This window comes from Streptomyces sp. NPDC006872, assembly GCF_040635845.1.
Classification (GTDB): Bacteria; Actinomycetota; Actinomycetes; order Streptomycetales; family Streptomycetaceae; genus Streptomyces.
This window is the reverse complement of sequence record NZ_JBEYIL010000003.1, coordinates 196,766-253,445: the sequence shown is the minus strand read 5'-3', so window position 1 is coordinate 253,445 and position 56,680 is coordinate 196,766. Positions and strand designations below refer to the sequence as shown.

At 68.8% G+C, this 56,680-nt stretch carries 50 protein-coding genes and 1 riboswitch (2 of these 51 cut by a window edge); of the genes, 23 read left to right on the top strand and 27 right to left on the bottom strand.

What is annotated here, in order from left to right; genetic code table 11:
- The 4 genes from rsmG to ABZ725_RS10100 all read left to right on the top strand — a co-directional run.
- A protein-coding gene (gene rsmG, locus ABZ725_RS10115) for a 16S rRNA (guanine(527)-N(7))-methyltransferase RsmG (RefSeq protein WP_358802252.1) crosses the window boundary here: on the top strand, positions 1-396 show its 3' portion. 321 nt of this gene lie to the left of the window's left edge; the window shows 396 of its 717 coding nt (coding positions 322-717); its start codon lies off the left edge, out of view; the stop codon is at positions 394-396.
- 249 nt (positions 397-645) lie between these two features.
- Entirely contained in the window at positions 646-1,719 is a 1,074-nt protein-coding gene (locus ABZ725_RS10110; protein WP_351907870.1) for an AAA family ATPase, read from the top strand.
- Entirely contained in the window at positions 1,716-2,828 is a 1,113-nt protein-coding gene (locus ABZ725_RS10105) for a ParB/RepB/Spo0J family partition protein (protein ID WP_358802251.1), read from the top strand. The genes ABZ725_RS10110 and ABZ725_RS10105 overlap by 4 nt, the downstream gene beginning before the upstream one ends.
- A gap of 329 nt (positions 2,829-3,157) precedes the next feature.
- Positions 3,158-3,775: a GNAT family N-acetyltransferase gene (locus ABZ725_RS10100; protein ID WP_351907587.1), complete on the top strand. Its 618-nt coding sequence runs from the start codon at positions 3,158-3,160 to the stop codon at positions 3,773-3,775.
- 156 nt (positions 3,776-3,931) lie between these two features.
- Here the strand turns inward: ABZ725_RS10100 and trxA are convergent, their stop codons facing one another.
- The 7 genes from trxA to ABZ725_RS10065 form a co-directional block, all read right to left on the bottom strand.
- Positions 3,932-4,264 carry a thioredoxin gene (gene trxA, locus ABZ725_RS10095; RefSeq protein ID WP_057576621.1) on the bottom strand — a complete coding sequence of 111 codons (333 nt, stop codon included), beginning with the start codon at positions 4,262-4,264 and terminating at the stop codon, positions 3,932-3,934.
- 42 nt (positions 4,265-4,306) lie between these two features.
- Complete coding sequence (trxB, locus tag ABZ725_RS10090; protein ID WP_358802250.1) at positions 4,307-5,275, bottom strand: thioredoxin-disulfide reductase; 969 nt, start codon at positions 5,273-5,275, stop codon at positions 4,307-4,309.
- A gap of 212 nt (positions 5,276-5,487) precedes the next feature.
- Complete coding sequence (locus ABZ725_RS10085; RefSeq protein WP_358802249.1) at positions 5,488-6,402, bottom strand: hypothetical protein; 915 nt, start codon at positions 6,400-6,402, stop codon at positions 5,488-5,490.
- Positions 6,399-7,124: an RNA polymerase sigma factor SigM gene (gene sigM, locus ABZ725_RS10080; protein WP_358802248.1), complete on the bottom strand. Its 726-nt coding sequence runs from the start codon at positions 7,122-7,124 to the stop codon at positions 6,399-6,401. Before sigM ends, ABZ725_RS10085 begins: the two co-directional genes overlap by 4 nt.
- A 27-nt stretch (positions 7,125-7,151) precedes the next feature.
- Complete coding sequence (locus tag ABZ725_RS10075) at positions 7,152-8,870, bottom strand: protein kinase family protein (RefSeq protein ID WP_358802247.1); 1,719 nt, start codon at positions 8,868-8,870, stop codon at positions 7,152-7,154.
- A 274-nt stretch (positions 8,871-9,144) separates the two neighbouring features.
- Positions 9,145-11,460, bottom strand: a complete 2,316-nt coding sequence (murJ, locus tag ABZ725_RS10070) for a murein biosynthesis integral membrane protein MurJ (RefSeq protein ID WP_358802246.1) — start codon at positions 11,458-11,460, stop codon at positions 9,145-9,147.
- A gap of 44 nt (positions 11,461-11,504) precedes the next feature.
- Positions 11,505-13,904 carry a DUF6049 family protein gene (locus ABZ725_RS10065; RefSeq protein WP_358802245.1) on the bottom strand — a complete coding sequence of 800 codons (2,400 nt, stop codon included), beginning with the start codon at positions 13,902-13,904 and terminating at the stop codon, positions 11,505-11,507.
- A gap of 185 nt (positions 13,905-14,089) precedes the next feature.
- On the opposite strand from ABZ725_RS10065, the gene ABZ725_RS10060 reads away from it, so the two are divergent.
- Positions 14,090-15,532, top strand: coding sequence for a CCA tRNA nucleotidyltransferase (locus ABZ725_RS10060; RefSeq protein ID WP_358802244.1), 1,443 nt, complete (start codon positions 14,090-14,092; stop codon positions 15,530-15,532).
- Between the two features lie 111 nt (positions 15,533-15,643).
- Here the strand turns inward: ABZ725_RS10060 and ABZ725_RS10055 are convergent, their stop codons facing one another.
- The 4 genes from ABZ725_RS10055 to ABZ725_RS10040 form a co-directional block, all read right to left on the bottom strand.
- On the bottom strand, positions 15,644-16,141 hold the full coding sequence (locus ABZ725_RS10055; RefSeq protein ID WP_351907603.1) for a hypothetical protein: 498 nt from the start codon (positions 16,139-16,141) through the stop codon (positions 15,644-15,646).
- A 110-nt stretch (positions 16,142-16,251) separates the two neighbouring features.
- Complete coding sequence (locus tag ABZ725_RS10050) at positions 16,252-17,526, bottom strand: MFS transporter (RefSeq protein ID WP_358802243.1); 1,275 nt, start codon at positions 17,524-17,526, stop codon at positions 16,252-16,254.
- A 127-nt stretch (positions 17,527-17,653) separates the two neighbouring features.
- Positions 17,654-18,736 carry an inositol-3-phosphate synthase gene (locus ABZ725_RS10045; protein WP_358802242.1) on the bottom strand — a complete coding sequence of 361 codons (1,083 nt, stop codon included), beginning with the start codon at positions 18,734-18,736 and terminating at the stop codon, positions 17,654-17,656.
- 44 nt (positions 18,737-18,780) lie between these two features.
- Complete coding sequence (locus tag ABZ725_RS10040) at positions 18,781-19,464, bottom strand: helix-turn-helix transcriptional regulator (RefSeq protein ID WP_358802241.1); 684 nt, start codon at positions 19,462-19,464, stop codon at positions 18,781-18,783.
- A gap of 352 nt (positions 19,465-19,816) precedes the next feature.
- On the opposite strand from ABZ725_RS10040, the gene ABZ725_RS10035 reads away from it, so the two are divergent.
- A complete protein-coding gene (locus ABZ725_RS10035) occupies positions 19,817-22,468 on the top strand; it encodes a transglycosylase domain-containing protein (protein ID WP_358802240.1) in 2,652 nt (883 codons plus the stop codon).
- Positions 22,469-22,599: 131 nt separating this feature from the next.
- A complete protein-coding gene (locus ABZ725_RS10030; RefSeq protein WP_358802239.1) occupies positions 22,600-24,099 on the top strand; it encodes a glycosyltransferase 87 family protein in 1,500 nt (499 codons plus the stop codon).
- Positions 24,100-24,204: 105 nt separating this feature from the next.
- On the opposite strand, the gene ABZ725_RS10025 is transcribed toward ABZ725_RS10030, so the two are convergent.
- The 3 genes from ABZ725_RS10025 to ABZ725_RS10015 form a co-directional block, all read right to left on the bottom strand.
- Positions 24,205-25,236, bottom strand: a complete 1,032-nt coding sequence (locus ABZ725_RS10025) for an alanine racemase (RefSeq protein ID WP_358802238.1) — start codon at positions 25,234-25,236, stop codon at positions 24,205-24,207.
- A 93-nt stretch (positions 25,237-25,329) separates the two neighbouring features.
- Positions 25,330-26,451, bottom strand: coding sequence for a peptidoglycan bridge formation glycyltransferase FemX (gene femX, locus ABZ725_RS10020; protein WP_351907617.1), 1,122 nt, complete (start codon positions 26,449-26,451; stop codon positions 25,330-25,332).
- A 213-nt stretch (positions 26,452-26,664) separates the two neighbouring features.
- Positions 26,665-26,976, bottom strand: a complete 312-nt coding sequence (locus ABZ725_RS10015; RefSeq protein WP_358802237.1) for a hypothetical protein — start codon at positions 26,974-26,976, stop codon at positions 26,665-26,667.
- 287 nt (positions 26,977-27,263) lie between these two features.
- Between ABZ725_RS10015 and rpsF the strand changes: the two genes are divergently transcribed.
- From rpsF to rplI, 4 genes are all read left to right on the top strand, one after another.
- Positions 27,264-27,554, top strand: coding sequence for a 30S ribosomal protein S6 (gene rpsF / locus ABZ725_RS10010; RefSeq protein ID WP_006604399.1), 291 nt, complete (start codon positions 27,264-27,266; stop codon positions 27,552-27,554).
- A gap of 76 nt (positions 27,555-27,630) precedes the next feature.
- On the top strand, positions 27,631-28,242 hold the full coding sequence (locus tag ABZ725_RS10005; protein ID WP_358802236.1) for a single-stranded DNA-binding protein: 612 nt from the start codon (positions 27,631-27,633) through the stop codon (positions 28,240-28,242).
- A gap of 81 nt (positions 28,243-28,323) precedes the next feature.
- Positions 28,324-28,560 carry a 30S ribosomal protein S18 gene (rpsR, locus tag ABZ725_RS10000; RefSeq protein ID WP_020130672.1) on the top strand — a complete coding sequence of 79 codons (237 nt, stop codon included), beginning with the start codon at positions 28,324-28,326 and terminating at the stop codon, positions 28,558-28,560.
- 18 nt (positions 28,561-28,578) lie between these two features.
- Complete coding sequence (gene rplI / locus ABZ725_RS09995; protein WP_351907623.1) at positions 28,579-29,025, top strand: 50S ribosomal protein L9; 447 nt, start codon at positions 28,579-28,581, stop codon at positions 29,023-29,025.
- A 161-nt stretch (positions 29,026-29,186) separates the two neighbouring features.
- Here the strand turns inward: rplI and ABZ725_RS09990 are convergent, their stop codons facing one another.
- Positions 29,187-30,524: an MATE family efflux transporter gene (locus ABZ725_RS09990; RefSeq protein WP_358802235.1), complete on the bottom strand. Its 1,338-nt coding sequence runs from the start codon at positions 30,522-30,524 to the stop codon at positions 29,187-29,189.
- A gap of 459 nt (positions 30,525-30,983) precedes the next feature.
- On the opposite strand from ABZ725_RS09990, the gene dnaB reads away from it, so the two are divergent.
- Both dnaB and ABZ725_RS09980 read left to right on the top strand, forming a co-directional pair.
- Positions 30,984-32,462: a replicative DNA helicase gene (gene dnaB, locus ABZ725_RS09985; RefSeq protein ID WP_358802234.1), complete on the top strand. Its 1,479-nt coding sequence runs from the start codon at positions 30,984-30,986 to the stop codon at positions 32,460-32,462.
- Positions 32,463-32,536: 74 nt separating this feature from the next.
- The gene (locus ABZ725_RS09980; protein ID WP_358802233.1) at positions 32,537-33,925 is read left to right on the top strand and encodes a serine hydrolase domain-containing protein; all 1,389 of its coding nucleotides are present in this window, start codon (positions 32,537-32,539) and stop codon (positions 33,923-33,925) included.
- A 95-nt stretch (positions 33,926-34,020) separates the two neighbouring features.
- On the opposite strand, the gene ABZ725_RS09975 is transcribed toward ABZ725_RS09980, so the two are convergent.
- Positions 34,021-34,473: a GNAT family N-acetyltransferase gene (locus ABZ725_RS09975; RefSeq protein ID WP_351907631.1), complete on the bottom strand. Its 453-nt coding sequence runs from the start codon at positions 34,471-34,473 to the stop codon at positions 34,021-34,023.
- 10 nt (positions 34,474-34,483) lie between these two features.
- Positions 34,484-34,957, bottom strand: a complete 474-nt coding sequence (locus tag ABZ725_RS09970; protein WP_351907633.1) for a MarR family transcriptional regulator — start codon at positions 34,955-34,957, stop codon at positions 34,484-34,486.
- Between the two features lie 144 nt (positions 34,958-35,101).
- Between ABZ725_RS09970 and ABZ725_RS09965 the strand changes: the two genes are divergently transcribed.
- Entirely contained in the window at positions 35,102-36,340 is a 1,239-nt protein-coding gene (locus ABZ725_RS09965) for an MFS transporter (RefSeq protein ID WP_358802232.1), read from the top strand.
- Positions 36,341-36,411: 71 nt separating this feature from the next.
- The gene (locus ABZ725_RS09960; protein WP_351907636.1) at positions 36,412-36,831 is read left to right on the top strand and encodes a heme-binding protein; all 420 of its coding nucleotides are present in this window, start codon (positions 36,412-36,414) and stop codon (positions 36,829-36,831) included.
- Positions 36,832-36,904: 73 nt separating this feature from the next.
- Here the strand turns inward: ABZ725_RS09960 and ABZ725_RS09955 are convergent, their stop codons facing one another.
- On the bottom strand, positions 36,905-37,771 hold the full coding sequence (locus ABZ725_RS09955) for a GNAT family N-acetyltransferase (protein ID WP_358802231.1): 867 nt from the start codon (positions 37,769-37,771) through the stop codon (positions 36,905-36,907).
- 704 nt (positions 37,772-38,475) lie between these two features.
- Between ABZ725_RS09955 and ABZ725_RS09950 the strand changes: the two genes are divergently transcribed.
- Positions 38,476-40,134, top strand: a complete 1,659-nt coding sequence (locus ABZ725_RS09950; RefSeq protein WP_358802230.1) for a globin domain-containing protein — start codon at positions 38,476-38,478, stop codon at positions 40,132-40,134.
- Between the two features lie 62 nt (positions 40,135-40,196).
- Here ABZ725_RS09950 and ABZ725_RS09945 read toward each other — a convergent pair whose 3' ends face one another.
- The 5 genes from ABZ725_RS09945 to ABZ725_RS09925 form a co-directional block, all read right to left on the bottom strand.
- On the bottom strand, positions 40,197-40,679 hold the full coding sequence (locus ABZ725_RS09945) for an NUDIX hydrolase (protein ID WP_351907642.1): 483 nt from the start codon (positions 40,677-40,679) through the stop codon (positions 40,197-40,199).
- An 88-nt stretch (positions 40,680-40,767) separates the two neighbouring features.
- Positions 40,768-41,673 carry a LysR family transcriptional regulator gene (locus ABZ725_RS09940; protein ID WP_358802229.1) on the bottom strand — a complete coding sequence of 302 codons (906 nt, stop codon included), beginning with the start codon at positions 41,671-41,673 and terminating at the stop codon, positions 40,768-40,770.
- Between the two features lie 229 nt (positions 41,674-41,902).
- Complete coding sequence (locus ABZ725_RS09935) at positions 41,903-43,060, bottom strand: cystathionine gamma-lyase (protein ID WP_358802228.1); 1,158 nt, start codon at positions 43,058-43,060, stop codon at positions 41,903-41,905.
- The gene (locus tag ABZ725_RS09930) at positions 43,057-43,548 is read right to left on the bottom strand and encodes a low molecular weight protein-tyrosine-phosphatase (RefSeq protein WP_358802227.1); all 492 of its coding nucleotides are present in this window, start codon (positions 43,546-43,548) and stop codon (positions 43,057-43,059) included. The genes ABZ725_RS09935 and ABZ725_RS09930 overlap by 4 nt, the downstream gene beginning before the upstream one ends.
- Before the next feature lie 7 nt (positions 43,549-43,555).
- Positions 43,556-43,933 carry a phage holin family protein gene (locus tag ABZ725_RS09925; RefSeq protein ID WP_358802226.1) on the bottom strand — a complete coding sequence of 126 codons (378 nt, stop codon included), beginning with the start codon at positions 43,931-43,933 and terminating at the stop codon, positions 43,556-43,558.
- A 58-nt stretch (positions 43,934-43,991) separates the two neighbouring features.
- Here ABZ725_RS09925 and ABZ725_RS09920 point away from each other — a divergent pair, with 58 nt between their 5' ends.
- The 4 genes from ABZ725_RS09920 (at position 43,992) to ABZ725_RS09905 (ending at position 46,316) form a co-directional block, all read left to right on the top strand.
- Positions 43,992-44,309: a cupin domain-containing protein gene (locus ABZ725_RS09920; protein WP_358802225.1), complete on the top strand. Its 318-nt coding sequence runs from the start codon at positions 43,992-43,994 to the stop codon at positions 44,307-44,309.
- A 184-nt stretch (positions 44,310-44,493) separates the two neighbouring features.
- Positions 44,494-44,706 (top strand): DUF5326 family protein, encoded by a 213-nt coding sequence (locus tag ABZ725_RS09915; RefSeq protein WP_351907652.1) that lies wholly within the window; start codon positions 44,494-44,496, stop codon positions 44,704-44,706.
- 325 nt (positions 44,707-45,031) lie between these two features.
- Positions 45,032-45,769 carry an IclR family transcriptional regulator C-terminal domain-containing protein gene (locus tag ABZ725_RS09910; RefSeq protein ID WP_358802744.1) on the top strand — a complete coding sequence of 246 codons (738 nt, stop codon included), beginning with the start codon at positions 45,032-45,034 and terminating at the stop codon, positions 45,767-45,769.
- A 100-nt stretch (positions 45,770-45,869) separates the two neighbouring features.
- Positions 45,870-46,316, top strand: a complete 447-nt coding sequence (locus ABZ725_RS09905; protein WP_020130693.1) for an SsgA family sporulation/cell division regulator — start codon at positions 45,870-45,872, stop codon at positions 46,314-46,316.
- Positions 46,317-46,627: 311 nt separating this feature from the next.
- On the opposite strand, the gene ABZ725_RS09900 is transcribed toward ABZ725_RS09905, so the two are convergent.
- Positions 46,628-47,890, bottom strand: coding sequence for a YibE/F family protein (locus ABZ725_RS09900; RefSeq protein ID WP_358802224.1), 1,263 nt, complete (start codon positions 47,888-47,890; stop codon positions 46,628-46,630).
- Between the two features lie 860 nt (positions 47,891-48,750).
- A riboswitch (TPP riboswitch) is annotated at positions 48,751-48,940 on the top strand.
- Between ABZ725_RS09900 and thiC the strand changes: the two genes are divergently transcribed.
- The 3 genes from thiC to ABZ725_RS09885 all read left to right on the top strand — a co-directional run bounded on the left by thiC (position 48,933) and on the right by ABZ725_RS09885 (position 53,384).
- The gene (thiC, locus tag ABZ725_RS09895) at positions 48,933-50,735 is read left to right on the top strand and encodes a phosphomethylpyrimidine synthase ThiC (protein WP_358802223.1); all 1,803 of its coding nucleotides are present in this window, start codon (positions 48,933-48,935) and stop codon (positions 50,733-50,735) included. It overlaps the preceding riboswitch by 8 nt.
- Before the next feature lie 109 nt (positions 50,736-50,844).
- Complete coding sequence (locus ABZ725_RS09890) at positions 50,845-51,858, top strand: hypothetical protein (RefSeq protein ID WP_358802222.1); 1,014 nt, start codon at positions 50,845-50,847, stop codon at positions 51,856-51,858.
- Positions 51,855-53,384: a VWA domain-containing protein gene (locus ABZ725_RS09885; protein WP_358802221.1), complete on the top strand. Its 1,530-nt coding sequence runs from the start codon at positions 51,855-51,857 to the stop codon at positions 53,382-53,384. The genes ABZ725_RS09890 and ABZ725_RS09885 overlap by 4 nt, the downstream gene beginning before the upstream one ends.
- A 73-nt stretch (positions 53,385-53,457) precedes the next feature.
- Here ABZ725_RS09885 and ABZ725_RS09880 read toward each other — a convergent pair whose 3' ends face one another.
- From ABZ725_RS09880 to ABZ725_RS09870, 3 genes are all read right to left on the bottom strand, one after another.
- Positions 53,458-54,330: a hypothetical protein gene (locus ABZ725_RS09880; protein ID WP_358802220.1), complete on the bottom strand. Its 873-nt coding sequence runs from the start codon at positions 54,328-54,330 to the stop codon at positions 53,458-53,460.
- Between the two features lie 193 nt (positions 54,331-54,523).
- The gene (locus ABZ725_RS09875; RefSeq protein WP_358802219.1) at positions 54,524-55,615 is read right to left on the bottom strand and encodes a metallophosphoesterase; all 1,092 of its coding nucleotides are present in this window, start codon (positions 55,613-55,615) and stop codon (positions 54,524-54,526) included.
- Positions 55,616-56,300: 685 nt separating this feature from the next.
- On the bottom strand, positions 56,301-56,680 hold the 3' portion of the coding sequence (locus ABZ725_RS09870) for a LacI family DNA-binding transcriptional regulator (RefSeq protein WP_351907669.1). The gene runs 733 nt beyond the window's last position; 380 of the gene's 1,113 nt are visible here — the last part of the coding sequence; its start codon lies off the right edge, out of view; it ends in the stop codon at positions 56,301-56,303.

The window sequence follows — 56,680 nt, the reverse complement described above, 5'->3', positions numbered from 1 at the left end:
AACGAGGTCGTCGAGCTCCTGGGCCTGGACCATGTGACGGTCGCCCGTGGCCGTGCCGAGGAGGTCATGGGCAAGATCCCACCGGTCCACGTGGTGACCGCCCGTGCCGTGGCGCCCCTGGACCGCCTGGCCGGCTGGGGCATCCCGCTGCTGCGCCCTTACGGCGAGATGCTCGCCCTCAAGGGAGACACCGCCGAGGAGGAGCTGAAGAGCGCGGCCACTGCGCTGAGCAAGCTCGGGGCCGTGAGCACCTCGATCCTGCATGTCGGTGAGGGCGTGGTCGATCCGCTGTCCACGGTGGTGCGGGTCGAGGTCGGGGAGAGCCCTGGCGGTGTGAGGTTCGCCGCGAAGCGAGCCAAGGCGGCCCGCACCGGCCGAGTGCGCCGCCGTCGCTGAGACGTACTCCACACAAGGTGCCAAACCTAGGCATCACGGAGTGTCGCGAGGATCCGGCCGCAGGCGCTGTGCATCGTGTTTCACGTGAAACGTCGCTCCCTGCTCCACGGCATTATCAGTCGCGGCCGCGCCGCGGCCGAACCCCGCGACCGTAAGCCTCTCGGTTCACTCGATGAGGGACGGGAGTTGTCCACAGAGGTGGATTTCTCCACAGAACAGCAGGCCTCACTGGTTCACGACCCCGAAGACATGGGAGGCTCTGTTCATTGCGAGCCTGAAGTCGAGGAGAGTGAATCCTTGCGGTCCGACGCCAACATCGCGGGACCGATGACCGATCCGGTCCCCGGTCCCCGTACCGAGTCGTTTGGGGAGGATGTTTCACGTGAAACACCGCCCCCGATGGACGACACTCCGATCGGTCGTGCTGCCCAACTCGCGGTGGAGGCTCTCGGCCGCGCCGGCGAGGGTCTGCCACGTCCCGAGCAGACCCGTGTGATCGTGGTCGCCAACCAGAAGGGCGGGGTGGGCAAGACAACGACGACCGTCAACCTTGCCGCATCCCTGGCCCTGCACGGCGGCCGTGTCCTGGTGGTCGACCTTGACCCCCAGGGCAATGCGTCCACTGCTCTCGGGATCGATCACCACGCCGAGGTTCCGTCCATCTATGACGTGTTGGTCGAGAGCCGTCCGCTCGCGGAGGTCGTTCAGCCCGTCCCCGATGTAGAGGGCCTCTTCTGCGCTCCTGCCACCATCGATCTCGCCGGTGCGGAGATCGAGCTGGTGTCCCTGGTGGCGCGTGAGAGCCGCCTGCAGCGAGCGATCCAGGCCTACGAACAACCGCTGGACTACATCCTCATCGACTGTCCGCCCTCCCTCGGCCTGCTGACGGTCAACGCGTTGGTGGCCGGTGCCGAGGTCCTCATCCCGATCCAGTGCGAGTACTACGCGCTGGAGGGACTGGGGCAGTTGCTGCGCAACGTCGACCTGGTGCGGGGGCACCTCAACCCCGCCCTGCATGTGTCGACCATCCTGCTCACCATGTATGACGGCCGGACGCGTCTGGCGTCGCAGGTCGCCGAGGAGGTGCGCACCCACTTCGGTGACGAGGTTCTACGGACGAGCATTCCCCGCTCGGTCCGGATCTCCGAGGCACCGAGCTATGGGCAGACGGTGCTGACCTACGATCCTGGATCGAGCGGTGCCCTGTCATACCTTGAGGCAGCACGAGAGCTTGCGCTGAGGGGTGTCGAGGTCAGTTACGACCCCACGCACGCCCACATCGGCGCCCAGAACAATCGGAACATGGTGGAGGGGATCCAGTGAGTGAGCGACGGAGGGGGCTCGGCCGAGGTCTTGGAGCGCTGATCCCTGCTGCCCCGACCGAGAAGACACCGGCACAGGCCGCGGTCGGGGGCGGGGGATCCACGTCTCCCGCATCCGTACCGGTGCTGACGACCGACCGCGGAGTGGCCGCGGCGAAGGTGGCCACGCTGCTGCCTGTTTCACGTGAAACAGAGGAGCTGTCGGTGTTCGGCGTCGTGGAGACGCCCGCGCCGCCGATCGGCGCGTACTTCGCTGAGATCCCTCTCGACCACATCACGCCGAACCCGCGCCAGCCGCGTGAGGTCTTCGACGAGGACGCGCTGCACGAACTCATCACCTCCATCCAGGAGGTCGGCCTGCTGCAGCCGGTTGTGGTGCGCCAGACCGGTCCCGCGCGCTACGAGCTCATCATGGGTGAGCGGCGGTGGCGGGCCTGCCGTGAGGCCGGCCTGGAGGCGATCCCGGCGATCGTGCGGGCCACGGACGACGAGAAGCTCCTCCTGGACGCGCTCCTGGAGAACCTTCACCGGGCTCAGCTGAACCCGCTGGAAGAGGCAGCCGCCTACGACCAGTTGCTGAAGGACTTCAACTGCACGCACGACCAGTTGGCGGACCGCATCGGCCGGTCCCGCCCGCAGGTGTCCAACACTCTGCGTCTGTTGAAGCTCTCGCCGGCGGTTCAGCGCCGGGTGGCGGCCGGAGTGCTCTCCGCCGGTCACGCGCGGGCGCTGCTCTCCGTCGACGACTCGGAGGAGCAGGACCGGCTGGCCCATCGGATCGTGGCCGAGGGACTCTCGGTGCGGGCCGTCGAGGAGATCGTGACCCTCATGGGCTCGCGTCCGCAGACGGCTCAGCGTGCCAAGGGGCCGCGCGCCGGTGGCCGGGTCTCCCCGGCGCTGACCGACCTTGCGACCCGGCTCTCGGACCGCTTCGAGACGCGCGTGAAGGTCGACCTGGGGCAGAAGAAGGGCAAGATCACTGTCGAGTTCGCCTCGATGGAGGACCTCGAGCGGATCCTCGGCACGCTCGCTCCCGGAGAGGGTCCTGTCCTGCAGAAGGGTCTCGTGGACGGCGACACCGAGGAAGCGGAAGACGAAACGGAAGACTGAGTCGCTGCTTGATCGGGGCGGCGCTGGTCCTGGAAGCCTGTGAGCGAGCCGTGTCCGGTGTGTACCGGAACACGGCTCGCTCTTTGCTTTCAGGCGGTATCGATGGAATCCCATCGTGGATACGATGCGGTTGGGGCTATGGCGCATCCACCTGGCAACACCTCGGAGCGGGAGGCGAGGGCCATGCGAACGATGAGCCGGACCGGACTGGTGAGCGCCGGACTGGGACTGGGCGCCGTCGGCGGATTCGTCGGCAGTCTGCTCAGGGAACGGAGCGCTCTGACAGCCGCTCGCGACGCCGCGGGCGAAGGAAGCGAGGAACAGCCTTCATGGGGCGTCGGCTCGTACCGCTCACGCTGGACAACCTTCAGGACCTTCCCAAGCGCTGTCGCTCGTGTGTCTTCTGGGAACTGGACCCCGTCCGCGGTGAGGCCGCGCTGAAGGCAGGGACGTCCGCACTGGAGAAGGAGTCCTGGATCTCCGCCGTCCTGCTGGACTGGGGGTCGTGCGGTCGGGTCGTCTACGTGGACGACGTCCCCGTGGGCTTCGTGCTCTACGCCCCTCCCGCCTACGTTCCCCGCTCGACGGCGTTCCCCACGAGTCCCGTGTCGCCGGACGCCGTGCAGTTGATGACCGCGTTCATCATGCCGGGCTACCAGGGGCAGGGCCTCGGCCGTGTAATGGTCCAGACGGTGGCCAAGGATCTACTGCGTCGGGGCTTCAAGGCGATCGAGGCATTCGGCGACGCCCGCTGGCAGGAACCGGCCTGTGTGCTCCCGGCCGACCATCTGCTGGCGGTGGGCTTCAAGACCATGCGCCCCCATCCCACCCATCCTCGAATGAGGCTGGAGCTGCGCACCACGCTCTCCTGGAAGGAAGACGTGGAGATGGCGCTCGACCGGCTGCTGGGAGCGGTCCAGAAGGAGCCGGTACTGCGCCCGTTGTAGGCGGCTTCGGTCACGCGCTTCGGTCACACGCTTTGGTGACGGGGCTTCGGTGACGCGTTCGGGAAAGCGAAGGGGCCGGCCCTCTCGGGCCGGCCCCTTCGTGTTTCACGTGAAACATCAGCCGTCGGCGGGACGGCTCAGCGCGTCAGTCGTGCGTCACTCGGAGATGAAGGTCTCCAGATCGCGGACAAGCGCAGCCTTCGGCTTGGCGCCGACGATCGTCTTGGCGACCTCGCCGCCCTGGTACACGTTCAGCGTCGGGATCGACATGACGCCGTACTTGGCAGCCGTGGCCGGGTTCTCGTCGATGTTGAGCTTGACGATCTCGATCTTCTCGCCGTGCTCGGCCGCGATGGCCTCGAGGGAGGGAGCGATCTGACGGCACGGGCCGCACCACTCGGCCCAGAAGTCCACCAGGACGGGCTTGTCGCTCTTGAGGACGACCTCTTCGAAGTCGGCGTCGGTCACATTCTTCAGGGTGCCGGCCACAGGGGGCTCCTTAATTCTTTGTGCGGTGGGGCGGGAGAGGGGTCAGACGGAGGTCTTCTCGGGCTCGGACTGCTCCTCGTCCGCCAGGGCGGCGAGGTAGCGCTCGGCGTCGAGAGCGGATGAGCAGCCGGTGCCGGCCGCGGTGATCGCCTGGCGGTAGGTGTGGTCGACCACGTCGCCGCCGGCGAAGACACCGGTCAGGCTCGTCCGGGTGGAGGGCGCGGCGACCTTCAGGTAGCCCTCCTCGTCGAGGTCGAGCTGACCCTTGAAGAGCTCGGTGCGCGGGTCGTGGCCGATCGCGATGAACAGTCCGGTCACCGCCAGGTCCGAGAGCTCGCCGGTCTTGAGGTTGCGCAGCTTCAGCGAGGCCAGCTTCTGGTCGCCCTGGATCTCGGCGACCTCGCTGTCCCAGACGAACTTGATCTTCGGGTCGGCGAAGGCGCGCTCCTGCATCGCCTTGGAGGCGCGCAGGGTGTCCCGGCGGTGGACGATCGTCACGGACCTGGCGAAGCGCGAGAGGAAGGTGGCCTCCTCCATCGCCGTGTCGCCGCCGCCGATCACGGCGATGTCCTGCTCCTTGAAGAAGAAGCCGTCACAGGTGGCGCACCAGGAGACGCCTCGGCCGGACAGGGCGTCCTCGTTCGGCAGGCCGAGCTTGCGGTGCTGGGAGCCGGTGGTGACGATGACGGCCTTGGCCCGGTGGATCGTGCCCGCGGTGTCCGTGACGGTCTTGATCTCGCCCGTGAGGTCGACGGAGACGATGTCGTCGGGGATCAGCTCGGCGCCGAAGCGCTCGGCCTGGGAGCGCATGTTGTCCATGAGCTCCGGGCCCATGATGCCGTCCTGGAAGCCGGGGAAGTTCTCCACCTCGGTGGTGTTCATGAGTGCACCGCCCGCGGTGACGGCACCTTCGAACACCAGCGGCTTCAGCGACGCGCGTGCGGTGTACAGGGCCGCGGTGTAGCCGGCAGGCCCGGAGCCGATGATGATCACGTTACGGACGTCGCTCACGGCTTGGTTCCTCGTCTCTGGACTGCTTCTCGACGGGTGGGAGCTTCTGGACTCTCACCCCACCCAACGGATCCTAAGGGGCCTGCATTCCCGGTGTGTCCGGGCACACGGAGGGGTGACACCGCAGGGACGTCAGAGAGGGAAGCCGAGGGGCAGGACAAGGCGCAAGCCGGGGAGAAGCGACGTGCAGGACCGGAACGGTACGTGGGTCGTCAGCGACGCGTATAGGAGTCTGTCAGCAGGACCTTGGCCGGGCTCGACGACGGATGATCCACACAGGTCTTGTCCATGATGTAGACGTCGATCCGCGTGCTGTCCGAGGCGTCGGGCAGCACGACGAGCAGGGCGGCCGTCCCCTGGTATGTGCCCTCCTCGGTGGCGAGGGCCGCGTCGTCGCGGCCGATGCCCTGCTGTACGCAGGGGGGGACCACGGGCTGCCGGAGGACCTTGGGCGACGCTTCGGTGGTGCCCTGGATTCCCATGCTCTCCGGGACACGCGAGCTCCCGGTCTTGGCCAGGAGGCCGGCGACCTGCCCTTCGAGCTTGCTCGCGGCGAAGGTGTCCGGTCCGGCGGACTGATGCGCGGAGGTGCTCGGCCCTCCGCCACCGGTGAGGGACGACACCAGGACCGAACCGAGTCCCAGCGCCGCGGCTGTGAAGACCGCGCCCAGCACGGCGACCTTGCGACGCCCGCCCCGCTTGCGGTCCTTGCGGCCCGGACCGGTGGCGCCGGTGCGGGCGTGGCCCGCGGGTCGGTCCGGCACCGTCGATGTTTCACGTGAAACATGGGGCGCGTCTGTGTCGGCCTTGATCGCGGGGGCCGCCTCCGGAGCGCTTTCGTTCTCAGGAGCGCTTTCGTTCTCAAGGGCCGTGGCGTTCAGGAGGGCTTCGGCGGCGAGTGCGGCATCGATGCGATGGGCGACGTCGTCCGGCATGCGTGGCGGGCCGGGGAGAGTGCCCAGCAGGTCGCGGATCTCCTCGAGCGAGGTGTGGACGTCCGTGCAGAGCTCGCAGGCGTCCAGGTGCCGACGCACGTCTGCGCTCCGGGCAGGTGCGAGCAGGCCCTCGGTGAGGTCGGAGATCTCCGCGACGTCCGGGTGCCCGGTCGTGTCCGTCGTCGATGTCACGTTCGCCCACCTCCGCCCTTCACAGCAGCTGAATCGCCTGTCCCGGCGTTGCCCGGTCCCTCGTCACGAGGTTCCGCTGCCGGTGGGACGGATGTCCCCTGCGCCCGGTTCCGTCCTGAGCCGCTTTCTCTTCCGTTGCCGGCGCCGTCCGGCCGCAGATGGGTCAGGAGCGGCAGGAGTCTCGCTCTGCCTCGTGCGCAGCGGCTCTTGACCGTTCCGGTCGGCACGTCGAGCATGCGGGCGGCCTCGGCGACCGGGTAGCCCTGCATGTCCACGAGGACCAGGGCGGCCCGCTGGTCGGGCGGGAGGGTGCCGAGCGCTTCGAGGAGCTGGCGGTGGAGGTCGTTGCGTTCAGCGGGGGCGGAGGCCGACTCGTGCGGCTCGAGCAGCTGCTCCAGCCGCTCGGTGTCGTCGACCGGTGAGGTCTTGCGGGAGGCGGCCTTGCGGGCCCGGTCCAGGCACGCGTTCACCGTGATGCGGTGCAGCCAGGTCGTGACGGCGGACTGGCCGCGGAAGGTGTGGGCGGCCCGGTAGGCGGACACGAGGGCGTCCTGGACGGCGTCAGCGGCCTCCTCGCGGTCTCCCAGCGTTCGCAGGGCCACCGCCCAGAGCCGGTCGCGGTGACGCCGTACGAGCTCACCGAAGGCGTCGGGGTCGCCCTCGACATGGTGAGTGAGGAGGTCCTGGTCGCTCACTCCGTCATAGCCGGCGCCTTCCGCCATCGGACCCCCTCCCCCTTCGGTGAGACGTCAGCCCGTGAACTTCACGTCGGTGATGGCCTGCTTGTAGCCGCTGTCGCTGTACTGATCGCCAGCAGCGTATGGCAGAGCAGTGAGCCAGACGAGCACGTACCGAGTCTTGACCGCCTTGGTGGCCTTCACCGCGGCGGTGGTTCCGGTCGTGGTGAGCGTGCCGATCTTCTGCATCGACTTGAGGGCACTGGCGGACGGAGTCAGCGAGTCGGCAGCGTACAAGTTCACGGTCGTGTGACTGCCACCGTAGTAGAGCCCTATCGTCGCCGTGGAGATCTCCTGCGCCGAGCCGAGGTCGTAGACGATGCCCACGCCCGGCTTGTACGGCGCCAGCACCGGCCCGCCGCGGAAGCTGGAGGTCCGCCAATACGTAGAGCTGTCGCCGTCGTAGGTGTCGCCGACGTCGTTGGGGTGCTGGGCGTCGCCGCTCACGACGTACTCCGCCGCGCCCTGGATCTTCAGCTGTTGGGGCGCCTTGGGCGAGGCGCTGTTCTTGTCGCCGTCGTCCGTCGTCTGCGTCTGGTTGGTGTCCTCGGACTTGCTCTGGTCCATCAAGGCGTCCGCGAGCTGCCAGCTGCCGAGGCCGAGGGCGGCGATGAGGAGTGCGGAGACCGCCCACTTCAGGGCCTTGCCGGTGCGGCTCTGCAGCGGAGGCAGCGGAGTCGGCACAGCCTGGGTGACGCCCGGGTGCGGTGCCGGACGGCCGTAGGTGCCCTGCTGGTACGTCGTGCGCTGGTACTCGGGCGGCGCGGTGAACGCGGGCTCCGGCGGGCGGATGCGGGGCATCTCGCCGATCGCCTTCACCAGCTCCTCCGGCGTGGTGCAGGCGGCCTCGTGCCGGGAGGCGGTCGCGCCGTCGTTGACGAGGGCGCGCATGGACAGCTCCGACAGGCCCCGGTGGACGCCGGCCCGCACCTGGTCGGGGGCGATCAATCCGACGTCCTTGGGCAGCCCGGACAGGCCGTACGCGTCGTTCTCGTACGGCCAGCGCTGAGTGAGCGCCGAGTACAGCAAGGCGCCGATCGCCTCGGTGTCGGTGCGCTGCGGGGTGTCGGTGGTGATGCCGCGCAGGGCGGCGTTCACGGCGAGGCCGCGGATGCGCCACTGGCCCGAGGAGGTGCGCAGCACGGCGTTGGGGTTCAGCCGCAGATGCGACAGGCCCTCGCGGTGCGCGGCGGCCATGGCGGAGGCGATCTGACTGACCATCTGGTAGGCGTCGTGCGGCTCCAGCGGGCCGGCCGCGAGCAGCGCGGTCAGCTCGGTGGCATCGGGCAGCCACTCGTGGACGACGTAGACGAGGTCGTTCTCCTCGACGGCGTCCAGCACTTGGACGAAGCGGGGATCGCCGAGCAGGGCCGAGGAGCGGGCCGCGGCCAGCACCGAACGGGCCCGTGTGTGGTCCGCGGGCAGGATGTGAACGCCCACGGCACGACGGAGTTTCTCGTCGACCGCACGCCAACTGCTGAAACCGTCCAGACGGGTGACGCACTCTTCGAGGCGATAGCGTCTGGCGAGCTTGTGACCACTGTGCAGTTCCGGCGGTGAGGCCTTTCCGGGACGCTCCGCCCCGCCGCTCCCCTGTGCCTCGTCGCTGTCCGTGTCCTGCTCCCGGTTCTTGACCACCCCGTCGGCCGTGGACTGGTCCGCTTGTGCGGTCAGCGGCTTGTCACCGCTGTTGTCTGCCACGTCGACGGCAGCTGTGCTCCGTTCCGCCACCGTCGTTCCTGCCTCCCCATCCAGTGCGCGCCGTCCGACCTCGTGCGCGCCGTCCGACGCCGAACCCAATTGTGCCCATAGTCCGTCGCTATGCACGACACGCGGCGGCGGACGATGGTTGTGCGCCTACCCCGTTCTAGGACCTGTGCAGCGGATCATGCCGCATACGCGGGGTGCGGCGTGCACTGCCCCGGAGGAAGTGCGCCCCTTGCGCCGACTGACTCTGGCTCACCGGCTGCCGCTCCCCTTTCCTTCGCCCGGCTGTGGGGCGCCCCTAGCGCCCCAGACGTCCGCGGACCATGCCGACGAGCGAGTTGAGCTCCTCGATGCGCATACGGCGGGCGGCGACGAAGAAGATGCCGAACAACAGGGCCCCGCCGGCCAGCAGCGCGGCGAAGGAGCCGAGGACGCCCTGGCCCAGGGTGTGGCCGATGCCGTAGCAGGCCGCGCCGCTGATCAGGGCGGCCGGTACGGAGGCGATGCACAGCCGTGCGTAGGTGCGCAGGACGTGGGAGCCGTCGAGGTCGCCGCCGAGCCGCTTGCGCAGCCGGTTCCAGGCGACGCCGACGCCGATCGCGTACGCCAGACCGTAGGAGGCGGCCATGCCGACCACGGCCCAGCGCGCGGGAAGGACGAAGAAGCAGACCGCCGAGGCGCTTGCGTTGACCGCGGCCACGATGACGGTGTTGTAGAAGGGCGTGCGGGTGTCTTCGTAGGCGTAGAAGGCGCGCAGGACGACGTACTGCACGGAGTAGGGGATCAGGCCGAGGCCGAAGGCCATCAGCATGAAGCCCATGTTGGTGGCCTCGCTGGTGCCGGAGGAACCGAAGATCAGCGTGCACATCGGGATGCCGAGCGCGAGGAAGCCGAAGGCGATCGGCACGATCGCGACGGCCGTGGTGCGCAGACCCTGGGAGATGTCGTCGCGGACCGCGCCGCCGTCGCCCTCGGCCGCCGAGCGGGAGATACGCGGCAGCAGGGCGGCCATCAGAGAGACGGTGATGATGGCCTGCGGCAGGCCCCAGATCAGCTGGGCGTTGGCGTAGGCGGCGAAGCCGGTGCCGTCGACCGGCGAGTCCGTGCCTGCCGACGTGGACAGCTGGGTGACGACGAGCGCGCCGGCCTGGTTGGCCAGGACGAACAGGACGGTCCACTTGGCGAGGGTGGCCGCCTTGCCGAGGCCGTGGCCCTTCCAGTCGAAGCGCAGCCGCAGCCGGAACCCGGTCTCGCGCAGGTACGGGATCATCGCGAGGGCCTGTACGACCAGGCCGAGCAGGACGCCGATGCCGAGGAGCCGCTCGCCCTCCGGCGGAATCGTCGTGACCTTCATGCCGGAGTCGGCGGCGGTGCCGTAGACCCAGATGAACATGCCCAGCGTCACGATGATGACGATGTTGTTGAGGACCGGCGTCCACATCATCGCGCCGAACTTCCCGCGCGCGTTGAGGATCTGGCCCATCACCACGTGGACGCCCATGAAGAAGATCGAGGGCAGGAAGTAGCGGACGAACGTGACGCCGACCTCGTTGGCCGCGGGATCGCTGGCGACCGAGTCGGACAGGAGGCGGATCAGGACGGGCGCCGCTGCGATCGAGGCGGCGGTGAGCACGCCGAGCGCCACCATGACCAGCGTGAGGAGGCGGTTGGCGAAGGCCTCGCCGCCGTCCTCGTCCTCCTTCATGGCCCGCACGAGCTGGGGCACGAAGACGGAGTTGAGGCCGCCGCCGACGGTCAGGATGTAGATCATCGTCGGGAGCTGGTAGGCGACCTGGAAGGTGTCGCCGAGCAGGCCGACGCCGAGCGCCGAGACGATCAGTGCGGAGCGGACGAAGCCGGTGAGGCGGGAGACCATCGTGCCGGCCGCCATGACGGCGCTGGACTTCAGCAGGCCCGCCGCGCGTCCGCTCTTCTTCGCGGCGGACGCGGCGGACGCGGCAGAGGCGGCGGACGCGGCCGGTCCGGGAGCGGAGGTGGCGGCCGCAGCCGGCGTGGCGGTCAGGTTCATGGTCTGGTCGGCCGCGGGCGACGCGGCGACGGGAGCCTGGTACTGCGGCGGCGTCCCGGGCCCGCCCGGGGCGTGAGCCGGGCCCGGCACCGCAGGGGGGCCGGTCGGCGGGCGGGAGCCGCTCTGCTGCTGGTCCCGGAAGAGGTGGGCGAAGGCGTCGGGCTGGTGCTGCTCCTCGCCGGAGTGCGTCACCAGGTCGTCCACGCCCACGAACTGCGTCGTGCGCGGGTCGTCGCCGTACGGCAGGTACTGGGTGGGACCCTCGGGCTCGGGCGCCGGGGTCTGGGCCCACACATGCGGGTCGGGGGCGTACGGGGACTGCGCGGGCCGGCCGTACAGCGGCTGCTGCGGCTGGTACATGCCCGGGGGCGGCGGGGGGTGCGCGGCGCGGTCGTAGAGCGCCTCGGCGACCGGGTCCTGGGCGGTGAGGTCCTGCGCCCGGTAGGGGTCCTGGTCGTAGGCGTCCTGGAGGTACATGTCCGCGGGGTGCTGCGGCGGCACTTGGCCGTGCTCGGGCGGCGGGCCCTCCGGGTGGCCGGAGCCGCCCGCGGCCTGGCCGCGCTCACCGTCGTACGGCGCGTTCATGGTTACCCCACCTCATCGTCCCGGGCCCACCGGCCACGACATCCTCAACGGTCCACTCTCTCACCCGTGCCGGACGGGTCGGCGCTTTCCGCTGCGGTGTCCGGCGTCTCGTCACTCGGCTGCTCCGGGTCGTCTGCCCCGGCACCGGCGCCGGACTCTCCCTTGGGACGGTCTTCCGGGCCCTCAGGGTTCTGTGAGGCGTCGGCGGGCTCGTCGGCCGGGTCGGGACCGTCCTCGCCGTCCTCGCCGTTCTCCCGGGCCGCGGCACGCTTGCGCTGGGTGTACATCCGGAAGCCGGCCAGCACGAGCAGCAGGACGCCGCCGCCGATGACCAGCATCACGGTGGCCGTGATCTCGGTGACCTTCACGTCGAAGGTGACGGGCGCACCGTACTTCTGGCCGTCCTCGGTGTACAGCTGGGCGATCACCGTCGTCTGGCCGTTCACCTTGGCGGACGTGGTGAACTTCACCGTCGTGGTGTGCCCGCCGGACACCGTGATCGGCTCTTCGGCATAGGCCTCGCCGGAGATCTCCAGGCGGGTCGGGTTCGTCGAGGTGAGCCGCAGCACCAGGTGGTCGACGCCCTGCACCAGGTTGTTCTGCACGGTCACCGGGATCGTGGCGCTGCGCCCGGAGAGCTTGGTCTCCGACTTGTCGATCAGCTTGACCTGCCCGGTGAGGGTGTCCAGGTAGTCCCGCACGCTCTGGCGGAAGGTGCTCGCGGCCGTGCTCCGACCCCGCCACGACGTGGACATCTCACGGTTTATGGCCCGCCCGAAGGGGGTCACCACCCGGGCCTCGTTGGCGAGGATCACCTTGAAGTTGTCGAGCTTGTCCTGGGTGTCCGCGATCTGCTCGAAGGCCGAGCGCGGCAGCTCCTGCTTGCGCAGCGAGGAGGGGTACGCCGACTTGGACGGCACCTTCGTGGTGGCGTCCGGGTCCGGTTTGGCCTTGGCGGTCGCCGCGAGCTGCTGGGACTGCGACCAGGTGCCGCCCTGGAGCGTTGTGACGGCCTCCGCCAGCGACCGGGCCTGGCTCGCGGTCGGCATGCGCTGCGGGGCGACGACGATGCTGCGCTGCTTGTCCGTCTGAAGGTTCAGCGACAGGCTCTGCGCGAGGAACTCCTGCACGGCGAGCGTGGACGCGGAAGCCCTCGTCAGGTCGCCGTAGAACGCCTTCGAGAGCCGCGAATCGGCGACCACCGCGGTGGTGCCGCCGCCGATGGGCCGGGCGGCGGAGGGGGTGTAGGTGAGGTCGCCGGTCTCGGTCAGGCTGTCGCTGCGCGCGATCACCTTGTCGGCGCCTGCGGAGGTGGCGACCTTGACGATCGACGGGTCGACGGCGCCGTCCACCGGCCAGGCGAAGTCGGTGCTCGGGGTCACGTGGAGCACCGTCTCCACCGTGGTGGCGGCGACGTCGGTGGCCTCCTTGAGCTGGCTCAGCGAGCCGGTGACGCCGGTGCCGTTGTGGGCGAGGGAGGCCAGGTCGGGGTCGGCGAAGGGCAGCGCGACGACCTCCTTGCCGAGCACCGCGTCCTGGAGATCGTCGAGCCACTGCTTGGCGATCGCCTGGTGGGTGCCGGCCGTGGTGGTGTCGCCCTCGCCCCGGACCCGGTAGCTGCCGGTCATGGCGTCGACGGACGCCAGCAGGTCCGGATCGATCACCCAGGTGACGTCGAGGTCCTTGCCCAGGGTCAGGAGCTGGTCGAGGCGGCCGCCGGGTGCGATCTCCTCGGCCAGGTCGTCGTTGAGGAAGACCGGCGTCTGCTGCTCGTTCGAACCCGTCTCCGCCGTCATGTGGACGGTGGACATCAGCGGCCACAGCACGGTCGTCCGGGTCCGGGTGTCCGCCTCGTCGGGCTGCCAGGGCAGGAAAGTGCGCTGGACGCCCAGCACCTGCTCCCACTGCTGGGAGGACGTCTCGCCCGAGAGGGAGACGCCGAGCGGGTAGACGCCGTCCTCGTCGAGGTCGAGCTTGTCGACCGGGACGGAGATGCTGAAGTGCTCGGACACGCCGGGTGTGAGCTTGGCGAACTCGGCGACGTACTTGCCGCCCACTTCGGAGCCGTAGGTGGTGGAGAGGGAGTCCGCGTGCTTGGCGATGCTGTCGATCGCCGAGCGGGTGGTGAGCGCGGCGCCCACGCTCAGGCCCACATGGGCGTCGGTGACCGCCTGCTTGCCGTTGTTGGTGACCGTGCCGGAGACGGTCACGGTGTCCCCCTCGGTGGGCGCCCCGGGGCTGAGAGAGTCGACGGCGACGGCCACCGTGCCCGCGTCGGAGGCCGCCTTGACCGAAGCCTGGGCGGCGGCCTGCGCGGGGGCGCCGGCGGGCAGCTGGAGGAGACCGGCCAGCAGGGGTGCCCCGGCGAGCAGTGTGCCGGTGCGCCGCAGCCACCGGCGGGCAGGTGAGGGACTCATCCCCGGAAAGTCTGCCGCCTCGGCCACGCGCTCGCCCGTCCCTCGTCGTCGTCAGTGGTCGTCGGAATGTGCGTCCACGCATGGTAACGATGCGCGCTGAGGGGAAGTGCCGCGGACTGGTGCACAAGATCGTGGGAGACGGTCGGGTGGTCCGCTATGTGCGCGTATAAAGATGGACGCCCGGCTCGCCGGGCCACGTACCCTCTTCTGTTGTGCCGAACGCCAACGAAGACAACCTCAGCGTCCTGAGCCAGGTGCAGCACCGTGCGGTGACCGAACTGCTGCGGGTAGCGCCTGTCGCCGACGATCTCGCACGCCGCTTCCAGGAAGCCGGGTTCTCACTCGCCCTGGTCGGCGGCTCGGTCCGGGACGCGCTGCTCGGCCGGCTCGGCAACGATTTGGATTTCACCACGGACGCCCGCCCCGAGGACGTCCTGAAGATCGTCCGGCCGTGGGCGGACGCCCTGTGGGAGGTCGGGATCGCCTTCGGCACCGTCGGGGCGCAGAAGGACGGTTACCAGATCGAGGTCACCACCTACCGGTCGGAGGCCTACGACCGCACCTCGCGCAAGCCCGAGGTGTCGTACGGCGACTCCATCGAGCAGGACCTCGTGCGGCGTGACTTCACCGTGAACGCCATGGCCGTGGCGCTTCCCGAGAAGGAGTTCATCGACCCCCACGGGGGCCTCGACGACCTCGCGGCGCGCGTGCTGCGCACCCCGGGGACGCCGGAGGAGTCCTTCTCGGACGACCCGCTGCGCATGATGCGTGCCGCCCGCTTCGCCTCCCAGCTGGACTTCGAGGTCGCGTCCGAGGTCGTCACGGCGATGAAGGACATGGCCGGCCGCATCGAGATCGTCTCGGCCGAGCGGGTACGGGACGAGCTGAACAAGCTGATCCTTTCCACGCACCCGCGCAAGGGCCTGTCGCTGCTGGTCGACACCGGGATCGCCGACCGGGTGCTGGCCGAGCTGCCCGCCCTGCGGCTGGAGAGCGACGAGCACCACCGGCACAAGGACGTCTACGAGCACACGCTGATCGTCCTCGAGCAGGCCATCGCCCTGGAGGAGAACGGCCCCGATCTCACCCTGCGGCTCGCCGCGCTGCTGCACGACATCGGCAAGCCGCGCACCCGTCGGTTCGAGAAGGACGGCCGCGTCTCGTTCCACCATCACGAGGTGGTGGGCGCGAAGATGACGAAGAAGCGGATGACGGCTCTGAAGTACTCCAACGAGCTGGTGAAGGACGTCTCCCGCCTCGTCGAACTCCACCTGCGCTTCCACGGGTACGGCACGGGCGAGTGGACGGACTCCGCGGTGCGTCGCTATGTCCGTGACGCGGGACCGCTCCTCGAACGCCTCCACAAGCTGACCCGCTCGGACTGCACGACGCGGAACAAGCGCAAGGCGGTCGCGCTCTCGCGGGCGTACGACGGGCTGGAGGAGCGCATCTCCCAGCTGAAGGAGCAGGAGGAGCTGGACGCGATCCGTCCCGACCTCGACGGCAACCAGATCATGGAGATCCTGGGCGTCGGCCCCGGTCCTGCCATCGGTCAGGCGTACAAGCACCTGCTGGAACTGCGTCTGGAGAACGGGCCGATGGCGTACGACGCGGCGGTGGCGGCCCTCAAGGAGTGGTGGGCGCAGCAGGACTGAGGCCGTGAAAGGGGGTCGTGTTTCACGTGAAACATGACCCCGCCGATGCGGCAGGCGGACATGCGAAGGGGCGGTGTTTCACGTGAAACACCGCCCCTCTCCACAACTGCCTTACTTCGTGTAGTCCTTCAGGCAGAGCAGGAAGTTACTGCCGTCACCGCTCTCGGTGTACGAGTACTGGAAGTCCTTGGCCTTCTCCGAGCACTTGGTGTCGGCCGTCAGCTGGCTGTACGTGCCCTCGATCTTCGCCAGCACGATGTACTGCGCCTGCGAGGAGTCGCACTTGACGACCTCGAGGTCGGGGTTGTTGTCGTCGCTGCTGCCGCGGTGCATGCAGTCGCCGACGGCCGCCGTGTTGGCGTCGTCCTGGCTCGATATGTAGGCGCCGATGGCGACACCGATGACGGCGATCACGACGACGATGTTCTTGATCAGCTTGAAGCTGACCTTGCGGCGGGGCTGCTCCGGGGGAACCGCACCGTACGGAGCGGCGCCCGGCTGCGGGTAGCCGGCCTGCGGCGGGTACGGGGCCTGGCCCTCGGGCTGGCCGTAGGGCTGCTGGCCCTGCTGCGCAAACGGGTTCTGGCCCTGGGGCGGCGGAGTCGACACTTGGGTTCCCCCTAGGAACTTAGACGTGTGGCGCGAAATCTGTCGCGAAGTAAGACGCACGTAAGTTACCGGGCCCCACTGACAACCCTGTAGCTCCGAGGGAGTCTGTGTCATTGATGTGACACATACTGGCGCTCAAAGCGGAACATAGCGCCAGCAATTGCTCCGTATATAACGGCGACCGTGACCACCAGCGCTGTCGAACGTCCGTCGGGCGGCAGCATCAGCGCGGCGACACCGGCGGCGCCGACGAAGGCGACGTTGAACAGGACGTCGTAGAGGGAGAAGATCCGGCCGCGGAAGCCGTCCGCCACGGAGGACTGGACGATGGTGTCGGTGGCGATCTTCGCGCCCTGGGTGACCAGCCCCAGCACGAACGCGGCGACGAACGTCGTGACTTGGGTGAACGGGAGCATGAGGACGAGCTCCAGGACCGAGGCCGCCGCGGCGCAGACGACGATCCAGCGGACCGGGCCCAAGCGCCCTGCCGCCGACGGGGTCACCACCGCAGCGAGGAAGAAACCGACGCCGGAGACGCCCACCGCCAGTCCCAGCAGGGCCAGTCCCTCGTCCGTGTCGGACGACCAGGCGTACCGGCACAGCATCAACACCATGACGGTCAGGGCGCCGTAGCAGAACCGCATCAGCGCGATCGAGCAGAGCGCCCAGGCGGCCGCCCGGCGGATCGGCTCGGCCAGGTGGCGCACGCCGGCCGAAAGGCCGTGTGCGGTGCCCCTGAGCGCGGCCGACAGCCGAAGTCGGACCAGGTCACGGTCGGGCCCGAGCAGATCCGCGGCCATGGACAGGGAGACGAGCGCGGCGCACAGGTACAACATGCTTCCCAGCAGCACCACCGCCGCGTCGGAGTCCACCACCAGCCGGACGACGAAGGCGAGACCGCCGCCCGCGACCGCGGCCAGCGTTCCGGCGGTCGGGGAGAGGGAGTTGGCCATCACGAGGCGCTCGCCGTCGACCACCCGCGGCAGCGCCGCCGACAGACCGGCGAGGACGAAGCGGTTGACCGCGGTGACGCACAGCGCGGAGGCGTAGAAGAGCCAGTCGGGGACCTGGCTGATCATCAGGACGGCCGTGGCCGAGGCCAGCAGGGCGCGCAGCAGGTTGCCGTAGAGAAAGACCTGGCGGCGGCGCCAGCGGTCCAGCAGGACGCCGGCAAAGGGGCCGACCAGCGAGTAGGGCAGGAGCAGGACCGCCATGGCGGAGGCGATCGCGGTGGCCGAGGCCTGGTTCTCCGGAGAGAACACGACATAGGCGGCGAGTGCGACCTGGTAGACGCCGTCCGCGCACTGGGAGAGCAGCCGTATGCCGAGCAGACGCCGGAAGTTCCCGAAGCGCAGCAGGACGCGCAGATCACGGACGACGGCCATGGTCACAGCCTCACACACGGGGAGGGTCCCCGGGTCAGTGACCCGGGGACCCTTCTCAGCCCTGGCAGGAGCGAATTTTCAGCGCTGCCGGAACAGCGCCGGTGCTGCTACGAGCGTTGCGTCGGGCTCAGCGCTCGACGTCGCCGCGGATGAACTTCTCGACGTTCTCGCGGGCCTCGTCGTCGAAGTACTGGACCGGCGGGGACTTCATGAAGTAGCTCGACGCCGACAGGATCGGGCCGCCGATGCCGCGGTCCTTGGCGATCTTCGCGGCGCGCACCGCGTCGATGATGACGCCCGCGGAGTTCGGGGAGTCCCAGACCTCGAGCTTGTACTCCAGGCTCAGCGGGACGTCGCCGAAGGCGCGACCCTCGAGGCGGACGTAGGCCCACTTGCGGTCGTCGAGCCACTGCACGTAGTCCGACGGGCCGATGTGGACGTTCTTCGCGCCGAGCTCCCGGTCGGGGATCTGCGAGGTGACGGCCTGCGTCTTGGAGATCTTCTTGGACTCCAGGCGCTCGCGCTCGAGCATGTTCTTGAAGTCCATGTTGCCGCCGACGTTCAGCTGCATCGTGCGGTCCAGCACGACGCCGCGGTCCTCGAACAGCTTCGCCATGACGCGGTGCGTGATGGTGGCGCCGACCTGGGACTTGATGTCGTCGCCGACGATCGGGACGCCCGCCTCGGTGAACTTGTCCGCCCACTCCTTGGTGCCGGCGATGAAGACCGGGAGAGCGTTGACGAAGGCGACCTTGGCGTCGATGGCGGCCTGGGCGTAGAACTTCGCCGCGGCCTCGGAACCGACGGGCAGGTAGCAGACGAGGACGTCGACCTGCTTGTCCTTGAGGATCTGGACGATGTCGACCGGGGCCTCGGCGGACTCCTCGATGGTCTCGCGGTAGTACTTGCCGAGGCCGTCGAGGGTGTGGCCGCGCTGGACGGTCACGCCCGTGTTCGGCACGTCGCAGATCTTGATGGTGTTGTTCTCGGACGCGCCGATGGCGTCCGACAGGTCGAGGCCGACCTTCTTGGCGTCCACGTCGAACGCGGCGACGAACTCGACGTCGCTGACGTGGTACTCGCCGAACTGCACGTGCATCAGGCCCGGGACCCTGGACGCCGGGTCGGCGTCCTTGTAGTACTCGACGCCCTGTACCAGCGATGCCGCGCAGTTGCCCACGCCGACGATGGCTACGCGAACCGAACCCATTCCGGTTGCTCCCTGTGTGTGCGAGTGAGGCCCTGGTTGGGCGCTCACGGGGTGGTTTCGTCGGGCAGATCCGTCCCGGGGTCGCCCCCGGGACGGGGCAGGCCGCCCGTCGATCCAGATGTGGTGTTCTGCTGAGCGGACCCCCCGGAGGCGGAACCTGTCAGGTCCCGTCCGGCCCGCTCGCTCTCGATGAGCTCGTTCAGCCAGCGCACTTCGCGCTCCACGGACTCCATTCCGTGGCGCTGGAGCTCGAGCGTGTAGTCGTCGAGGCGCTCTCGGGTACGAGCCAGGGAGGCGCGCATCTTCTCCAGACGCTCCTCCAGCCGGCTGCGGCGGCCCTCCAGGACGCGCATACGAACATCGCGTGACGTCTGCCCGAAAAAGGCGAAACGTGCGGCGAAGTGTTCGTCCTCGTACGCGTCGGGGCCCGTCTGCGAGAGCAGCTCCTCGAAGTGCTCCTTACCCTCCGCCGTCAACCGGTAGACGATCTTGGCGCGTCGCCCGGTGAGCGGAGCGGCGAGGGCGTCCTCGGGTGTGCTCCCCGGCTCTTCGATCAACCAGCCGTTGGCGACCAGCGTCTTGAGGCAGGGATACAGCGTGCCGTAGCTGAACGCACGGAACACACCCAGTGACGTATTGAGTCGTTTGCGCAGCTCATAGCCGTGCATCGGGGACTCGCGGAGAAGACCCAGGACGGCGAACTCGAGGATCCCGGAACGCCGGCTCATCGTCGCCTCCCTCGGTCTTATGTCGCGCTGATGTATCGACTCGATACATCAAGACGATAGAACGGCCTTCCGGATGCGACAAGAGGGGGGACGGTGAACGGGATCACATCACCGATTCGTTGCAGGCGAGTTGCCTGATTTGAGGTGAACTTCGGGGCTAGGCAGGTTTTGACGGTGCGTAGTCTGTGCGCCATGCACACCACCGGGACCCATGAGACGCCGGGGGGCGTCGAGGTCCTCGGTGCAGTACGGATGAATGCGCGACCGACCGCATCCGTACTTCGGGGGGACAGGAAACCAGCCGCCCTTTCCAGGCGCGCACGGATGCGCCTGCCCGAGGAGTAATCGTTCGATGAGCGAGCACCGTCGCAAACCGCCGCAGCCGCAGGGAGGCGGACGTGCCGCGGCCCGACGCGGCCAGTCCGGTCCGTCCTCCGGCCGCCGCGCGGCACCGCGAGGCGCCACCGGATCTCCTGCCGACTACGGGTTGGGTCACGGGTCCGGAGGCGAGGAGCAGCCGCACAGCAGCCGCACCGACGCCCGACGCGCGCCCCAGAGAAACTCGGGCGGGCGGCGCAGAGTGGCCGAACCCACCGGCCCCGGACGGGGCAGAGGGCGCTCGGCGCCCGACCGGAAGCGCCTGGTCGACTACCCGCGCGCCGGAAAGTACGGCTGGCAGCGCTGGGTGCCGTCCTGGAAGCTCGTCACGGGCCTGTTCGTCGGCTTTGTCGGCAGCCTGGTGGCCGTGGCCGGCATCGGGTACGCCATGGTGGGCATCCCGGACGTCGCCAAGACGGCCACGGCGCAGAACAACGTCTACTACTGGAAGGACGGCAGCCAGATGGTTGCCACCGGTGGTGAGACGAACCGTCAGAACATCGACCTCTCGCAGATCCCCGAGGAGATGCGCTGGGCGGTGATCTCGCAGGAGAACAAGACCTTCTACGACGACAGCGGCATCGACCCCAAGGGCATCGCCCGAGCCGTGTTCAACATGGCCAGGGGCGGACAGACGCAGGGTGGATCGACGATCACCCAGCAGTACGTCAAGAACGCGATGCTGAACGACCAGAGCCAGACGATCTCCCGGAAGTTCAAGGAGATCTTCGTGTCGATAAAGGTGGGCGCGGAGGTCGACAAGGACCAGATCATGGCCGGCTACCTGAACTCCGCGTACTACGGGCGCAACGCCTACGGAATCCAGGCCGCCGCCCGCGCGTACTTCAACAAGGACGCGATCAAGCTCAACCCGGGCGAGTGCGCCTTCCTGGCCGCCATGCTGAAGGGCGCCACGTACTACGACCCCGCCGGTGCGACCTCGGTCGACCCGACCGGAGCCACGCCCCAGGCCAACAGCAAGCGGGCCCTGGTCCAGATGCAGGACACCCTCGACAAGATGGTCGAGTACGGGCACCTCGATGCCTCGGTGCGGGCCAAGTACACGACGCTCCCCAAGTGGCAGAACCCCCGGTCGAACACCGACCTGAAGGGGCAGGTCGGCTACCTCGTCGACCTCGCCAACGGTTACCTGGTCACCAACAGCAAGAAGACCGGGATCACCCAGGACCTGCTGCAGCAGGGCGGCTACTCGATCTACACGACCTTCGACAAGAACAAGGTCAAGGAGCTCGAGGAGTCGGTCACCAAGGTCCAGAAGGCCAACATCAAGCCGGAGGAACGGCCGGAGACCGACACGCACGTCCAGTTCGGCGGCGCGTCCGTGGAACCGGACACCGGTGCCATCCGGGCCGTCTACGGCGGTGAGGACGCGACCAAGCACTTCACCGACAACGCCGACCAGACCGGTGCCCAGGTCGGTTCGACGTTCAAGCCGTTCGTGCTGGCGGCCGCGATGACCTGGGGTGTGCGCGATCCGGAGCTTGGGTCGTCGCAGGCGCAGGACGAGCGCACCATCGTCTCGCCCAAGAGTCTGTTCAGCGGCAAGAACAAGCTCAAGATCCAGAATTACGACCAGACGGTCTGGAAGAACGAGAAGGGCGAGGAGTGGCTGCAGACCAACGACGGCGGCGTCTCCCTCGGCAGCCCTCCCGACTTCAAGATCGACCTGCGTGAGGCGATGCGCGAGTCGGTGAACTCCGCCTTCGTGCAGCTCGGCATGGATGTCGGTCTGGACAAGGTCAAGGAAGCCGCGGTCAGCGCGGGCCTGAAGGAGTCCAGCCTCACCAACAGCGGATTCCCGTCGTTCTCGATCGGTATCTCCGACCCGAGCGCGATCCGGATGGCGGGTGCGTACGCGACCTTCGCCTCCAGCGGCAAGCAGCGCGATCCGTACTCCGTGGAGAAGGTCACGAGCGAGAAGGGCCAGATCTTCACGCACGAGACCGAGTCGAAGCAGGCGTTCACCTCCAAGGTCGCCGACAACGTGACGGACGTCCTGAAGACCGTGGTCGAGAAGGGCACCGGTACCAACGCCCAGCTGACGGGCCGCGAGGTCGCGGGCAAGACCGGTACCACCGACGGCAACAAGTCGGCCTGGTTCGTGGGCTACACCCCGCAGCTGTCGACTGCGGTCACCATGTTCCGCTACGACGACGACGAGTCGAACAAGAACCGTACGTTCCTGGAGATGTTCGGAACGGGTGGCCAGAAGAAGATCCACGGTGCCTCGTTCCCGGCGCAGATCTGGCACGACTACATGGAAGAGGCGCTGAAGGGCACGCCGGCGAAGGACTTCCCGGAGCCTGAGTCCATCGGTGAGATCGTCAACGCCGAGCCGTCTCCGACGCCGTCTCCTTCGGTCACCGAGACCGAGGAGGAGGAGTCGTCCCCGTCGCCCTCTCCGAGCCGGTCGCAGGTCCAGCCTTCGCCTTCGGCGACCTCGACGTGCACCACCTTCTTCGGCTGTGACGAGGACAGCGAGGGAACGACCAGCGGAACCTCGGAGGGCAGCAGCGGGGAGACAAGCGCCTCGCCGACTGCCACGGAGACAGAGGGCAACAGCAGAGGCAATACCAGCAACGGCTTCTTCGGAGGCGGTGGCTAGTCGCGCAATCGCCCAGCTTGGGTGTTTCACGTGAAACATGTGCATGTTTCACGTGAAACGAGGGCCGCTCCACCGGACCAGGTGGGGCGGTCCTCGGCGTTTTCCTAGGTCCGTACGGCAGGATGTCGCCCATGCCCAGTCCAGAATCGACGCCGGCGCGCGTACACGAGCCGGATCCGGTAAGGCCCACCAGTGACGACCCGGTGGCCGCGGCCGGCAGTGAGCTGATCGGCGGTCCCCTCGGCCGACGGGCCCTGCTGGGGACTTCCTGGTGGACTCCCGTACGGATCGTCGCGCTCGTGGCGATCGGGATGTTCGCCCTAGGACTGATCCAGAAGGCGCCCTGCTACAACGGAGGCTGGTTCTTCGGCGCCACCTCCCAGTACACGCACGCCTGCTACTCGGACATTCCGCACCTCTACCAGGGGCGCGGCTTCGCCGACGGGCTCGTGCCGTACTTCGACAAGCTCCCCGGCGACATGGACTACCTCGAGTACCCGGTGCTGACCGGCGTGTTCATGGAGGTCGCCAACTGGTTGACGCCGGGCAGCGGCAGCATCCAGGACCAAGAGCAGTGGTACTGGATGGTCAACGCCGGGATGCTGATGGCCTGTGCGGCCGTCATCGCCGTCTGCGTGGCCCGGACGCACGCGCGGCGTCCCTGGGACGGCCTGCTGGTCGCCCTGGCGCCGGCCTTCGCGCTGACCGCGACCATCAACTGGGACCTGCTGGCGGTCGCTCTGACGGCCGCGGCGATGCTCATGTGGTCTCGGGGCCGGTCCCTGGCCTTCGGCGTCCTGCTGGGGCTTGCAACGGCCGCCAAGCTCTATCCCGTGTTCCTGCTCGGCCCCCTGTTCGTGCTGTGCTGGCGCGCGGGGAAGTGGCGGGACTTCGGCAAGGCGCTGGCGGGTGCGGTCGTCGCCTGGCTGGTGGTGAACCTGCCGGTGATGCTCTTCGCCTTCGAGGGGTGGTCGAAGTTCTACCGGTTCAGTCAGGAGCGGGGCGTCGACTTCGGCTCCTTCTGGCTGATCATGGCCCAGAACTCCAGCGACCCGCTCACCACCGACAGCGTCAACACCCTCGCCACGCTTCTCGTCGTGCTGTGCGCTGTGGGCATCGCGGCGCTGGCGCTGACCGCGCCTCGTCGCCCCCGCTTCGCTCAGCTGGCCTTCCTGATCGTGGCGGCCTTCATCCTCACCAACAAGGTCTACTCGCCGCAGTACGTCCTGTGGCTGGTGCCGCTGGCGGTGCTGGCCCGGCCGAAGTGGCGGGACTTCCTGATCTGGCAGGCGTGCGAGGTCGTCTACTTCCTGGGCATCTGGATGTACCTCGCCTACACGATGAGCGGAGACGCCCACAAGGGCCTGCCGACCGACGGCTACCACTGGGCCATCGCCGTGCACCTGCTGGGGACGCTGTACCTGTGTGCCGTGGTCGTACGGGACATCCTGATGCCGGAGCGGGACGTGGTGCGGCAGGCCGGTGACGACGATCCCTCGGGAGGAGTGCTCGACGGGGCGGAGGACGTCTTCGTCCTCGGCGCCGCGGCGCATCCGCCCCGGCACGCATCCCACTTCGACGGCCCGCAGGTGGACTGGGGCAAGGCGGACGCCGTCGACAGTTCGCCGTGAGCGAACAGCCAGTTGCCGGAAGAGGCCGTACACGGAATCCGTGTACGGCCTCTCTGCTGTCTCTGCTGTCTCTGCTGTCTCTGCTGCCTGTGTTGCCTCTGGGGCTCAGCGGTCCACGAGCCGGTCGAACTGCGTGGTGGTGTGCCGCAGATGGGCCACCAGCTCGTCGCCGACCTGTGGCTCCGGCGCGTCCGAGGGCACGAACAGGATGGACACCTGCATGTGCGGCGGCTCGGCGAACCAGCGCTGCTTGCCGCCCCAGACGAACGGCGAGAGGTTCCGGTTCACGGTGGCGAGGCCGGCCCGGGCGACGCCCTTGGCACGCGGCATGACGCCGTGGAGGGCCTTGGGTGCCTCCAGACCCACCCCGTGCGACGTACCGCCCGCCACGACCACCAGGAAGCCGTCGGAGGCCGCCTTCTGCTGCCGGTAGCCGAAGCGGTCGCCCTTGGCGACCCGGGTGACGTCCAGGACCGCCCCGCGGTACTCGGTGGCGTCGTGGTCCCCCAGCCACAGCCGCGTGCCGATCCGGGCACGGAACCGGGTCTGCGGGAACTGCTGCTGCAGCCGGGCGAGTTCGTCGGCCTTGAGGTGGCTGACGAACATCGTGTGCAGCGGCAGCCGGGCCGCGCGCAGCCGGTCCATCCAGCCGATGACCTCCTCGACGGCGTCGGAGCCGTCGGTGCGGTCCAGCGGCAGGTGGATCGCGAAACCCTCGAGCCGGACGTTCTCGATGGCGGCGTGCAGCTGGGCCAGGTCCTGCTCACTGATGCCGTGCCGCTTCATCGAGGACATCACCTCGATGACCACACGGGCCCCGACAAGGCCGTACACGCCGTCGATCGAGGACACCGAGCGCACGACCCGGTCCGGCAGCGGCACGGGCTCCTCGCCGCGCCGGTACGGCGTCAGCACCAGCAGGTCACCGCCGAAGAAGTCCTTGATGCGCGCGGCTTCGTACGTCGTTCCGACGGCGAGGATGTCCGAGCCCAGCCGGGTGGCCTCCTCCGCCAGCCGCTCGTGCCCGAAGCCGTAGCCGTTGCCCTTGCAGACCGGGACGAGTCCCGGGAACTGCTCCTGCACGTGCTTGTGATGCGCCCGCCAGCGCGCGGTGTCGACGTAGAGGGTGAGCGCCATGGCCGGACCTGGGACCTTTCTGGTGGCTGCGGTGTGGGGAAACGCGTCAGAGGTGTCAGAGGCGTCAGAGGTATGGAATCACCGAACGTGACGTCAGCGGCGCGACATGTAGATGTCGAGCGCCTTGTGGAGCAGCTTGTTCAGCGGGAAGTCCCACTCGCCGAGGTACTCCGCGGCCTGACCGCCCGTGCCGACCTTGAACTGGATCAGGCCGAAGAGGTGGTCGGTCTCGTCCAGCGAGTCGGAGATGCCGCGCAGGTCGTAGACGGTGGCGCCGAGCGCGTAGGCGTCGCGCAGCATGCGCCACTGCATCGCGTTCGAGGGACGGAACTCACGGCCGATGTTGTCGGAGGCGCCGTAGGAGTACCAGACGTGCCCGCCGACGATCAGCATCGTCGCCGCCGACAGGTTCACCCCGTTGTGGCGGGCGAAGTACAGCCGCATGCGGTTCGGGTCCTCGGTGTTGAGGGCTGTCCACATGCGCTGGAAGTACGACAGGGGGCGCGGCCGGAAGTGGTCGCGCACGGCCGTGATCTCGTACAGCCGCTGCCATTCCTCGAGGTCGTGGTAGCCGCCCTGGACGACCTCGACGCCGGCCTTCTCGGCCTTCTTGATGTTGCGGCGCCACAGCTGGTTGAAGTTCTTGTGGACCTCTTCAAGGGAACGGTTCGCCAGCGGCACCTGGTACACGTAGCGCGGCTGGACGTCGCCGAAGCCGGCGCCGCCGTCCTCGCCCTGCTGCCAGCCCATGCGGCGCAGCTTGTCGGCCACCTCGAAGGCGCGCGGTTCGATGAAGTCGGCCTCGATGTCGCGCAGTCGCTTCACGTCCGGGTTCTGGATGCCCGCCTTGATGGAGGTGGCCTCCCAGCGGCGGATGATCACCGGCGGGCCCATCTTCACCGAGAACGCGCCCTGCTGCTTGAGGTGCGCGAGCATCGGTTCCAGCCACTCGGTCAGATTCGGCGCGTACCAGTTGATGACCGGGCCCTCGGGCAGATAGGCCAGATAGCGCTTGATCTTGGGCAGTTGGCGGTAGAGGACCAGACCCGCGCCGACCAGTTCACCGGTTCGTCCGTCGAACCAGCCGAGGCTCTCCGAGCGCCACTCGGCCTTGACATCGGCCCAGGCCGGAACCTGCATGTGGCTCGCCGACGGCAGGCTCTGGATGTATGCCAGATGCTGCTCTCGGCTGATCGTCCTCAGGGTCAGGCTCATTCGGGGCGCTCCTCGGGCTGGTGTGGCCCCATGGGTACGGGGGCTCCGGCTCTCGCGCCGAAGCCTACTGCGCCTTGCGAGCGCCCTGACTGGGCGTATGGAACCTGCGCCCCGGCCCGAGCGCGGCCGGGGCGTTCCGTCATGGTTCGTAGGTGTCCTACGCGTCCTGCGGTGAGGGTGGTGTCCGGGGTGCCGGGATCGGCGCCGGTCCGTTCACCAGACTCCGCCGAAGAGACCGCCGTGCGCCATCCCGATGAAGAAGCCCACGGCCGCGGCACCGAGACCCAGGATCAGGCCGAAGCGCTCACGGGTGGTCTCGGAGATCCACTGTCCGTACGCGCCGGTCAGGATTCCCACCAGACCGGTCCAGGAGCTCAGCAGATGCAGGCTGTGGAAGAACGACGTGATGAAGGCCGTCAGGCCGAGCACCAGCGTCACGGCGAGCAGAGTGTCCTGGAGCGGATGGGATTTGCCGTCGGTGGCGAAGAGAGATCCGGCGGTATTGGGTCGCAATGCCTGTGCCATGTGGCACCTCCTGCGGAAGGCGGCGCATCGTAGCGCCATACACACCCGACGTGTACAGATTGACGGGCAACCACGCCGGATTTCAACCGGAAGCGGGTGTGCAGGTAGTCTGTACCCTCTGCACCGGTGTCTGCCCAACCAGAGCCAGGGCGTCTGCCCAGCTCAGACCGTGGATGTCGCTCGCCGGCCCCCGATTGTCAGTGGCGGCCGATACCGTTGCGTACGCATCACAACCCTCCTGCCACGGATCGACCGTGGCCGCTGAGTCCAAAGGAGGTGGGTTCCACATGCGTCACTACGAAGTGATGGTCATCCTCGACCCCGATCTCGAGGAGCGCGCTGTCTCCCCGCTGATCGAGAACTTCCTCTCCGTCGTCCGTGAGGGCAACGGAAAGGTCGAGAAGGTCGACACCTGGGGCCGTCGTCGTCTCTCGTACGAGATCAAGAAGAAGCCCGAGGGCATCTACTCGGTCATCGACCTGCAGGCCGAGCCTGCGGTCGTCAAGGAGCTCGACCGCCAGATGAACCTGAACGAGTCGGTCCTCCGGACCAAGGTCCTCCGCCCCGAGACCCACTGAGCTCACGCTCAGCTGATCTCGGGATTTCGAGTAGCAGCACAAGCAGCCAGCAGCAAACCCGCCGAGAGGTTCCCCCATGGCAGGCGAGACCGTCATCACGGTCGTCGGCAATCTTGTCGACGACCCCGAGCTGCGCTTCACCCCCTCCGGTGCGGCGGTCGCGAAGTTCCGTGTCGCGTCCACTCCCCGCACCTTCGACCGTCAGACGAACGAGTGGAAGGACGGCGAAAGCCTGTTCCTGACCTGCTCGGTCTGGCGTCAGGCGGCGGAGAACGTCGCGGAGTCGCTCCAGCGAGGCATGCGCGTCATCGTGCAGGGCCGGCTGAAGCAGCGGTCCTACGAGGACCGTGAGGGCGTCAAGCGCACGGTCTACGAGCTGGACGTCGAGGAAGTCGGCGCCAGCCTGCGCAGTGCCACGGCAAAGGTCACCAAGGCCTCGGGCCGCGGTGGCCAGGGCGGCCAGGGTGGTTACGGCGGCGGTGGCGGTGGCGGCCAGGGTGGCGGCGGCTGGGGTGGAAACTCCGGCGGCGGCCAGCAGGGCGGCGGCGCTCCCGCTGAGGACCCGTGGGCCACGGGCGCTCCCGCCGGTGGCGCCCAGGGCGGCGGCAGCGGCAGCGGCGGCGGTTGGGGCGGAAGCTCCGGCGGCGGCCAGCAGAGCGGCGGCTACTCGGACGAACCCCCCTTCTAGCCCGTCGGGCCCGGGCATCCGGGCCGGCTCGGGTCGAGGGTGGGTCGTATCCCAACTTCTTGATCACACAGGAGAAACACCATGGCGAAGCCGCCTGTGCGCAAGCCTAAGAAGAAGGTCTGCGCATTCTGCAAGGACAAGGTCACGTACGTGGACTACAAGGACACGAACATGCTGCGGAAGTTCATTTCCGACCGCGGCAAGATCCGTGCCCGTCGCGTGACCGGCAACTGCACGCAGCACCAGCGTGACGTCGCCACGGCCGTCAAGAACAGCCGTGAGATGGCGCTGCTGCCGTACACCGCCCAGGCGCGATAAGGGAAGGGTGACCGACAAATGAAGATCATCCTCACCCACGAGGTCTCTGGCCTCGGTGCCGCCGGCGACGTCGTCGACGTCAAGGACGGTTACGCTCGCAACTACCTGATCCCGCGGAACTTTGCGATCCGCTGGACCAAGGGTGGCGAGAAGGACGTCGAGCAGATCCGTCGTGCTCGCAAGATCCACGAGATCCAGACCATCGAGCAGGCCAACGCTGTGAAGGCCCAGCTCGAGGGCGTGAAGGTCCGTCTGGCCGTCCGCTCCGGCGACGCCGGTCGTCTCTTCGGTTCCGTCACCCCGGCCGACATCGCTTCGGCGATCAAGGCTTCCGGTGGCCCCGAGGTCGACAAGCGCCGCATCGAGCTCGGCTCGCCGATCAAGACCCTGGGCGCCCACCAGACGTCCGTGCGTCTGCACCCCGAGGTTGCCGCCAAGGTCAACATCGAGGTCATCGCGGCCTGATCGCTGCGCTCGGCTTGAAGTGCCGAGAAGGGGCCGCACCCACTGGGTGCGGCCCCTTCCGCTTGCTTGTTTCACGTGAAACACCCGCTTCACGCGAGGGCTCGTTCTGCTCGACCTTCTGTTTCGCTGTTTCGCGCGACCGCCGGTTTCACGTGAAACGGTCAGCGGGTTGCGCCGGTGATGAGCCAGCGGCCGGAGCGGGCGCGTAGCCAGAGCGTCAGCATCCGGACCGCCATCATCAGGGTCATCGCTCCCCACACCGCGGTGAGACCGCCACCGAGAACCGGCACCAGCAGGGCCACCGGGGTGAAGACGGCCAGCGTGAGCACCATCGCCCAGGCGAGATACGGTCCGTCTCCCGCACCCATCAGCACACCGTCCAGGACGAAGACGATGCCGCAGATCGGCTGGGAGAGCGCCACCACGAGTAGAGCCGGCAGCGCGGCGTCCTTCACCGCAGGGTCGCTGGTGAACAGCGGCAGGAACAGCGGCCGGGCGATCACGACGAGCAGGCCGAGGGCGACACCCACGGCGATGCCCCACTCGACCATGCGGCGGCAGACGTCACGGGCGCCCTGAGCGTCGCCGGCCCCGAGGTAGCGTCCGATGATGGCCTGTCCGGCTATGGCTATGGCGTCGAGGGCGAAGGCGAGCAGGCTCCACAGGGCCAGCGCGATCTGGTGTGCCGCGATGTCGTCGTCCCCGAGACGGGCGGCCACAGCGGTGGCGATCATCAGAATGGCCCGCAGGGAGAGCGTGCGGACCAGTAGCGGTACCCCGGCCTGGGCGGAGGCTCTGATGCCGGCGGCGTCGGGCCGCAGAGACGCGCCGTGGCGGCGAGCTCCCCGCACCACCACCGCGAGGTAGGCCACGGCCATACCGCACTGGGCGATGACGGTGCCCCAGGCGGAGCCGGCGATGCCGAGGTCCGCGCCGTAGACGAGGCCGACGTTCAGGGCCCCGTTGGCGACGAAGCCCCCGACGGCGACGTACAGCGGGGTCCTGGTGTCCTGGAGTCCTCGTAGGACGCCGGTCGCGGCCAGAACGACGAGCATGGCCGGGATGCCGAGTGCCGAGATGCGCAGATAGGTGGTCGCGTACGGAGCGGCGGTGTCCGAGGCCCCGAACACGTCGACGAGTGTCGGGGCGGCGGGCAGGACGGTCACGATCACGGCGGCGCCGAGCAGAAGGGCCAGCCAGATTCCGTCCATGCCCTGGCGGATGGCGGCCGGAAGGTCACCGGAGCCCACGCGGCGCGCGACGGCGGCGGTGGTGGCGTAGGCGAGGAAGACGAAGACGCTGACGGCTGTCATGAGAAGTGCGGAGGCGACTCCGAGCCCGGCGAGTTGGGCGGTGCCCAGATGGCCCACGATCGCACTGTCGGCCATGACGAAGAGCGGCTCGGCGACGAGTGCGCCGAAGGCCGGGACGGCAAGTGCGACGATCTCCCGATCGTGCTGTCGCCGGATGGCTCTGGGGGGCGCGGGAGCCTGTGTCATGAGCACCAATCTAATCGTCCACAGGTAAGAGATGCAATCGGTCTGTGACCCTTACCTCCTCTCGCGTCGGGCATCCACTCGCGCGTCGTTCGAAGGGATCTTGGCCAGACCGGGAAACTTTTTCTTCTGCACAGCCAGTGGATGGGGAACGTGCAGGTCAGAGGCGGTCGAAAAGAAAAGGAGAGGGCTTGTTCACAGCACTGTCCACCGGGTCATGCACAGGTTTTGCGGAGTTCTCCACAGCATCGGGGTCGTCGTCCACATGGCCTGTGGATAACCAGATTGGCTGAAGGTGCCCGCGGGCCTACGGTGGTCCGGCACCTGCTGCGTCCGTCGGCCGATGAAACCCTCACAATACCGACGCGCCACAAACGGAGTTGGGGCTCTCGATTGTCAGTGCCGTGCCGTAGAACTTGAGGCACGGCGAGGTCCGCTCGGCGGACGGGAGGAGGCTGCTCGGTGAGCATTTCCGAGCCCTTGGACGACCCGTGGGCCGAGAGCGGACCCAGTGATCGTCTGCCCGCTTCCCGCCGACGTGGGGACGGGGGCCGAGGCCGTGACGAACAGCATGATCGCGGCCGGGACAGCGGTGAATGGGAGGGCGGTGGCACCGCTTTCGAGCGGGTACCGCCGCAGGACCTCGACGCGGAGCAGTCGGTCCTCGGCGGCATGCTCCTGTCGAAGGACGCCATCGCCGACGTCGTCGAGGTGCTCAAGGGCCACGACTTCTACAAGCCCGCGCACGAGACGATCTACCAGGCGATTCTCGACGTCTACGCCAAGGGCGAACCGGCCGACCCGATCACGATCGCGGCCGAACTCACCAAGCGCGGCGAGATCAACAAGGTCGGCGGCGCGGCGTATCTGCACACCCTCGTCCAGACGGTGCCGACCGCCGCCAACGCCGAGTACTACGCGGAGATCGTCCACGAGCGAGCGGTACTGCGCCGCCTGGTCGAGGCCGGCACCCGTATCACGCAGATGGGATACGCGGCCGACGACGACGTCGACGAGATCGTCAACCGCGCCCAGGCGGAGATCTACGCGGTCACCGAGCAGCGCACCAGCGAGGACTACCTCCCGCTCGGCGACATCATGGAGGGCGCGCTCGACGAGATCGAGGCGATCGGCTCGCGCAGCGGCGAGATGACGGGTGTGCCCACCGGCTTCACGGACCTCGACTCGCTCACGAACGGTCTGCACCCGGGCCAGATGATCGTCATCGCGGCCCGTCCCGCCATGGGCAAGTCGACGCTGGCGCTGGACTTCGCGCGTGCGGCGTCGATCAAGCACAATCTGCCGAGCGTCATCTTCTCCCTGGAAATGGGGCGCAACGAGATCGCGATGCGTCTGCTGTCCGCCGAGGCCCGGGTCGCCCTGCACCACATGCGGTCCGGCACCATGACGGACGAGGACTGGACGCGCCTGGCTCGCCGGATGCCCGAGGTGTCCTCCGCACCGCTCTACATCGACGACTCCCCGAACCTGTCGATGATGGAGATCCGCGCGAAGTGCCGTCGGCTGAAGCAGCGCAACGACATCAAGCTCGTGATCATCGACTATCTGCAGCTGATGCAGGCCGGTGGTTCCAAGCGCTCCGAGAGCCGTCAGCAGGAGGTCTCGGACATGTCCCGAAACCTCAAGCTGCTGGCCAAGGAGCTGGAGGTCCCGGTGATCGCGCTCTCGCAGCTCAACCGTGGTCCTGAGCAGCGCACGGACAAGAAGCCGATGGTGTCCGACCTGCGTGAGTCCGGCTCCATCGAGCAGGACGCCGACATGGTGATCCTGCTGCACCGTGAGGACGCGTACGAGAAGGAGTCCCCGCGCGCGGGCGAGGCGGACATCATCGTCGGCAAGCACCGTAACGGTCCGACGGCCACCATCACCGTCGCCTTCCAGGGCCACTACTCACGCTTCGTGGACATGGCGCAGACCTGATCCCGCGCGACCCAGGGCGGCCCATACGGCGAAATGAGCTCGACGCCGGCCGTGTGGGCGGGTGGACTGAGGGCATGACGACACCTCAGGAAGAGCTGCTCCCCGGCACCCGGCGTGCGCTGCTGCACCGGATCGCCGTGGCCCAGGCCGAAGGGCGGGCGCCGTCGCTCGTCGCAGCGGTCGTACGGGACGGGCGGGCTGTGTGGCACGGGGCGCGGACCTCGGTCGACGGGCACGCGCCGGACGAGAACGTGCAGTACCGGATCGGCTCGATCACCAAGACCTTCACCGCCGTTCTCGTGCTGAGGCTGCGCGACGAAGGAGTGCTCGACCTCGAGGACCCGCTGGAGAAACACCTGCCCGGCACCGGTGCGGGGGAGGCCACAGTGGCCGAACTGCTCGCCCACACCGGCGGGTTGGCGGCCGAGTCGCCCGGACCGTGGTGGGAGCGAACCCCCGGCTCACTGCGGCCCGAGCTCGCCGACGTCCTCGGCGACCAGGCGGCCCCGCATCCGGCCGGCCGACGCCACCACTACTCGAACCCCGGCTACGCGCTCCTGGGCGCCCTCGTGGAAGAGCTCCGCGGGATGCCCTGGGAAGACGTACTGCGGCGTGAAGTGCTCGAACCTCTGGGCCTCGACCGTACGACCGTCCGACCGCAGGCCCCGGCCGCAGGCGGCTGGGCTGTGCATCCCTGGGCCGACGTCCTGCTGCCCGAGCCCGCCGAGGACTTCGGACGGATGGCCCCGGCGGGCCAGCTCTGGTCCACGACCGGCGACCTCGCGCGTTTCGCCGCCTTCCTGGCGCGCGGCGACGACCGGGTGCTGAGCGCCGAAACCCTGTGCGAGATGTGGACGCCCGCGGCCCCGGTCGGGCTGGCGGATGTGGTGGACGGCGCCACATACGGCCTGGGGCTGCAGATCCAGCACCGGGACGGACGGATCCTCGTGGGCCACTCCGGCTCGGTGCCCGGTTTCCTGGCGACCCTCACCATCGGCATGGCGGACGACGTGGCCGCAGTGGTGCTCGCCAACTGCACCTCGGGCCTGCTGACGTCCCAGGTGGCAGCTGATCTCGTACGTATCGTCGCCGAGGCCGAGCCACGGATTCCCGAGCCCTGGCGTCCCTTGCGGGAAGTCGACGGTTCCGTCCTGGAGCTGGCCGGCCAGTGGTACTGGGGGGCCAGCCCCTTTGCCCTGCGAGTGACGGCCGACGGGCTCGTCTCCTTGGGGCCGCTGTCCGGCGGCGGCCGGCGCTCCCGGTTCAGGCCGAACGGGGACGGCACATGGACCGGCCTGGAGGGCTACTACGCGGGGGAGCTCCTGCGGGCCGTGCAGCGGCCGGACGGGAGCGTGGACCACCTGGACCTGGGGTCGTTCGTGTTCACCCGTGAGCCGTACGACGAGCGGGCCGCAGTGCCTGGTGGTGTCGACCCGGAGGGATGGCGGGGGATCGGCTCTTAGCCTCATGAGAAGGAAGCGCCCTGTTTCACGTGAAACAGGGCGCTTCCTTCGGCGCTTCCTTCTCGTAAGGCCTGCTCTCCCGGAGAGCGGAATTCTCAGAGCTGCAGCTTGAAGCCCACATGTGAGGCGACGAAGCCCAACCGCTCGTAGAAGCGGTGGGCGTCGGTGCGTGCGTTGTCCGAGGTCAGCTGCACCAGCTGGCAGTTCTCCCGGCGGGACTCCTCGATCGCCCACTCGATGAACCGTGTGCCCAGACCGCTTCCGCGCTCGTCGGCGTGCACGCGCACACCCTCGATGATCGACCTGGTCGAGCCGCGCCGGGACAGACCCGGGACGATCGTCAGCTGAAGGGTGCCGACGACGCGGCCCTCGCGGACGGCCACGACCAGGCGTTGGTTCGGGTCGGCGGTGAGCCGCTCCAGCGCGGTCAGATACGGGCCGAGGTCGTCCGGCGACTCGCGCTGTGCGCCCAGGGGGTCGTCCGCGAGCATGCCGACGATCGCGGGGATGTCCTCGGAGACAGCGGCTCGTATTTCAAGATCTCCCATGACCGCAACCCTATGCACCCAGGGCGGCGGCAGGCGTCTTCAGCGACTCCACGACCCGTACCAGCGGGGCCAGTTCCGGGTTCTCGGCGGCTGTGTCGAGCGCCTCGCGCAGGGCGCGGTCGTTGGTCGGGCGCGCTTCGGCGAGGAGCTTCAGGCCGGCGTCGGTGACGTTGGTGTAGATGCCGCGGCGGTCGGTGGGGCACAGGTAACGCTCGAGCAGGCCGCGGTCCTCGAGCCGGGTCACCAGCCGGGTGGTCGCGCTCTGGCTGAGGACGACGGCGTCGGCCACCTGCTTCATCTGCAGATGCCCGCCGTCGCCGTCGTGCTGCCGGCTGAGCACGTCGAGCAGGGAGTACTCGCGCACGCTCAGGTCGTGCTGTGCCTGTAGTGCGCGCTCGATGTGGGCCTCGATCCTCCCGTGCAGCAGGGAGAGGGCGCACCAGCCCTGGGCGAGGGCGGTGAGCGCGGGGTCCGTCGCAGTCATGGGCGTTTCTCCTCGGTCCCGGAGCGGCTGACACCAGGATAGAGCACTTCCGCAATAGTCTGCGGTTGCATATTGCCCGCGTGTGCAACTATTGTGGGCGAACGTAAAGCGCTCCTGCAATCGTTTGGGAAGGTTCTAGTCTCTATGCCTCTCGCGCTTCTGGCCCTCGCGATCGGGGCCTTCGGAATCGGAACGACCGAGTTCGTGATCATGGGGCTGCTGCCCGAGGTCGCCGGCGATTTCGGGGTCTCCATCCCCACGGCCGGCCTGCTCGTGACCGGCTACGCGCTCGGTGTCGTGTTCGGCGCCCCGCTCATGACCGTCCTCGGTACCAAGATTCCGCGCAAGCGGATGCTGATGCTGCTGATGGGCCTGTTCATCGTGGGCAACCTGCTCTCGGCCGTCGCCCCGGTCTTCGCCGTGATGTTGATCGGACGTGTGGTCGCCTCGCTCGCCCATGGCGCGTTCTTCGGGATCGGCTCCGTGGTCGCGGCCGACCTGGTCGCCCCCGACAAGAAGGCCGGGGCCATCGCGATGATGTTCACCGGGCTCACCGTCGCCAACGTCGTCGGCGTCCCGTTGGGCACTCTTGTCGGACAGCACATCGGCTGGCGCGTCACCTTCGCCGTCGTCGCGGCGCTCGGTGTCGTCGGGCTGGTCGGCATCGCCAAGCTCGTGCCCGAGATGCCGCGGGCGGAGGGCGTGCGTCTACGGCACGAACTGGCCGTCTTCAAGAACGCCCAGGTCCTGCTCGCCATGGCGATGACCGTCCTCGGCTTCGGCGGTGTCTTCGCGGCCATCACCTACATCGCGCCGATGATGACGCACGTCGCCGGATTCGCCGACGGCTCCGTCACCTGGCTGCTCGTTCTCTTCGGGCTCGGAATGGTCGGCGGCAACCTCGTCGGCGGCAAGTACGCGGACCGAGCCCTGATGCCCATGCTGTACGTCTCGCTGGGCGCCCTCACGGTCGTCCTGGCGCTCTTCACTCTCACCGCCCACAACAAGGCCCTCGCGGCCGTCACGATCACTCTGATCGGCGCCCTTGGCTTCGCGACCGTCCCGCCGCTGCAGAAGCGGGTCCTGGACCAGGCACACGGAGCCCCGACGCTGGCGTCGGCCGTGAACATCGGCGCCTTCAACCTTGGCAACGCGCTGTCGGCCTGGCTCGGCGGCGTCGTCATCGCCGCCGGCCTCGGCTACACCGCGCCGAACTGGGTCGGCGCCGCCCTCGCCGCGGGCGCGCTGATCCTCGCCTTCGTGTCGGCCGCGCTGGAACGCCGCGACAGCGCTGGCGGCCACCCGGGCCAGATCGTCGCGGGCAGCACCACTGCCGAGCGACAGACAGTGGGCACCCAAGCGGTGCAAGCCGTCCAGCGCTGAACGTCGTCCAGCGCCGAATGCCGTCCGTTCGCACCGAAACCGCAGCAACACCGCAAGGAGAACTTCCCCCCATGAGCACCACCACTTTCGCGCCCCTGACCATTCACGATGCCGAAGCCCTCGTCTCGGCGGCTCGCAGCGCCGCTGAGGCCGCTGGAGTGACGGTCAGCGTCACCGTCCTGGACGCAGGCGGCCATCTGCTGGCCTTCCGGCGGGACGACCGGGCCGTACTGATCTCCGGGGAGACGAGCACGCGCAAGGCGTACACGGCGCTCCAGCTGAACGCTCCCACCGCCGACCTCGTCGACGCCGTTCAGCCCGGAGGTCCCTTCCACACCCTGCCCACCGCGCTCGACCGACCGCTGCTGTTCATCGCGGGCGGTGTGCCGGTCCATCGCGACGGCCGCCTGATCGGCGCGATCGGGGTCGGGGGAGGCGCCCCGGAGCAGGACCACGGCTTTGCCACGACGGCCGTGGCGGCGCTCGCCTGACGGCGGACGCTCACACAGAACGCCGGCTCCCCGACCATCAGGGGAACCGGCGTTCTTTCATCTCTCCGTGCCGTCAGCCGGCCGCCACCGTCAGTGGAGCGAACCGACGGCGCCAGTCGCCCGGCAATTCCGGGGCCCCGTAGGTCATGACGGCGTTGAACGCGACGGATTCCATGCCCCGCGCCTTCACCCACGCCAGCAGACCTTCGTGGCGTACGTCGATGTCGGTGCGCAGCGGACGATCTGTCCCGGCGGCGAGGGAGGCGAGAAGGGCCTTCGCCGTCTCCGTGTCCCGGGCGATCAGCGGACCCACGACGTGAGTGTCCATGCTGGGCCATGCCGCCGCGTAGCCGACGATCCGGCCTGCGTCCTCGGCGACCCGCAACTGGTCGGCGAAGGCGGGCAGACGGATGATCACGTGCGTGCGATCGGCGCCGAAGACCTCCTCGTCGAGCCGGAGGATCGCGGTGAGGTCCTCGGCCGTGGCCGCACGGGTGGCGATGCCTGAAGCCGGTTCGCCCGGCGTGAAGTGCCCCCGCACCATTTCCGCCTGGCCGGTGGTCTTGAAGCCCAGCTCCTCGTAGAGCGGACGGCCGTTCGGCGTTGCATGCAGGGTGAGCGGGGTGGTTCCCATGAGGGAGACGATGTGCCGCATCACCTGCCGGCCGATGCCCTGCCGGGCGTGCCGCTCGGCGACCAGCATCATGCCGATGGCGCCGAGAGCCGGGTGGCCGTACGGACCGTACTCGGTGACCACGCAGGCGCTGACGAGGCCCCCGTCGGGGTCGTCGATGCCGTATCCCTTTCCGGCCGAGAGGAGAAGGCCCCACTTGTGTTCCTCACGCGGCCACCCCCGATCCTCGGACAAGTCGGCGCAGGCGGTGAGATCGCGGTGCGTCAGGCGGCGGATGGGCAGAGCGATGGAGGAAGGAGTCGGCACGCAGGTCAGGCTTTCCGACCGGCGCCGTCGACGTCCACCCGTTTCCCCATGGACGTACGTGCTTTTGGCCATGTCATGGCCAACTGCACAGTGCGTCGACAGCGCGCGAGTGTTTCACGTGAAACACGTGCAGTGGAAGGCAGAGCAGCGGGCCTGGAGGCCGAGACGGTGGTTCTCGAGCAGTCGATCTCTGCCGGGTTGATCGGGCCGCCGGAGTATGCGAAGCACGAGGGTAAGGACCTATGGGATGCCTATGAACTGGTGCCTCACGTCCGGCAATTGAAGGAATCGACGGTTCGCACCCCGAGTGTGTCCCGGGGGGAAGGGGGGACTTGTGTGGCGAGCGACGGCCGGTATGGTCGACTCCGGTTCGCTTCCGGTACGAGGTGCGCGAGACAAGGTGCACACATTCCGTGCGAGCCGAGAACAGGGCAATGCAGCCTAACGGGACGGAGAGATCGAAGACCCGCAATTCCGGTGATGCGACCGAGGCGTTCGCACAGGATGCGATGCTGCGATGAGAGGGCTGTGCCCCTTACCGCACTCTCGCCCTACGCGTTCGTGCGGAGCAGAAATACGGGTGGACCGCGGCCGTTTCGGGCGCGGAACCGAACGGAGAAGCAAGCCGTCTGCGGGGGAAGCAGGCACCTTCCGATCCAGGAAGTGCGCAGACCGACCTAAAGATGTTCGAGGCGAGGCACACCATGGACGCTCCGACCACCAGGTCGGCCGACAACGGCACGTCCGGCGGCGGGGACGGATGGTTCACACCGCGCAAGCAGCCGGAGCCTGCAGCAGGGGGCGAGCAGGGGTCTACAGACGGCCGTCGCCTCGCCGGCCTGCGTCCCGTGGGCAGGAACACGGCCGATCCGCACGGCGGTAACGAGCCCCAGGACCGCACCACGGACGCCGGCTCCCGAATACAGCCGAACCCGTCGGCCCCCGCCCCGTCGGCCACCACGCCGTACCCCGCCACGACAGCTCCCCCTTCGAGCGCACCGCCCCCGTCGCCAGCCGGGCCGCAGTCCCCGGTCGAAGCCCCCGTCCAGGCTCAGGCCCCCATCCCGGCTCAGGCACCGGCTGCTCCTCCTCAAGCCCTCACCGCCCCTCATGGGCCCGCCGAATCGCGTCTACCCACGCAGCAGCGCACCGCACTCGCCGAGCCTCGTCCGCCCGAGTGGCAGCAGCCCACTGTCCCACCCGCCGAATCTCTCGTGCCCGCTCAGCGGTCCGCGCAGGTGAAGGCCGCGTCCCCGGACGCCGTGCTCGTCCGGCGCACCATGGCCGAGGTGGGCCCGGTGGCCGACAAGGTCACGTCGTACTTCTACGCGATGCTCTTCGTCCGCCACCCCGAGCTGCGCTCGCTCTTCCCGCCTGCGATGGACGCCCAGCGGGACCGGCTTCTCAAGGCCTTGCTCACGGCCGCCGAGCACATCGACAACACCCCGGTCCTCGTCGAGTACCTGCAGAACCTCGGCCGCGGTCACCGCAAGTACGGCACGCAGGCCGACCACTATCCGGCCGTCGGCGAGTGTCTGATCGGCGCGCTGAGCAAGTATGCGGACGCCGTGTGGGACGCCGAGACGGAGGCGGCCTGGGTCCGGACGTACACGACGATCTCTCAGGTCATGATCGATGCGGCGGCCGTCGACGAACTGCGTGCCCCGGCCTGGTGGCAGGCGGAGGTCGTCTCGCACGACCTCCGAACACCGGACGTCGCGATCCTCACCGTCCGCCCGAACCAGCCCTATCCCTTTCTCGCCGGGCAGTACGCGAGCCTGGAGACGCCGTGGTGGCCGCGGATCTGGCGGCACTACTCCTTCGCCTCCGCGCCCCGCTCCGACGGTCTGCTGACCTTCCATGTGAAGGCCATCCCCGCGGGCTGGGTCTCCAACTCCCTGGTGCACCGCGCAAGGCCGGGCGATGTCATCCGGTTGGGTCCGCCGGCCGGTTCGATGACCGTCGACCACACCAGGAACAGCGGACTGCTCTGTCTCGGGGGCGGCACCGGCATAGCGCCCATCAAGGCGCTGGTCGAGGATGTCGCCGAGCATGGAGCGCGGCGCCCGGTCGAGGTGTTCTACGGCGCCCGTAGCGACCACGACCTGTACGACATCGACACGATGCTCAGGCTTCAGCAGTCCCACCCATGGCTGCAGGTCCGCCCGGTGGTGGACCGGCACGGTCTGCTCCAGCTGCCCGACGCCATACGCACCTTCGGGCCCTGGACCGAGTACGACGCCTATGTCTCCGGTCCGCCCGGCATGATACGCAGCGGCGTGGACGCCCTGCGCGGGGTCGGCATCCCCTCGGAGCGCATACGCCATGACTCGGTCGAGGAACTCGTCGCCGCGGGAAGCTGACTCCACGTCGCGGACAGGCCGGGTCGGCCCAGGACCCGGGGCGTCAGCCGAGGTCAGGACCGTCAGCCGAGGTCAGGAGCGTGCATGGCGCGGACGCCCTCGATGTTCCCGTCCAAGTAGTGCCGCAGCGACAACGGGACCAGGTGGACCGAGGCGATCCCGACCCGGGTGAACGGCACGCGGACGATCTCGTATTCGCCGGCGGGCTCCTCGATCTCGGGGCCGTGCCGCAGGGCCGGGTCCATGGACTCCAGGCGGCAGACGAAGAAGTGCTGCACTTTCACACCGGTCGCGCCGCCGTCCTCGCCGATGTGCTCGACGGTGTCGACGAAGCAGGGGACGACATCGGTGATCTTGGCGCCGAGTTCCTCGTGCACCTCGCGGTGCAGGGCGTCCACGACGGTTGCGTCGTCCGGCTCGACCCCGCCACCGGGCGTGAGCCAGTACGGATCCACACCGGGTTTGGTGCGCTTGATCAGGATCAGGTTGTCGCCGTCCAGTAGAACGGCTCGTGCGGTGCGCTTGACCACGGGTCGGACGGTCATGGAAGAAATGTGGCCCGGCTGGTTCCACGTGAAACATCGCGAAACGTCACCGGGCGAGCTCATACCGTGACACCCCGCGGGAACGGGGTCAGCACCACTCGGCGGCCGCCCTCAGCAGCCACTCGTGGGCCCGCGCCACATGCGGCATCGCCAGCGTCCCGGTGCGCACCACGAGGAGGTACGTCCGCAGCGGCGGTACCGCGGGTTCGTACAGCGCTACGACGTCACCGCGCTCGAGAGCGGTCGCGCACAGATAGCGGGGCAGGACCGCCAGACCGGCGCCCGCGATCGCGCAGGCGAGCACCGCGCGCAGGTCGGGAACGATGACGGTGCCGGAGGCGGCGGGGCGGGAGTCGAAGACGGAGGCCCAGTAGCGGGAGACCAGGGGCAGAGACTCGTGCACTTCGACGACGGGGAGGTTCTCGAGGGCGGACGCGCCCCCGCGGCGCAGCTTCCCGGCGTCGATACGGCCGTCCCACTGCGGGCCGGCGATCAGGATGTGCTCCTCGTCGCACAGCGGGGTGGCCGTCAGCAGCGCTCCGCGCGGCCGGGCGGTGCTGATGGCCAGGTCGTGGTGACCGGCGGCCAGGCCCTCCAGGACCTCCTCGGCGGTGCCGAAGGAGGCGCGCAGGGCGAATCCCTGTCCGTCGTCGCCGGACAGCTCTGCGAGCGCGGGAAGGGCCCGCTCGGCGGTGAACTCGGGGGGACCGGCGAGGTGCAGTGTCCGGACTGCGGACTCGTCGTCGAGGCCGGTCTCGGCGATCTCCACCAGGGCATCGAGATGGGGAGCGGCCTTGTGGGCGAGCTCGTCGCCGATGCTCGTGGGTGTCACGCCGCGAGCCTGGCGCAGGAACAGTGGCCGGCCGAGCTGGCGCTCCAGCGTGCGGATCTGGGAGGTGACAGCCGGCTGGGACAGGCCCAGCAGAGCAGCTGCGCGGGTGAAGGAGCCGGCCCGGTGCACGGTCACGAAGGTGCGGAGCAAGGCCAGATCCATCGAGCGTCCTCCCCCGTCCCTGCCTTTCTCCCGGCTCCGAGGCAGGGCCCAACTATAAATAAGTCGATAGGTTTCTGTCGCTAGAGTGATTGGACACTGACACAGAGTCAACTAGCCTTGTTCGCGCGGTTCTTCGTGTGCAGAACCGAGGACGGTCCGAGCCACGAGGGGGGAGGCTCGGACCGTCCGCTGTGCGTAACGGGTCCGCGACGGGGCGTCCCTAAGGCGGTCACCGCGCCGACTCCTCCAGCGCACGCAGCACATCCGCCACCAGGTCCTCGGGGTCCTCGGCACCGACGGACAGCCGGATGAAGCCCTCCGGCACCGCGTCCCCGCCCCAGCGCCCGCGCCGCTCCGCGGTGGACCGCACGCTGCCGAAGCTCGTCGCGTCGTCCACGAGCCGCAGAGCCTCGAGGAAACGCTCGGCACGCGCGCGCGTGGGCAGCGTGAAGGAGACCACGCACCCGTAGCGCCGCATCTGCTGGGAGGCGACCTTGTGAGAGGGGTCGTCAGGCAGCCCCGGGTACCGCAACCCGCTCACCTCGGGCCTCCCCCGCAGCGCCTGCGCCACAGCCAGGGCACTGGTGTTCTGCCGGTCGACCCGCAGCTGGAGCGTGGCGATCGAACGGTGCGCGAGCCAGGCCTCCATGGGCCCGGGAATCGCCCCGACGATCTTGCGCCAACGCCGTACGGCCATCATCGGCTCACCGGCCCGCCCCGTGACATAGCCGAGGAGGATGTCTCCGTGGCCCGTGAGCTGCTTGGTGCCACTGGCCACGGAGAAGTCCGCGCCGAGTGCCAGCGGGCGCTGCCCGAGCGGGGTGGCGAGCGTGTTGTCCACGGCCACCAGGGCGCCACGCGCGTGTGCCGCCTCGACGAGCCGCCGGATGTCGCACACGTCGAGCCCGGGGTTCGAGGGGGACTCGATCCACAGCAGCTTCGCGCCGTCGAGGACGTCGAGCTGGGCGTTGTCACGGGTCGGCGCGGTGCGCACCTCGATGCCGTAGGCCTCCAGCTGTGCGCGCACCAGCGGCAGCGCCTGGTAGCCGTCGTCGGGCAGCACGACGGTGTCCCCGGCCCGCAGCTGGGAGAAGAGCACCGACGAGATCGCGGCCATGCCGGAGGCGAAGGCGAGCGTCTCGACGTCGTCCTGCCCCGGTGCCTCCAGCTCGCCGATGGCGTGCTCCAGGTGGGTCCAGGTCGGGTTCTCGTCACGGCCGTAGGTGTACGGGCCCGTGGGCTCGCCCGGCAGATGGAAATGCGCCGCGAACACCGGACCGGGCAGGATCGGCTCGTACTTCACCGGCTCGGGCAGCCCGGCCCGCACCGCGCGCGTGCCCTCGCCGGCGCCTCCGGGAGGCACTTCGGCCGCAGCGGAACCGCTCATGTCAGTCGTCCTTCCACATCGTGTCGTACCGCGGCGAGCAGACCGACGCTCGCCTCCTCCACCATCTCAAGGCACTCCTCGAAGCCGCCCTGGCCCCCGTAGTAGGGGTCGGGGACGTTCAGGTCGCCCTCGGCCGCGGGGTCGTAGGAGCGCAGCAGCCGTACCTTCGCCGCGTCCTCCCGCGTGGGAGCCAGGAGGCGCAGGGCCTTGAGATGGCCGGAGTCCAGAGCGATCACGAGGTCGAGGCGGGCGAACCACGAGGGCTCGAAGCGCCGGGCCGTGTGGTCGAGGGCGTATCCGTGCCTTTCCAGGACGGAGAGAGTGCGCGGGTCGGCGTTCTCGCCCTCGTGCCAGTCGCCGGTGCCCGCGCTGTCGACCTCGACCAGCCTCTCGAGGCCCGCGTCCGCCACGCGCGCGCGAAAGACCGACTCGGCCATCGGCGAGCGGCAGATATTGCCTGTGCAGACGAAACAGACGCGGTAGGTCATCGTGGTCTCAGTCCCCGTCGGGCAGGACGACGTTGAGCGCCCAGGAGACGACGGAGATGATCAGGCCGCCCACGATCGCGGTCCAGAAGCCCTCCACTTGGAAGCTCAGGTCGAGGCTGTCGGCCAGCCATGAAGTCAGCAGCAGCATCAAGGCGTTGACCACCAGGGTGATCAGACCGAGCGTGAGGATGAACAGAGGGAACGTCAGCAGCTTCACGATCGGCTTGACCAGGAAATTCACCAGGCCGAAGAGCAGTGCGACGACTATGAGGGTGACGGTCTTCTCGCCCGTGCTGTCACCGTTCAGGGTGATGTCGCCGAGCGCCCAGACGGCGACCGCCAGGGCAGCTGCGTTGGCGATCGTCTTGACTACGAAATTCTTCATGTGTCTGATCGTGGCAGAGAGATCGCAAACGAGCACCGGACGAGGGCGGACAAGGTCGATGAAGGCATTCCGGTTGGATGAACTGGAGGCGGAGCGAGCCGCCAACGACGGTGCCTACCTGCAGTTTCTGCATGAACGGAACATGTCGGTCGGGCTGTACGCACTCGACGCGGGCACGCATGATCCACAGAACCCGCACAATCAGGACGAGGTGTACTTCGTCGTGAGCGGACGCGCCTCGATCACCGTCGGCATGGAGACCACCCAAGTGGCGCGCGGCAGCGTGGTGTACGTCCCGGCCGGAGTGGCCCACAAGTTCCATCACATCAGCGAGGACCTGCGGGTCCTGGTCATGTTCTCGCCGGCCGAGGGCTGAGCGTCTCCGTCTCACAGCCGATGCGTGGCCTCGGGGTTCCCTAGGGGATCGGTCAGGGGAGGACAAGGGGTTCGAGGCCTCCGCCGGCCCCCTCTTCGGATCTAGCATCGACGGCAGGACATCGAAATGATCCGGCCCGACAGGGGTGCCGGACATCGACCGAAGAGGATGAGGAACCAGGGCGATGCAAGAGATCTTCACGGGACTGCCGTGGTGGGTGAAGTGGGTCGCGGTGCCGGTCATCGCGCTGGTCGTGTTCGGCGGGCTGATAGCCAGCGTCGTCGGGTTCGTGATCGGCCTGCTCTTCAAGCTGCTGATCTTCGTGGCGCTCGTCGGCGGACTGATCTACGTCGTACGGAAGTTCATGTCGAGTTCGTCCTCACGCAGCGACTGGTGATCGGTACGGGAGGCCGGTGATCGGTAACAGGAATCACCGGTTCCCTCGGCCGGGGGAAGTTTTCCTGACAGCCCGTCTGCAAGCGGTGGTGGACGGTTAAAGTCCGGAACTCGACGCGGGGACGACCCCCGCGAGCGGCGTACACCCCCCTCCCGTGTTCCCCCGCACGGACCGCCCCCTCGCGCTTCGGGAGTGACCCTTGGCCACGGTTGACACCGCATCCGCAGAACCGTTCGCACCTCCCAGTCGACCGTGTTCCTCCGCGCCCCCGCTCCAACGCCCGCCGAGCACGGCCGTTCCCGAGCATCCGCACCCCGCGGCCACCCTGATCGGCTCCGTCCAGCGCGCCATGCGTCTGCTGGAATCCGTCGCCGAGCACGAGTACGGAGCCCCGGCGAAACAACTCGCCCGGGAGACCGGCCTCGCGCTGCCCACGGCCTACCACCTGCTGCGCACCCTCGTGCACGAGGGCTATCTACGCCGGGACAAAGGGCTGTTCTTCCTGGGCGAGGCCGCCGAACGGCTCGGCAGCAGCGGGGCGGCGCAGAAACGTCGCAGCACGGTCGCCGACACCCTTGCGCAGTGGCGCGATTCGATCGGTGTCCCCGTGTACTACGCCCAGTACCGCGACGGCGAGATCGAGATCATGTGCGTCTCCGACACCCCGGGCAATCCGGCCGTCGAGGAGTGGGCGGACTTCCGCGAGACGGGACACGCGCACGCCATCGGCCAGTGCCTGCTCGCCCAACTGGACGAGGACACCCGACGCGACCACCTGGACCGCTACCCGGTGGAGTCGATCACCCCGTACACCGTGCGTGACAACCACACCCTGTTGCGCCGCCTGGAACGCATGCGGCGCATGGAACCGGTCGTGGAACGACAGGAGTACGCGCTGGGCACCGTATGTGCCGCCATTCCGATCACCGTGGGCACCACAGCGGCGACGATGGCGATCTCTCTCCCCTCCCACCACGCCGACCGACTGCTCCCGGCGGCCCGGCAACTGCAGAACGAGGTCGGGCGACTGTTGGGGTCGCTCGCGATCTCTATCAGTATCTGAAAACTCACTCCTTGTGATCTGTTGTGTACGTTCAGCAAGATGCCTGCAGTGTCAAAAGGTTCATTCCCGGCCAGTCGACGGCAAATGACGGGGTAAGGCGATGCGCGAGTCCGTGCAGGCAGTACAGGCAGAAGTCATGATGAGCTTCCTCGTGTCCGAGGAGCTCTCGTTCCGCATCCCGGTGGAGCTCGGGTACGAGTCGTGCGATCCCTATGCCGTGCGGCTCACCTTCCACCTGCCCGGCGATGCCCCGGTGACCTGGGCCTTCGGGCGCGAGCTGCTCATCGACGGGGTGGGCAGGCCGTGCGGCGAGGGTGACGTCCGTGTCTCGCCCGTCGATCCCGACGTGCTGGGAGAGGTCCTGATCCGGCTTCAGGTCGGCGGCGACCAGGCTCTGTTCCGCTCCTCGGCGGCGCCGCTCGTGGCCTTCCTCGACCGCACCGACAAGCTGGTCCCGCTGGGCCAGGAGGGTGCACTCGCCGACTTCGACGCGCATCTGGACGAGGCACTGGACCGGATCCTCGCCGAGGAGCAGAGCGCCGGCTGACGGGACGGCGGCGAGTGGTGGCAGAACGCTTCGCCACTGGTGAAGCCATGCAGGAACGCTTCTCCTGTGGTGATGCGGCCGTGTTCGGTCGAAGGGGCCTTCTCAGGCCGTCTCGGGGCGTCTCGGGCTTCCTGGGGGCTCTTTCCGGTCCTGCCGGGGTGCCCTTTGGCCCTTGATCGGGTGCTCCCCCCGGCGGACCCTGCCGGGGACCTGACGAAGAGCCGGCCGCGCGCCCGAGCAACCGGCTCTCGGGCACTCTCCCGCGCGCCCGCCCTCTCTCTCTCGCTCTCCCGCCCTCTCGCCCTCTCGCCCTAACGCTTGCGTCGTCTGCCGCGGCCGCCCCGGCCCTGGGCAGGACCAGTCGTCGTCGTTGCCACAGCAGCGGCCGGAGCCGTCGGAGGCACCGGAGTCGTCTCCTGGGCCGGCACGGACGCCGTTCCCGGCCCCGGCCGGTCGGCGGCGACCACCAGGGCAGCCAGGGCCGTCGTGACGGGCACGGAGGCGACCAGGCCGATCGACCCCACCAGGGTGCGCACGATCTCCTCGGCGACCAACTCACTGTTGGCGACCCCGCCCACGCTGCTCTGCGCGATCGAGAAGAGCAGCAACAGCGGCAGCGCGGCACCCGCGTAGGCGAGGACGAGCGTGTTGACCACGGACGCGATGTGGTCCCGGCCGATGCGGATGCCGGCCCGGTACAGCCCGCGCCAGCCCATCGACGGGTTGGCCTCGTGCAGTTCCCAGACAGCGGAGGTCTGGGTGACCGTCACGTCGTCGAGGACACCGAGCGAACCGATGATGATGCCGGCGAGCAGCAGACCGCTCATGTCGATCGACGGGTACAGGCCGTGGATCAGGCCGGTGTTGTCGTCCGTGTTGCCGGTGAGCGCCGCCCAGTCGATGAACACTGAACCGAGGACGCCGATGAGCAGCAGTGAGATGAGTGTGCCGAGCACCGCGACGGATGTGCGGGCCGAGAGGCCGTGACACAGATAGAGCGCGATCAGCATTATCGCGCTCGCCCCCACGACCGCCACGACCAGCGGGTTCGAGCCCTGCAGGATCGCGGGCAGCACGAAGAAGTTCAGCACCAGGAAGCTGATGGCCAGCGCGACCAGCGCCATGACGCCCCGAAGCCGCCCGACGACCACGACGGCGACCGCGAAGATGATGGCCAGCACCCCCATGGGGATGCGCCGGTTCACGTCGGTCACCGAGTACTGCAGGTCCTTCGGCGCGGACGGCTCGTAGGCGACCACGACCTTCTCGCCCTGCTCCAACTGCCGTGACTGGTCCGGCTGGACGATCTCCGTGAACGTACGGCCCTTGTCGTTGCCGGTGTCCACGCGGATCGTGGCTCTCTTGCAGGAGCCGCTCGCCTGCTGCTGCGCGGACGAGCCCTCGGCCGTCGAGGTGTCGCCGGTCGGGGTGTCGCCCGAGGCGTTCACCGACGCGCAGCTCACCTTCACGACCTTGGTGACCGTGGCCTGCTGGGTCTGCCGGTCGAAGCCGACTCCGGTGCGTTCATGCGCCGGAGCACCGCCTGGCCACAGCACGACGAGCCCGACCAGCACCGCCGCACCGAACGGGATGAGGATGGCCGCGATGACCTTGCGCAGGTGCTGGGAGACAGGGGCGGCCGGGCCGTGACTGTGGCTGTGACCGTGGGAATGCCCCTGGCCCCCGCCGGAACCCGGCCCGTGCCCGTCGCCCGGGCCCGAGCCGTGCCCCCCGCCGGAACCGGGGCCATGACCGTGTCCGCCGCCGGAACCCGGCCCGTTTCCGTTGCCTTCGCCGCGGCCATGGTCGTGTCCGCCGCCGTGGCCGCTGCCGTGGCCTTCGCCCGGGTCGCTCCGAAGACCGTCACCATGCCCGCGGCCATGCCCGCTGCCAGGACCGCGGTCGGGGTTCCGCCCATGACCGTGCTCGTGGTCACGGCCGTATTCGTCGCCGGGGCCAGGGCCGTACCCATGCCCTTGGCTGCGCCCGTTGCCGTTGCCGTTGCCGTTGCCGTTGCCGTATTCGTAGCCGTTTCCGTGCCCGTTGGCGGGCGGCCTCTGACCGGGCCCTCCGCCAGAGTCTGGCCCTCGGCCCTGTCCCGGCCCTTGACCTCTGGGAGCGCCGCCGCGCGGCCGTCCGTCCAGCCCACTCAGCCCACCCAGTCCACCGGCGTATCCCGGCCCCTGATCGAGGCCATGCCCGTGGTTGTGGCCGGGAGCGTGACCACCGTTGAAAGCGTGGTCCTCACCGGGGCCGCCTCCAGAGCCGTTGCCGTTACCGGGGCCGCTGCTCGGGCCGTTTCCGGCACCGGGCCGACGGGGCGGCTCGGGCGGTGGGTACGGGGGCTGGTGTGTCGTGGTCACCGACCGATCATCGCAAGAACGACAGGGGCCCTCTGTTCACCGCGCCCGAATTGACGCTAGCGTGGAGGCACCTTTGCACACGCGGGAGCTCGGAGCACCGGGCTGAGAGGGCGCTGACCTCCGTCTTCGCGATGTTTCACGTGGAACGTCTCTTGAGTCGAGTGATGTTTCACATGAAACGTCGGCAGGCGGTAGCCGCTGCGTCGACCGCCGAACCTGTTACCGGGTAATGCCGGCGTAGGGAGTAGGTCTCATGACCAACAAGGACGCACGCACGCCTGCCTCCGTTCGGGATGAAACGTCCCAAGAGGCCGGGAAGTCCATCGGCTGGCACAAGGGATACGTCGAGGGCACTCGCCCCGATCTACGGGTGCCGGTCCGACAGGTGCATCTCACCAACGGGCAGTCGGTCACGCTGTACGACACCTCTGGTCCGTACACCGATCCGCTCGTCGACACCGACGTCCGCAGGGGGCTGCTGCCGCTGCGCGACAACTGGATCATCGCCCGTGGTGACACCGAGGAGTACGCGGGCCGTCCCGTCCGCCCCGAGGACGACGGCATCAAGCACACCTCGCCGCGCGGCGGTCTGCGCAATCTCGACGCGGTCTTCCCGGGGCGGCCGCGGCTCCCGCGCCGTGGCCGGGACGGCAAGGCGGTCACTCAGCTCGCGTATGCGCGCCGGGGGGAGATCACACCCGAGATGGAGTTCGTGGCCATCCGGGAGAACGTTTCTCCTGAGGTGGTCCGCGAGGAGATCGCGGCGGGCCGCGCGGTGTTGCCGGCCAACGTCAACCACCCGGAGATCGAGCCGATGATCATCGGCAAGCGCTTCCTGGTGAAGGTCAACGCCAACATCGGCAACTCGGCGGTGACGTCCTCCATCGAGGAGGAGGTCGAGAAGATGACCTGGGCGACCCGTTGGGGCGCCGACACGGTCATGGACCTGTCCACCGGCCGCAATATCCACACGACCCGCGAGTGGGTCCTGCGCAACTCCCCCGTCCCCATCGGCACGGTGCCGCTGTACCAGGCGCTGGAGAAGGTCGACGGCCGCGCCGAGGAACTGACCTGGGAGATCTACAAGGACACGGTCATCGAGCAGGCCGAGCAGGGCGTGGACTACATGACGGTCCATGCCGGTGTCCGTCTGCCGTACGTCCCGCTCACCGCCAACCGGAAGACCGGCATCGTGTCGCGTGGCGGCTCGATCATGGCGGCCTGGTGCCTCGCGCACCACCAGGAGTCGTTCCTCTACGAGAACTTCGAGGAGCTCTGCGAGATCCTCGCCGCCTACGACGTCACGTACTCGCTGGGCGACGGGCTGCGGCCGGGTTCCATCGCGGACGCCAACGACGAGGCGCAGTTCGCGGAGTTGAGGACGCTCGGGGAACTCAACCGGATCGCGAAGCGTTTCAATGTTCAGACGATGATCGAAGGCCCGGGCCATGTCCCGATGCACAAGATCAAGGAGAACATCGACCTTCAGCAGGAGATCTGTGATGAAGCTCCGTTCTATACGCTCGGCCCGCTGACGACGGACGTCGCGCCGGCGTACGACCACATCACTTCCGGCATCGGTGCCGCGATGATCGCCTGGTGGGGCACGGCCATGCTCTGCTATGTCACGCCCAAGGAACACCTGGGCCTGCCCAACCGTGACGACGTCAAGACGGGCGTCATCACCTACAAGATCGCCGCCCACGCAGCCGACCTCGCCAAGGGGCACCCCGGTGCGCAGGAATGGGATGACGCGCTGTCCGACGCCCGCTTCGAGTTCCGCTGGGAAGACCAGTTCAACCTCGCCCTCGACCCGGACACGGCACGGGAGTTCCACGACGAGACACTTCCGGCGGAGCCGGCGAAGACGGCGCACTTCTGCTCGATGTGCGGGCCGAAGTTCTGTTCGATGAAGATCAGTCAGAGCATCAACGAGCGGTTCGGTGGAGGGGTCGCCGACGGGGCCTCGGCCGAGGAGATCGCCGAGGGGATGCTGGAGAAGTCGAAGGAGTTCGCGGCGAGCGGAAGCAGGGTGTACCTGCCGCTGGCCGACTGACGCCCCTGGATTGGCGCTGCCCGATCAGGCTCGATGCCTGGCAGGCGCCGGGCTCAATGCCTGGCCGGAGGCAGCGCCATGAGAGGCGGCTGTGACGGGGGAATGGACCTTGGAGTATCTGAAGACGACGAAGCCGGTCCGATCATTGGTCTGGCAGGGCGGTGACCTGGTCGATGTCGTGGGCGGCCGGGCCTGGAACCGCGCCGGTGCGGAGCGCCGTACGGCTGCCGATCGCGGTTCGGGGTTCGATCAGTTCGACAGATGCGTCGTCTCGCCCTCCGGCCGCTACAGCGTCGTCCATACCGAACGCGGTGCCAGAGCCCTCTTGCTCGACGGAACAAGTCCCGTCCGTGAGCTGACTCGCAGCTCCTACCACGACGAGGACTTCGACTACCCCGTGGCGCTGGCGGTTCTGCCGGACGGCCGGGAGGTCCTGGTCCACTGCCCGGAGGAGTACAACGTGCTCCAGGTCGAGGAGGCGGCGTCCGGACAGCGGCTCACGACCGGAGCCCGCGAGGCGAAGGACGTGTTCCACTCCCGTCTGTCGGTGAGCGGGGACGGCAGACATCTACTGGTTGCGGGCTGGGTGTGGCACCCGTACGGAATCGTAGAGGTGTTCGATCTGGAGGCCGCGCTGACCGACCCGGCCGTGCTGGACGGATACGGGGTGCTGCCGATGGACCCGGGGATCGATGCCGAGGTGGTGTCGGCGTGCTGGCTCGACGACGACCGCCTGGCGGTGGCGACCGGAGAGGAGTTCCTCGACGACGAGGAGGTTCCCGCGCTCGGACCTCGTCGGATCGGTGTGTGGTCACTGTCCGATCGTGCCTGGGTGCACCGGAGCTCGGTCGACTTCGAGGTCGGCACGCTGATCGCGGGAGGCGGTCGAGTCGTCTCGTTGAACGGACACCCCCGGCTGATCGACGTCAGGACCGGGGAAGTGCTGGAGGAATGGCCCGAGGTGGCGGTTCCCCGACGTGAGGGGGCGTACGGCGTCACCCACATACCGACACCGGTCGCGGCGCTGCATCCGGACGGCACGCACTTGGCGGTCGCTCAGGACGAGAACATCGTGCTCGTTCGGTTGCCGTCGGCCGTCGGCTCGGCAGACTTGCCTCCATGACAGCGCGATCCATGAGCAAGGGCGCCAATCTGCCGGTCGACGCACCGGACGTCCGGGTGGAACTCAGCTGGGCCGAGGGGGTCGGTGGGCCGGACATCGACGTCTCGGCGCTGCTGTTGACGAGCGACGGGCGGGTTCGTGACGACGGGGACTTCGTCTTCTACAACCAGCCGCTTCATGCGTCCGGCGCCGTGAGACACGTCGGCAAGCGGCGGGACGCCGGCGTCATGACCGACGCGGTCCATGTGGACCTCCGCTCGCTGGAGGCCGCCATCACGCGGGTGGTGCTGTGTGCGTCGGCCGACGGCGGCACGTTCGGGCAGGTGACCGGTCTGACGCTGCGGCTGTTCGGCACGGGCGGGCGGTCCGAGGTGGCACGCTTCGAGATGCAGGCCGACACGGAGACGGCGTTCATCGGCGGCGAGCTGTACCTGCGCGAGGGGCGCTGGAAGTTCCGGGCGGTCGGTCAGGGGTACGCCTCCGGACTCGCGGGAGTGGCCACCGACTTCGGGATCACGGTCGATGAGGATCATGCGGAGGCATCTGCTCCGCCGAGTCCGCAGCAACCGTCGACTCCGCAGAACCGGCTACGCCCACAGAACCCGCCGACACCACAGAACCCGCAGACGTCGCTGAGCCCGCCGACGCCGCAGAACCCGCCGGCCCCGTCGAGCCGGCCGGGCTCGGCTCCGGTTCCGCCGGTTCCGCCGAGACCCACTCGTCCGGACTCAGGGGCGATGACCCCACCTCCAGGTCCTCGGCTGACCAAGGGGGAGGAGCGGCTGCCCGTCGACATGCGCAAGCGGCTGTCGCTGCGCAAGGAGCAGGTGGCCGTCAGCCTGAGCAAGCGCGGAGCGGCGGGGATCACCGCGCGGGTCGTGCTCGTCCTGGACGCCTCCGGTTCCATGGCGTTCCTGTACTCCCGGGGCGTGGTGGCGGACGTCGTGGAGCGGATGGCGGCGGTGGCGGCACAACTCGACGACGACGGGGAGATGCAGGCCTGGACGTTCGCCAGTGAGTCAGCTCGGCTTCCCGACCTTCGCCTGGGCGAACTCCCCGAGTGGCTGCGGCTGCATGTGCGCGTGGGCGAGATCAGTCTGTTCCGGCGCAACAGGAAGCCCCGCAAGGGGATGGAGCCGGGGCAGGTCGACATGCGCGCGGTCGGCATCCAGAACGAGGAACAGAAGGCGATCGCCCAGGTCAGATCGTATGTGCGGGAGAATCCGGCGACCGCCCCGACCTTGGTGCTGTTCTTCTCCGACGGAGGGGTCTACCGAGACGCGGCGATCGAGCGGGAGTTGCGGGCGGCGGTGGAGGAGCCGATCTTCTGGCAGTTCGTGGGGCTCGGCCGGTCCAACTACGGGGTCCTCGAGCGGTTCGACACGCTGCCCGGGCGCCGGGTCGACAACGTGGGCTTCTTCGCAGTGGACGACATCAGTACCGTCCCGGACCAGGAGCTCTACGACCGGCTGCTGTCCGAGTTCCCCAGCTGGATCACGGCAGCGGGCCGCGCAGGCATTCTCTGACGGCCACCAGGGGCCGCCCGGCGTACGGCTTGCGCTCCCCTCGGCGGGGTCGGCGGGGGCGCAAGCCGAGTGCCTATTCCGGCTGGTGGTCCGGGCCGCCGAAGTCCGGGCTGGTGTAGTCCGGACTGCTGAAGCTCGGCCGCGGGCCGGCCGAGCGGCCGTCGTCGGGGCTGCTGAAGCCCGGGCGGTCGTAGCCGATCTTCGGCAGACGGCCGGTCGGAGCCGGCGGGGGCGGGTCGGTGTGCAGGGCGGTCGCCGTGCCCGGACTGGCCAGGGCCTCCCGGAGAAACGGCAGGATGCCGCGTTCCAGGAGGGCCTCTCGCCAGGCTTCCCTGGCCAGGGCGACCTCCTCGCTCAGTTCGCCGTACGGTTCGGCCTCCAGGGAGGGCCGGTTGCGCAGGGCGGTGAGCAGCAGCGCGACGGTGGCGACGAGGATCGCGGCCACGGCCACGGCCCCGAACGTCCAGCCGGCCGTGAGCATGGTCCGGGCGAACGCCTGCTCGGGGTCGAGCACGCTGAGGATGTAACCGACGAGCAGGAAGATCACCGCGGCGGTCCCGGCGAGAACGGGGGTGAGGACGGCGGCGACGGCGCCCGCCCCGGCGGCCTCGGCGGCCTGGGCCGCCTCCCCCATGGTGGTGGCGAGCCCCATCGCCGCGTTCGGCTCGGCGGAGCCGGTCTCGGACGTGGACGACGGGGTGGACGGCGCCGGATGGCGCAGTTCCTCGCGGACCTTCACGTAGTGCTGGTACTCGGCCGCCGCGGCCACGGTGATGAGTGCGGAGGCGTTGAGCGCCATGGTGCGCAGTTGTTCGGGGTTGAGCCGCTGTCCGACAGCGGCCAGTTCCGGGTGGTGTGGTGCGGAGCGCAGCGCCTCGTCGAGGATCCGCTCGTATTCCTGGCGGTCCTCGCTGTGCAGGTGCTGCGGAACGCTGTTCATGTGCATCCCCCGATGCTCCGTAGGGCTTGGGGCTCGCATGCCAACGAGCCGTCGGGCAGAAACGGAGGGGAGCCTGCTACGGATAGACCGATGGTAGAGCGGCGACGGCATGGGGTGACAGGGGGTTTGCCGAAATTGGCCCCTGGCCTGCGGCGTCACCAGCGAGGCGAATGGGGGGCACAGCATGCCCCGGAAACGGTCAGATATCCAGGGGCAGTTGCTGGACCAGCAGTTTTCCGGCCATCGTCACGCCACCGTCCATCGCGATGGCCAGTCCTTCGGCGTAGACGTGCGGTCCCTCGACATGCGGACCGCCGCTGTCCTCGCCTTCCTCCGAATCCGAGCCGACTTCGCCCAACAGGTAGGGAATCGGGCTGTGGCCGTGAACGATTCGGGTACCGCCGTACGTATCGAGCAGGGAACGGACGGCGTCGGCTCCACCTTCATCCCGGAAGGAGAAGCGCTTGGTGAACTTGCGGAACAGGTCCCACACCTCATCCGCGTCGTTGCGCGTGATCGTCTCGCGGACGGTGTCGTTGACCGCCTCGATCGAGTCGCCGTAGTCGAGGTAGGCGGTGGTGTCGGAGTGGACGAGCAGATGGCCGTCGACCTCCTCGACGGCGTCGAGGCGGGCCATCCACTGCAGGTGGTGGTCCTGGAGGCGGTCCATGTCGTACTTCTGGCCGCCGTTGAGCAGCCAGGCCGCCTGGAAGGTGGCGGTGCCCGCGCCGGAGTTGACGGGGGTGTCGCCGAAGCGCTTGGCGCCGAGCAGCAGCAGTTCGTGGTTGCCCATGAGTGCCTTGCAGTATCCGCCGGCCGCGGCGGCCTCGGCGGACAGCCGCATGACGAGGTCGATGACGCCGATGCCGTCCGGTCCGCGGTCGGTGAAGTCGCCGAGGAACCACAGCCGGGCGGTTCCCGCGGACCAGTTGCCGGCGGCGTCGATCAGGCCCTTCTCCTGCAGTGCGGCCATCAGTTCGTCGAGGTATCCGTGCACGTCGCCGACGACGAACAGCGGGCCCGGGCCGGTCGAGGGCAGCGGAGCCTGGACGGCCGCCGGATCCACGGCCACCTGAAGGGTGTCGCCGCGTCGGCTGATCACGGGCAGATCGCGCTGGGTGGGCGTGTAGCCGTCCGGATGCTCCAGCGGATCGTCGACGGGCGGCGCGGCGTTGCCCGGATGGGTGTCGTGGTCGTACGGACCGGTCTCGTGGACGTACGCGGGCACCCGGAAGTCGCGCAACGTCGCCGTCCGCTCCACCTCGGGTCCCTGACCGGCCCCCTGAGTCATCAGACCCCTCCACCATCGCGCCGCATCTGCACTCTTCGGGCCGCCTGGTCGCAGCGGCCCGTGGTGCCGTGCGCCCATCATAGGAATGCGGATCGTGCCGTGTGATGACCCAGGGGTGGTGAATCGGAGCAAGGCTCCAGTTCATCGCGGCTTTCGCCCCGATTGGACCGGGCTTCGGCAGCCCGCACTCACCCGGCGCACACCATGCCCACACCCGCACGGTCGGTTCCGACGGCGTGGACGGGGACCTGTTTCGGCTGGGGCGGGGGCGAGTTCTGTGGCTGGGGGAGAGGCGCCTCGGTGGCTCGTCGGCTCGCCTAGAAGGGCGATTTTGCCGGATATGACCGTGAGTGGCCGAGAGTGACCGACAGCGGCGGAGTGGTCCCGCGCGACGGTTTTGCGCCGCCAGGTGCCAGCCAGGTGCCGCCAAGCGTTGCCTTGCCGCGGCGGCGCACTGCCAAGCGCCGCCGGGTCCGTAAGGAGCCCCGGAGATTCCCGACACCCCGGGCGCGCGCCTCCCACCCCAGCGCCGCCGGAAAACGCCCGTACGTGCGTGCCGCCTATCTACGTTGACGCGAATCGCCCGCTCCGGCTGCCCGCAAGCCTCCAGCACCCCGCAAGCCGCCCCCTGCCCCACCCCCACGGCAGAGTGGGGGACGAGGCGGGGGACGGCTTGGGTGCGGGGTTACTTCTCTTCCGGGGTCCTTGGGGGGCTGACCGTGGTTCGAGGGGGGCGTCGTTGGGAAGACGTCCGCACGATCAGTTCGGTCGGTATCACCTGCTCGACCGGGTGGTCGGATTCCGCGCCCTCGATCGCGTCGATGAGGAGTTGGACCACCGCCGTGCCGATCCGGCGCGGTTTCAGCGAGAGGGTGGTCACGGGCGGCTCGGTGTTGGCGTACACCGTGGACTCGCTGCAGCAGACGATCAGCAGGTCCTCCGGGACCCGCAGCCCGTAGCGGCGGGCGGCGGCGAGCAGATCGGTGCCGTTGGGGTCGAACAGACCGTAGACGGCGTCCGGGCGGTCGGGGCGGGCCAGCAGCCGGTCGGCGGCCACGGCGCCCG

Bases quoted from the DNA above. Each gene is read 5' to 3' on its own strand.
- femX (WP_351907617.1), bottom strand. From the start codon at position 26,451: ATGAGCCTGACCCTGAGGACGATCAGCCGAGAGCAGCATCTGGCATAC.
- rplI (WP_351907623.1), top strand. From the start codon at position 28,579: ATGAAGATCATCCTCACCCACGAGGTCTCTGGCCTCGGTGCCGCCGGC.
- ABZ725_RS10050 (WP_358802243.1), bottom strand. From the start codon at position 17,526: ATGGCCGTCGTCCGTGATCTGCGCGTCCTGCTGCGCTTCGGGAACTTC.
- ABZ725_RS09885 (WP_358802221.1), top strand. From the start codon at position 51,855: ATGACAGCGCGATCCATGAGCAAGGGCGCCAATCTGCCGGTCGACGCA.
- ABZ725_RS09930 (WP_358802227.1), bottom strand. From the start codon at position 43,548: ATGACCTACCGCGTCTGTTTCGTCTGCACAGGCAATATCTGCCGCTCG.
- ABZ725_RS09880 (WP_358802220.1), bottom strand. From the start codon at position 54,330: ATGCACATGAACAGCGTTCCGCAGCACCTGCACAGCGAGGACCGCCAG.
- rpsR (WP_020130672.1), top strand. From the start codon at position 28,324: ATGGCGAAGCCGCCTGTGCGCAAGCCTAAGAAGAAGGTCTGCGCATTC.
- ABZ725_RS09990 (WP_358802235.1), bottom strand. From the start codon at position 30,524: ATGACACAGGCTCCCGCGCCCCCCAGAGCCATCCGGCGACAGCACGAT.
- ABZ725_RS09915 (WP_351907652.1), top strand. From the start codon at position 44,494: ATGCAAGAGATCTTCACGGGACTGCCGTGGTGGGTGAAGTGGGTCGCG.
- sigM (WP_358802248.1), bottom strand. From the start codon at position 7,124: ATGGCGGAAGGCGCCGGCTATGACGGAGTGAGCGACCAGGACCTCCTC.
- ABZ725_RS09940 (WP_358802229.1), bottom strand. From the start codon at position 41,673: ATGGATCTGGCCTTGCTCCGCACCTTCGTGACCGTGCACCGGGCCGGC.
- ABZ725_RS09960 (WP_351907636.1), top strand. From the start codon at position 36,412: ATGAGCACCACCACTTTCGCGCCCCTGACCATTCACGATGCCGAAGCC.
- ABZ725_RS10100 (WP_351907587.1), top strand. From the start codon at position 3,158: ATGGGGCGTCGGCTCGTACCGCTCACGCTGGACAACCTTCAGGACCTT.
- ABZ725_RS10040 (WP_358802241.1), bottom strand. From the start codon at position 19,464: ATGAGCCGGCGTTCCGGGATCCTCGAGTTCGCCGTCCTGGGTCTTCTC.
- ABZ725_RS09920 (WP_358802225.1), top strand. From the start codon at position 43,992: ATGAAGGCATTCCGGTTGGATGAACTGGAGGCGGAGCGAGCCGCCAAC.
- thiC (WP_358802223.1), top strand. From the start codon at position 48,933: ATGACCAACAAGGACGCACGCACGCCTGCCTCCGTTCGGGATGAAACG.
- ABZ725_RS09945 (WP_351907642.1), bottom strand. From the start codon at position 40,679: ATGACCGTCCGACCCGTGGTCAAGCGCACCGCACGAGCCGTTCTACTG.
- ABZ725_RS09975 (WP_351907631.1), bottom strand. From the start codon at position 34,473: ATGGGAGATCTTGAAATACGAGCCGCTGTCTCCGAGGACATCCCCGCG.
- ABZ725_RS09905 (WP_020130693.1), top strand. From the start codon at position 45,870: ATGCGCGAGTCCGTGCAGGCAGTACAGGCAGAAGTCATGATGAGCTTC.
- ABZ725_RS09965 (WP_358802232.1), top strand. From the start codon at position 35,102: ATGCCTCTCGCGCTTCTGGCCCTCGCGATCGGGGCCTTCGGAATCGGA.
- ABZ725_RS10110 (WP_351907870.1), top strand. From the start codon at position 646: ATGGGAGGCTCTGTTCATTGCGAGCCTGAAGTCGAGGAGAGTGAATCC.
- ABZ725_RS09935 (WP_358802228.1), bottom strand. From the start codon at position 43,060: ATGAGCGGTTCCGCTGCGGCCGAAGTGCCTCCCGGAGGCGCCGGCGAG.
- ABZ725_RS09980 (WP_358802233.1), top strand. From the start codon at position 32,537: ATGACGACACCTCAGGAAGAGCTGCTCCCCGGCACCCGGCGTGCGCTG.
- ABZ725_RS09875 (WP_358802219.1), bottom strand. From the start codon at position 55,615: ATGACTCAGGGGGCCGGTCAGGGACCCGAGGTGGAGCGGACGGCGACG.
- ABZ725_RS10015 (WP_358802237.1), bottom strand. From the start codon at position 26,976: ATGGCACAGGCATTGCGACCCAATACCGCCGGATCTCTCTTCGCCACC.
- ABZ725_RS09950 (WP_358802230.1), top strand. From the start codon at position 38,476: ATGGACGCTCCGACCACCAGGTCGGCCGACAACGGCACGTCCGGCGGC.
- ABZ725_RS10030 (WP_358802239.1), top strand. From the start codon at position 22,600: ATGCCCAGTCCAGAATCGACGCCGGCGCGCGTACACGAGCCGGATCCG.
- ABZ725_RS09925 (WP_358802226.1), bottom strand. From the start codon at position 43,933: ATGAAGAATTTCGTAGTCAAGACGATCGCCAACGCAGCTGCCCTGGCG.
- murJ (WP_358802246.1), bottom strand. From the start codon at position 11,460: ATGAACGCGCCGTACGACGGTGAGCGCGGCCAGGCCGCGGGCGGCTCC.
- ABZ725_RS10035 (WP_358802240.1), top strand. From the start codon at position 19,817: ATGAGCGAGCACCGTCGCAAACCGCCGCAGCCGCAGGGAGGCGGACGT.
- ABZ725_RS10045 (WP_358802242.1), bottom strand. From the start codon at position 18,736: ATGGGTTCGGTTCGCGTAGCCATCGTCGGCGTGGGCAACTGCGCGGCA.
- ABZ725_RS10005 (WP_358802236.1), top strand. From the start codon at position 27,631: ATGGCAGGCGAGACCGTCATCACGGTCGTCGGCAATCTTGTCGACGAC.
- rpsF (WP_006604399.1), top strand. From the start codon at position 27,264: ATGCGTCACTACGAAGTGATGGTCATCCTCGACCCCGATCTCGAGGAG.
- ABZ725_RS09970 (WP_351907633.1), bottom strand. From the start codon at position 34,957: ATGACTGCGACGGACCCCGCGCTCACCGCCCTCGCCCAGGGCTGGTGC.
- ABZ725_RS10025 (WP_358802238.1), bottom strand. From the start codon at position 25,236: ATGGCGCTCACCCTCTACGTCGACACCGCGCGCTGGCGGGCGCATCAC.